45 protein-coding genes (2 of these 45 only partly in view) are annotated in these 57671 nt (G+C 61.4%); 21 read left to right on the top strand and 24 right to left on the bottom strand.

The annotated features are described in order from the left end of the window. The 3 genes from nrdD to PSH73_RS13610 form a co-directional block, all read left to right on the top strand. A protein-coding gene (nrdD, locus tag PSH73_RS13620; protein WP_038441552.1) for an anaerobic ribonucleoside-triphosphate reductase crosses the window boundary here: on the top strand, nt 1–141 show its 3' portion. 15 nt of this gene lie to the left of the window's left edge; the window shows 141 of its 156 coding nt (coding positions 16–156); its start codon lies beyond the left edge, outside the window; its stop codon occupies nt 139–141. Next, nucleotides 138–833, top strand: coding sequence for an anaerobic ribonucleoside-triphosphate reductase activating protein (locus PSH73_RS13615; RefSeq protein WP_305460717.1), 696 nt, complete (start codon nt 138–140; stop codon nt 831–833). The genes nrdD and PSH73_RS13615 overlap by 4 nt, the downstream gene beginning before the upstream one ends. 100 nt (nt 834–933) lie before the next feature. Continuing rightward, nucleotides 934–2553 carry a methyl-accepting chemotaxis protein gene (locus PSH73_RS13610; protein WP_273879043.1) on the top strand — a complete coding sequence of 540 codons (1620 nt, stop codon included), beginning with the start codon at nt 934–936 and terminating at the stop codon, nt 2551–2553. Between the two features lie 194 nt (nt 2554–2747). Here PSH73_RS13610 and PSH73_RS13605 read toward each other — a convergent pair whose 3' ends face one another. Genes PSH73_RS13605 through PSH73_RS13590 form a run of 4 tightly spaced genes read right to left on the bottom strand, consistent with a single transcriptional unit; the run spans nt 2748 to nt 5820 of the window. After that, on the bottom strand, nt 2748–4073 hold the full coding sequence (locus tag PSH73_RS13605) for a 4Fe-4S binding protein (RefSeq protein ID WP_305462710.1): 1326 nt from the start codon (nt 4071–4073) through the stop codon (nt 2748–2750). 32 nt (nt 4074–4105) lie between these two features. Next, nucleotides 4106–4948, bottom strand: a complete 843-nt coding sequence (locus tag PSH73_RS13600; RefSeq protein WP_057959385.1) for an FTR1 family protein — start codon at nt 4946–4948, stop codon at nt 4106–4108. Between the two features lie 17 nt (nt 4949–4965). Further along, nucleotides 4966–5289 carry a cupredoxin domain-containing protein gene (locus tag PSH73_RS13595; protein WP_057436827.1) on the bottom strand — a complete coding sequence of 108 codons (324 nt, stop codon included), beginning with the start codon at nt 5287–5289 and terminating at the stop codon, nt 4966–4968. Then, nucleotides 5290–5820, bottom strand: coding sequence for an iron transporter (locus PSH73_RS13590; protein WP_057959386.1), 531 nt, complete (start codon nt 5818–5820; stop codon nt 5290–5292). A 176-nt stretch (nt 5821–5996) separates the two neighbouring features. Here PSH73_RS13590 and PSH73_RS13585 point away from each other — a divergent pair, with 176 nt between their 5' ends. Both PSH73_RS13585 and PSH73_RS13580 read left to right on the top strand, forming a co-directional pair. Then, nucleotides 5997–6206, top strand: coding sequence for a DUF3079 domain-containing protein (locus PSH73_RS13585; protein ID WP_057436825.1), 210 nt, complete (start codon nt 5997–5999; stop codon nt 6204–6206). Nucleotides 6207–6311: 105 nt separating this feature from the next. Beyond that, complete coding sequence (locus tag PSH73_RS13580; RefSeq protein WP_057959387.1) at nt 6312–6524, top strand: PLDc N-terminal domain-containing protein; 213 nt, start codon at nt 6312–6314, stop codon at nt 6522–6524. Nucleotides 6525–6726: 202 nt separating this feature from the next. Here PSH73_RS13580 and PSH73_RS13575 read toward each other — a convergent pair whose 3' ends face one another. Together PSH73_RS13575 and PSH73_RS13570 are read right to left on the bottom strand one after the other, a co-directional pair. Further along, nucleotides 6727–7611, bottom strand: coding sequence for an alpha/beta hydrolase (locus PSH73_RS13575; RefSeq protein WP_057959388.1), 885 nt, complete (start codon nt 7609–7611; stop codon nt 6727–6729). 74 nt (nt 7612–7685) lie between these two features. After that, nucleotides 7686–8855 (bottom strand): diguanylate cyclase, encoded by a 1170-nt coding sequence (locus PSH73_RS13570; protein ID WP_120733252.1) that lies wholly within the window; start codon nt 8853–8855, stop codon nt 7686–7688. Nucleotides 8856–9038: 183 nt separating this feature from the next. On the opposite strand from PSH73_RS13570, the gene PSH73_RS13565 reads away from it, so the two are divergent. Then, nucleotides 9039–9635, top strand: coding sequence for an NUDIX domain-containing protein (locus PSH73_RS13565; protein WP_170059228.1), 597 nt, complete (start codon nt 9039–9041; stop codon nt 9633–9635). A 97-nt stretch (nt 9636–9732) separates the two neighbouring features. Further along, nucleotides 9733–10320, top strand: coding sequence for a LysE family translocator (locus tag PSH73_RS13560; RefSeq protein ID WP_057445062.1), 588 nt, complete (start codon nt 9733–9735; stop codon nt 10318–10320). Between the two features lies 1 nt (nt 10321). Here the strand turns inward: PSH73_RS13560 and PSH73_RS13555 are convergent, their stop codons facing one another. From PSH73_RS13555 to gloB, 11 genes are all read right to left on the bottom strand, one after another. Next, the gene (locus PSH73_RS13555; protein WP_057436815.1) at nt 10322–11143 is read right to left on the bottom strand and encodes an AraC family transcriptional regulator; all 822 of its coding nucleotides are present in this window, start codon (nt 11141–11143) and stop codon (nt 10322–10324) included. Nucleotides 11144–11255: 112 nt separating this feature from the next. Beyond that, on the bottom strand, nt 11256–13724 hold the full coding sequence (locus PSH73_RS13550) for a TonB-dependent receptor (RefSeq protein ID WP_305460711.1): 2469 nt from the start codon (nt 13722–13724) through the stop codon (nt 11256–11258). A 227-nt stretch (nt 13725–13951) separates the two neighbouring features. Next, nucleotides 13952–14920, bottom strand: a complete 969-nt coding sequence (locus PSH73_RS13545; RefSeq protein ID WP_305460709.1) for a FecR domain-containing protein — start codon at nt 14918–14920, stop codon at nt 13952–13954. Further along, nucleotides 14917–15447, bottom strand: a complete 531-nt coding sequence (locus PSH73_RS13540) for a sigma-70 family RNA polymerase sigma factor (protein WP_152987928.1) — start codon at nt 15445–15447, stop codon at nt 14917–14919. The genes PSH73_RS13545 and PSH73_RS13540 overlap by 4 nt, the downstream gene beginning before the upstream one ends. A gap of 176 nt (nt 15448–15623) precedes the next feature. Next, complete coding sequence (locus PSH73_RS13535; protein WP_057959392.1) at nt 15624–17234, bottom strand: ABC transporter ATP-binding protein; 1611 nt, start codon at nt 17232–17234, stop codon at nt 15624–15626. 1 nt (nt 17235) lies between these two features. Then, the gene (locus tag PSH73_RS13530) at nt 17236–18255 is read right to left on the bottom strand and encodes an ABC transporter permease (RefSeq protein WP_057959393.1); all 1020 of its coding nucleotides are present in this window, start codon (nt 18253–18255) and stop codon (nt 17236–17238) included. Nucleotide 18256: 1 nt separating this feature from the next. After that, on the bottom strand, nt 18257–19330 hold the full coding sequence (locus PSH73_RS13525) for a microcin C ABC transporter permease YejB (RefSeq protein ID WP_057436807.1): 1074 nt from the start codon (nt 19328–19330) through the stop codon (nt 18257–18259). Between the two features lies 1 nt (nt 19331). Next, nucleotides 19332–21170 carry an extracellular solute-binding protein gene (locus tag PSH73_RS13520; RefSeq protein ID WP_169989824.1) on the bottom strand — a complete coding sequence of 613 codons (1839 nt, stop codon included), beginning with the start codon at nt 21168–21170 and terminating at the stop codon, nt 19332–19334. Then, nucleotides 21167–22996, bottom strand: coding sequence for an extracellular solute-binding protein (locus PSH73_RS13515; protein ID WP_057959395.1), 1830 nt, complete (start codon nt 22994–22996; stop codon nt 21167–21169). Before PSH73_RS13515 ends, PSH73_RS13520 begins: the two co-directional genes overlap by 4 nt. Nucleotides 22997–23164: 168 nt before the next feature. Then, nucleotides 23165–24577 (bottom strand): lytic transglycosylase domain-containing protein, encoded by a 1413-nt coding sequence (locus PSH73_RS13510; RefSeq protein WP_057959396.1) that lies wholly within the window; start codon nt 24575–24577, stop codon nt 23165–23167. Between the two features lie 98 nt (nt 24578–24675). Next, nucleotides 24676–25443 (bottom strand): hydroxyacylglutathione hydrolase, encoded by a 768-nt coding sequence (gloB, locus tag PSH73_RS13505; RefSeq protein ID WP_057959397.1) that lies wholly within the window; start codon nt 25441–25443, stop codon nt 24676–24678. Between the two features lie 65 nt (nt 25444–25508). On the opposite strand from gloB, the gene PSH73_RS13500 reads away from it, so the two are divergent. Then, nucleotides 25509–26267, top strand: a complete 759-nt coding sequence (locus PSH73_RS13500; RefSeq protein ID WP_057436800.1) for a class I SAM-dependent methyltransferase — start codon at nt 25509–25511, stop codon at nt 26265–26267. 84 nt (nt 26268–26351) lie between these two features. Beyond that, nucleotides 26352–26804 (top strand): ribonuclease HI, encoded by a 453-nt coding sequence (gene rnhA / locus PSH73_RS13495; protein ID WP_010171667.1) that lies wholly within the window; start codon nt 26352–26354, stop codon nt 26802–26804. Nucleotides 26805–26859: 55 nt separating this feature from the next. Here rnhA and PSH73_RS13490 read toward each other — a convergent pair whose 3' ends face one another. Next, nucleotides 26860–27165 (bottom strand): DUF2388 domain-containing protein, encoded by a 306-nt coding sequence (locus PSH73_RS13490; RefSeq protein WP_057959398.1) that lies wholly within the window; start codon nt 27163–27165, stop codon nt 26860–26862. Nucleotides 27166–27367: 202 nt separating this feature from the next. Here PSH73_RS13490 and dnaQ point away from each other — a divergent pair, with 202 nt between their 5' ends. From dnaQ to PSH73_RS13475, 3 genes are all read left to right on the top strand, one after another. Continuing rightward, nucleotides 27368–28108 (top strand): DNA polymerase III subunit epsilon, encoded by a 741-nt coding sequence (dnaQ, locus tag PSH73_RS13485; protein WP_162947798.1) that lies wholly within the window; start codon nt 27368–27370, stop codon nt 28106–28108. A 217-nt stretch (nt 28109–28325) separates the two neighbouring features. Further along, nucleotides 28326–30581 carry an Orn/Lys/Arg decarboxylase N-terminal domain-containing protein gene (locus tag PSH73_RS13480; protein WP_305460704.1) on the top strand — a complete coding sequence of 752 codons (2256 nt, stop codon included), beginning with the start codon at nt 28326–28328 and terminating at the stop codon, nt 30579–30581. A gap of 8 nt (nt 30582–30589) precedes the next feature. After that, nucleotides 30590–31153 (top strand): GNAT family N-acetyltransferase, encoded by a 564-nt coding sequence (locus tag PSH73_RS13475; RefSeq protein WP_057436789.1) that lies wholly within the window; start codon nt 30590–30592, stop codon nt 31151–31153. Between the two features lie 19 nt (nt 31154–31172). On the opposite strand, the gene PSH73_RS13470 is transcribed toward PSH73_RS13475, so the two are convergent. Both PSH73_RS13470 and PSH73_RS13465 read right to left on the bottom strand, forming a co-directional pair. Next, a complete protein-coding gene (locus PSH73_RS13470; RefSeq protein ID WP_057959400.1) occupies nt 31173–32072 on the bottom strand; it encodes a LysR substrate-binding domain-containing protein in 900 nt (299 codons plus the stop codon). 92 nt (nt 32073–32164) lie between these two features. Then, complete coding sequence (locus PSH73_RS13465; RefSeq protein WP_057436787.1) at nt 32165–32389, bottom strand: hypothetical protein; 225 nt, start codon at nt 32387–32389, stop codon at nt 32165–32167. A gap of 227 nt (nt 32390–32616) precedes the next feature. On the opposite strand from PSH73_RS13465, the gene PSH73_RS13460 reads away from it, so the two are divergent. The 6 genes from PSH73_RS13460 (at nt 32617) to PSH73_RS13435 (ending at nt 41500) form a co-directional block, all read left to right on the top strand. Next, complete coding sequence (locus PSH73_RS13460) at nt 32617–33174, top strand: NADPH-dependent FMN reductase (protein ID WP_057436785.1); 558 nt, start codon at nt 32617–32619, stop codon at nt 33172–33174. 366 nt (nt 33175–33540) lie between these two features. Further along, nucleotides 33541–35055 carry a class I adenylate-forming enzyme family protein gene (locus PSH73_RS13455; protein WP_305460702.1) on the top strand — a complete coding sequence of 505 codons (1515 nt, stop codon included), beginning with the start codon at nt 33541–33543 and terminating at the stop codon, nt 35053–35055. Further along, nucleotides 35045–35656, top strand: coding sequence for an HAD family hydrolase (locus PSH73_RS13450; RefSeq protein ID WP_305460700.1), 612 nt, complete (start codon nt 35045–35047; stop codon nt 35654–35656). Before PSH73_RS13455 ends, PSH73_RS13450 begins: the two co-directional genes overlap by 11 nt. A gap of 57 nt (nt 35657–35713) precedes the next feature. Continuing rightward, a complete protein-coding gene (locus PSH73_RS13445; RefSeq protein WP_305460698.1) occupies nt 35714–37084 on the top strand; it encodes an NAD(P)/FAD-dependent oxidoreductase in 1371 nt (456 codons plus the stop codon). 100 nt (nt 37085–37184) lie between these two features. Further along, nucleotides 37185–38042, top strand: coding sequence for a hypothetical protein (locus tag PSH73_RS13440; protein ID WP_057959403.1), 858 nt, complete (start codon nt 37185–37187; stop codon nt 38040–38042). 41 nt (nt 38043–38083) lie between these two features. Further along, nucleotides 38084–41500, top strand: a complete 3417-nt coding sequence (locus tag PSH73_RS13435) for a beta-ketoacyl synthase N-terminal-like domain-containing protein (RefSeq protein ID WP_305460695.1) — start codon at nt 38084–38086, stop codon at nt 41498–41500. Nucleotides 41501–41592: 92 nt separating this feature from the next. On the opposite strand, the gene PSH73_RS13430 is transcribed toward PSH73_RS13435, so the two are convergent. Both PSH73_RS13430 and PSH73_RS13425 read right to left on the bottom strand, forming a co-directional pair. After that, nucleotides 41593–42087 (bottom strand): DUF934 domain-containing protein, encoded by a 495-nt coding sequence (locus PSH73_RS13430; RefSeq protein WP_029291397.1) that lies wholly within the window; start codon nt 42085–42087, stop codon nt 41593–41595. Further along, nucleotides 42071–43729: a nitrite/sulfite reductase gene (locus PSH73_RS13425; RefSeq protein WP_057959405.1), complete on the bottom strand. Its 1659-nt coding sequence runs from the start codon at nt 43727–43729 to the stop codon at nt 42071–42073. The genes PSH73_RS13430 and PSH73_RS13425 overlap by 17 nt, the downstream gene beginning before the upstream one ends. 452 nt (nt 43730–44181) lie before the next feature. Here PSH73_RS13425 and PSH73_RS13420 point away from each other — a divergent pair, with 452 nt between their 5' ends. Continuing rightward, nucleotides 44182–45261 (top strand): ABC transporter substrate-binding protein, encoded by a 1080-nt coding sequence (locus PSH73_RS13420; RefSeq protein WP_198792757.1) that lies wholly within the window; start codon nt 44182–44184, stop codon nt 45259–45261. A 6-nt stretch (nt 45262–45267) separates the two neighbouring features. Here PSH73_RS13420 and PSH73_RS13415 read toward each other — a convergent pair whose 3' ends face one another. Then, on the bottom strand, nt 45268–45483 hold the full coding sequence (locus tag PSH73_RS13415; RefSeq protein WP_057436772.1) for a DUF2970 domain-containing protein: 216 nt from the start codon (nt 45481–45483) through the stop codon (nt 45268–45270). A gap of 136 nt (nt 45484–45619) precedes the next feature. Between PSH73_RS13415 and PSH73_RS13410 the strand changes: the two genes are divergently transcribed. Further along, nucleotides 45620–52732: an NEL-type E3 ubiquitin ligase domain-containing protein gene (locus PSH73_RS13410; RefSeq protein WP_305460693.1), complete on the top strand. Its 7113-nt coding sequence runs from the start codon at nt 45620–45622 to the stop codon at nt 52730–52732. A gap of 50 nt (nt 52733–52782) precedes the next feature. On the opposite strand, the gene metH is transcribed toward PSH73_RS13410, so the two are convergent. Then, on the bottom strand, nt 52783–56493 hold the full coding sequence (gene metH / locus PSH73_RS13405; RefSeq protein ID WP_120733228.1) for a methionine synthase: 3711 nt from the start codon (nt 56491–56493) through the stop codon (nt 52783–52785). 165 nt (nt 56494–56658) lie between these two features. Between metH and PSH73_RS13400 the strand changes: the two genes are divergently transcribed. Beyond that, nucleotides 56659–57671, top strand: the beginning of a protein-coding gene (locus PSH73_RS13400; RefSeq protein WP_057436768.1) for a fatty acid cis/trans isomerase. It continues 1279 nt past the right edge of the window; 1013 of the gene's 2292 nt are visible here — the first part of the coding sequence; its start codon is at nt 56659–56661; the stop codon falls past the right edge of the window.

The following is a 57671-nucleotide window of genomic DNA, read 5'->3' as shown; positions in this document are numbered from 1 at the left end:
CCCCAACGCCAACGCTGTGAAGTCTGGACCCGTGTGATGGGCTACCACCGACCGGTTTCGGCCTTCAATCCCGGCAAGCAATCGGAGCATCGCGAGCGTGCGCACTTTACCGAAAGTGCCGCTGCGGCCGGGCGCCAATGAGCCGAGCGCTACGGGTCGGGGGCCTGGTGCCCCTGACCACCCTCGACTACCCCGGCATGCTCGCCTGCGTGCTGTTTTGCCAGGGCTGCGCCTGGCGTTGTCGGTATTGCCATAACCCGGACCTGATCCCCCCTCGCGGCAGCGATGAGGTGGATTGGCGCCGGGTTTTGCTGTTTCTGCAACGCCGCCAGGACCTGCTGGACGCCGTGGTGTTCAGCGGCGGCGAACCGACCTTGCAGGAAGGTCTGCCGGCAGCCATGGACGAAGTGCGCAAGATGGGCTTTCGCATCGGCCTGCACAGTGCCGGGATCAAGCCTGCCGCGTTCGGCCACGCCCTGGCCCATGCCGACTGGGTCGGGTTCGACGTCAAGGCCCTGGCCGAGGATTGCCAGTTGATCACCCGGGTCAAAGGCAGCGGCGCCGCCAATTGGCGCAGCCTCGACCTGCTGCTGCACAGCGGCGTGGACTATGAGTGCCGCACCACCGTGCACTGGCACCTGATTGACCCGCAGCGCCTGCTGCTGCTGGCCCAGCGTTTGCAGGAACGAGGAGTCAAGCGTTTCGCCGTGCAGCTGGTGCGCACCGCGCGCATGCTCGATGAGCAGTTGCCGAGCGTTTCGGCGCAAGCCTTGCTGCCAGAACTGTGGGAAAAAATGCGGGCACTGTTCCCGGCATTTGTTTTACGGGGTTGAGCCTTTCGCACAACCCCTTTCAAGCGTGGCGACTGAACTCCCACCGGATCTACAAAGATGCTGCCCCTTGTGGGCAGGTATTCATCAGGGAGCTTATGACATGACTCGATTAACCACCGCCCGCCGCATCGCCATCGGCTTTGCTATCGCCCCCCTGGCCCTGGCCGGCATGGCGTTGTACGCCTTGCACGACCTGGGCACCCTCAAACAACAGTCGGAGCTGATCGTGCAGCAGGACTGGCCGAAAATCGCCCCGATCATGGTGATTGCCACCGGTGTGCGCGATAACGGCCGCAACACCCGAGACTTGCTGATCGACCAGGATAACCAGGCGGCCCAGCAGGCCATTGGTACTACCCGGCAACGCATCACCGACGCCTTTACTCAGTTAGAGCCGTTGTTCGATACGGCCGCCGGCCAGGCGGCCTACGCCGACCTGAAGAAACACCGCGAAGCCTATGTGGGCGCCTTTACCCAGGTGCAGGCACTGATTCGCCAGGGCGCCCATGCCGAGGGTGTGGCCCAGCTCAAGCAAAACGTACAACCCGCCGAGCAGGCGGTGTTCAAGAGCCTGGAGGCGATGATGGCCCTGCAGGGGCAGATTTTTGCCGAGCGCGAACACGCAGCGCAAACCCTGTACAGCGACGCGCGGCGCAATATGCTCGGGCTGTTCCTGCTGTGCGTGGCTCTGGTGGTGGCGGCAGCGGTGATTGTCACCCGCAGCGTGACCCGGCCCCTGGGCGGCGAGCCCGACGAGGCGGCGCGGGTGTTGAGCCAGATTGCCCAGGGCGACCTGACCACGGTAGTGCCAACGGCAGGCAGCGCTGACGGCAGCGTGATGAAGAACCTGCAGCAGATGCAGCACAACCTTAACGAAATGGTGCGCCAGATCGCCGCGTCGGTGGACCGCGTGGCCAGTTCGTCCGAGGAGTTGAGCGCGGTCAGTAGCCAGACCAGCAGCAGCCTGCAGTCGCAAGGTATGGAGATTGAACAGGCGGCCACCGCGGTCAACGAGATGACGGCGGCGGTGGATGAGGTGGCGCGCAATGCCGTCAGCACCAGCGAAGCCTCGCGTATGTCGGCGCAGACCGCCCAGCTTGGGCGTGATCAGGTGCAGGAAACGGTCGCCTCGATCAGCACCCTGGCAGACGGCGTGAGCGGCACGTCGGTGCGCATCCAGCAACTGGCCGGGCGGGTGCAGGACATCAGCGGCGTGCTGGAGGTGATCCGCAGTATTGCCGACCAGACCAACCTGCTGGCGCTCAACGCGGCCATCGAAGCGGCACGGGCCGGGGATGCCGGGCGTGGTTTTGCGGTGGTGGCTGATGAAGTGCGGGCCCTGGCCCATCGCACCCAGGCCTCGACCCAGGAGATCGAGCAGATGATCGGCAATATCCGCCTGGACACCGAACAGGCCGTGACCGCGATGCAGGGCAGCAGCGACCTGGTGCGAGCCACCTTGAGCGTGGCACAGCGCTCGGGCGAGGCGCTGGAAGCGATTACCCAGTCGATCTCGCAGATCAACGAACGCAACCTGATGATCGCCAGCGCCACCGAAGAACAGGCATTGGTGGCGCGGGAAGTGGATCGCAACCTGGTGGGCATTCGCAACCTGTCCGAGCAGGTGTTGCTGGGGGCCCGGCATACCGATACGGCGGGGCATGAGCTGGCGCAGATGGCCAGCGAGTTGCACCTGACAGTCGCCAGGTTCCGCGTTTAGCGCTGGGCCTGTGTGCGGGCTTGCCCGAATGCCGTTCAGTTAAGCGCAGATCCGCTGTGGGAGCGGGCTTGCCCGCGAAGACGTCGGGCCAGTCAACATTAATGTTGACTGACCCACGGCTTTCGCGAGCAAACCCGCTCGCACATTTGATCTTCGCCGCTTTGAGTATTGCGTTCGCTTGACTGAATGGCGTCTTACAGGTTCCAGCCCCAGAACTGTAGCCACCAGCCATACGCCACCAGCCCATTACCCAGTAGCAGGCAAGCCGAGGCAGCGCAGCGTCGCGCCAGGGGTAGATCGGCCAGCTGTGTCCACGCCAGCCACACACACCAACCAACAGCCCCGACCAGCAATGTGCCGCGCGCCGGCTGTACCCATTCGAGCAGCAACCCTTCGTAGCGCAACAACTTCACCGTGGTGGCCGACAGCCCGAGGAACAGCCCCGCACCGCCCAGGGGCGTCAAGGTCAACGCCAGGGCCCAATACCGTGCACGATCACCGCTGATTCTTGCGGCCAGGCGCACCAGCCCCATCAAGGCGCCGCCGATCAGCAGGCCGCTGGCGCCCAGGTACGCGACGATGCAAAAGCCGTCCAGCCAACTGAAACTGTCGTTGGCCTGGGGGTAATGGGTCAACAGCCACCAGGGCGCGCTGTCCTGCAATGGCCACAGCCAGTCGCGCTCCACCAGCCACTGCGCCAGGGACTGCTTGAGCGTGATAAACCATGGGCTGACGGTCCACTGGAAGGCGCCCATCGCCAGGCCGATCACCCCGAACAGCAACAAGCGCGTATCCCAGGCCAACGCGGGTTTGCGTGGGGCCTGGAGGATTTCGCTATTGCATGAGCGGGCAATCAACTGCACCGCGCCCCTTTGCCCGCTGCAGCGCCCGCAGGCGTGGCAATCGCTGGCGCCTTGCAGGCGGCGGATGTCCAGCAGCGGCGCGCAGTTGGGCAAGGGCAGGCGCGGGCCGTCGTTGGCTTTCCAGCGTTGTTCGTCGACCTGGAAATGCACCGGTGCCAGGCGCGCGAGCAGGGCGAACACACCGCTGACCGGGCACAGGTAGCGGCACCACACCCGTTTGCCGCGCACGAACAACAACCCCACCAGCACGGCGGCCACGGTCGAACCGCCGAGGATCAGCAAGGCCGCCTGGGCGTAGTCGTAGACACTGATCAACTGGCCGTAGAGGGTGGTCAGGCAGAAGCCTACCGTGGGCCAGCCGCCCCAGCGGATCCAGTTCGGAATGCCCAGGCCACGTCCATGGCGGCTGGCCCATTCGCTCAAGGAGCCTTCGGGGCAGAGCACGCCGCACCACACCCGGCCGAACAACACGATGGACAGCACCACGAACGGCCACCACAGGCCCCAGAACAGGAACTGTGCCAGCAGCGTCAGGTTATCCAGCAGGCGTGCCTGGCTGTCGGGCAGCGGCAGCCACGCCGGCACTACCAGCAGCCCGGCGTAGAACAGCACCACGGCCCATTGCACGCCACGAATCACCCGCCCATGGCGGCGCATGCCATCCCCCAGGCGTTGCAGCCAGGGGGTGTTCACAACGGCGCTCGCCGGGCCCGGTACAGCCCGCGGCCGACCAGCAACCAATACCCCGCCAGCACCAGCAGGGTGATAGTGCTGGGCGTCGCGCGGTAGCCGGCAAACCCCGCGAGCACGGCGCCCAGGCCGTGGCTGTCACTGAGCAGCACGCTGCTGTCCCACCAGGCTTCGCCGACCAGGGTGTAGACCCAGTTGGGCATGTCCATCGCCAGCAGTTGCCCGCCGATACGTTCCACGGCGGCCACCAGCAAGGAGGCCGCCAACAGCAGTAACAGAGCCTCGCTGAGGGCGAAAAAACTCGACCAGGAAATCAACCGGCGTGTACTACGCAGCAGCATCACTGTGAGCCCGGCCAACACCAGGCCCAGCCCGCCGCCAATGGCGAACAGAGCCAATGCCGGGCCGTCCAGATGGGCGCCGGCGCCGTACAGAAACACCACGGTCTCGCTGCCTTCACGGCTGACCGCCAGCAGCGCCAGCAACAGCAACCCCAGGCCACCCTGGCGTGCCGCGCGCTCGTCGGCTTCGCGCAGCAGGGTATGGCGCAGGCCCGGCCCGTGGCGATGCATCCAGAACACCATCTGCACCATCAGTAGGCTTGCCAACAGGGTCATGCCGGCCTGGAACCATTCGCCGCCAGGCCCGCTCATGGCTTCGCCGGCCCACAGCATCAGGCAGGCCAGCCCGGCAGAACACAGCAGGCCCAGCACCACGCCAGCCCACAGGAAGCGCCCCAGGCGCGAGTCCTCGGGCTGCTGGCTGATCCAGGCCTGAAGGATGCCGATCACCAGCAACGCCTCGACGCTTTCGCGCCAGACGATAAACATCGATTGATTCATCAAATGCTCCTGGGCCGTTATTCGGCGAGGATGCTGCCTTCGGGCAGCTGTGAGTTGAATTCGTCGAAAAAGGGATAGGCGCCCGGTTTGAGCGGGTGGATCACCACAAAGGTGGTGACCCCCGGTGACAGCACCTTTTCCACGCGCAGTGGTGTGCTCTCGAACTCGGCCGGGCCCTGGCCGATGTTTTTCAGCACGATCTTGAAGCGCTGGCCGGCCGCCACCTTGAGTTGCGCCGGAGTGAAGTGGCCGTCTTGCAGGGTCAATTCATAGGTGGGCAAGGGCGCGGCCAGGGCCGAGCCACAGGCCAGCAAGGCGCAGAGGGCGAGGGGGCGGCGCATTCAGTAGCCGCCTTTTTTGCCGATCCCCGCGTAGACGAATTCGTAGTGCACTTCACAGCGCTCGAACCACGGCGCGACCCCGGTTTCCTTATCGGTGTGTCGGCCCAGTGAGCCATGGCCGCTGGGCGGCATCACGGTAAAGGTCAGCTGATATTTGCCCGGGCCCAGCAGCTTGACGTTGTCGCCGTAGTGCGGCCCGTCGTTGGCCACCATGGCGTGGAACTCACCGATGATCGGGCTTGCGCCGCTTTGTTTCTGCAGGCGGAACGACACGTTGAGGTAAGGCACGAAACTGCCCTCCTGGAAGCCCTGCTGGTTGTCGGCGGTGGCGCGGATATCGGCTTCCAGATGCACATCCGAATCGGCGGTGGCGCGCATCATGCCTGGCGGTGCCATCTCGATCGGTTGCAGATAGACCGCGCCGACTTCCAGGCCAGGGCACATTTGTGGCTCGCCGATCGGGTATTCCTTGGCGACGGCTGCGCCAGTCGACAACAGCAGGGCCAGTGACAGCGTGAAGGGGATACGCATGGGTACTTCCTGACAGGGCAAATGAGAAGTCGAGTCTAGAAAGCTTTGCTGTAAATAATAATGATTCCTGTCAAGTTTCCAGGGATATACACATAACCATTCTTGACGTTGGTCAAGGCCGTGGGGCGGCGCCAGCCGTAGGATCCAATCACTGCCCACCGCTGTGGAGCCTGCTCATGGCCAAGCCATTCCCGCTCAACCCCAAACACCCCGAACGTATCTGCTGGGGCTGTGACCGTTACTGCGCAACCACCTCCCTGGCCTGCGGCAACGGGGCTGACCGCACCATGCATCCGGCCGAGATGATCGGCGACGATTGGTACCTGCATGGTGATTGGGGGATTGAGTTGCCGATTGCTACGGACAAAGTGCCGGAAGCTGGCTGACCGGTGGTGAGGGGACTTGCCAGGTGCCTGAGCAGTCGTTGGCATTTTTTCTGAACCCTCACGTTCACCCCTGGCCCTAAGGTATATGACCTCAGGAGGTGAACCATGCAAATCGAATACATCTGGATTATTTTGGCAACGCTGTTGGTGCTGGCTGAGTTGTGGGCGATCAACTGCGTATTGCGCAGTGCCAGTCGAGCCGAAACCAAGATGCTGTGGGTCGTGGTGATTGTATTCGTGCCCCTGCTGGGCATGATTCTGTGGGCGATCACCGGGCCCAAGGCGATTGCCAAGGAAAACGCCGGCGCCAATCGGTGAACCTCCCGCGTAAAAAAATCGTTTAAATGCCAAAAGAGTTGTCCACGAAAACCGTGGGTATCTCTGTGGATAACCTTGCGCGGGCCCGGCAGCGCTGGCGATTCAACCCGCGGTTAATATTTGATCAGGATCGTTCGCAAGCCTTTTGGCGTGCGGCTTGCGCTTGACACGCGTCGCTGAAATCGGTGCCGGATCCGCTGTTCTACAGCAAACCCTGGAGCGCCTGGCGATAGCTGCGACCACCCAGGCTCAGGCTGTTGTTATGACTGGCCCCCGGCACCAACAGCAGGTGCTTGGGCTCCAGGGCCGCATCAAACAGTTGCTGGCTGAAGCGCGGCGGCACATAGCGGTCGTCAAGGCCATGCACTACCAGCAAGGGCATATGGATCTCGGCGATCTTGTCGATGGAATCAAACTTCTGCGACAGCAACCAGCGCACCGGCAGCGAGGTATTCGCCACGGCCGCCGCCACGTCGGCCAGGGAGGTAAAGGTGGACTCGATCACCAGCCCGCGCACCGGCGGCGGCAGCTGTTTATCGGCGGCCTGCTGGCCCAACTCGGCCGCCAGGTCGATGGCGACGGCGCCGCCCAGGGAATGGCCATAGATCAGGCGCTTGCCTGGATCAGGTTGCAGCACCTGGAAGCGCTCCCAGGCAATCCGCGCATCTTCATAGACGCTGGTCTCTGACGGCAAGTCGCCCTGGCTCTGGCCAAACCCCCGATAGTCGATGGCCAGCACCGAGTAGCCCTGGGCGTGCAGTTGCTCGATGCGAAACAGCTGGCCAGTGAGGTTCCAGCGCACGCCGTGCAGGTACAGGATCGCCGGCGCGTCTTTTTTCGCCGCCGGCCACCACCAGCCATGCAGGCTCTGCCCGGACTTGAAGCTGGCCGGCTTGAGTTCGAACTCCTGTAAGCCTTGCGGCAGGCCGCGGTACCAACTGGCGGTGCCGGGCTCGATGCGAAACACCAGCTCGCGCTCCTTGTGTTGAAGCACATTGCAGCCCACGGGCAGGCCGATGATCAGCAATGCCATGCACAGCAGGGGCAACCAGCGCAAACGCAGGCGCGAGAGAAAACGTGAGGCCATGGAGGTTCCAGGACAGGAGCGAAGCCGGATTTTTACCAGATGCCTGGCCAGTGAGGGGAATATTCAGACCACCGTCAGGGGGCGATTGCTTGCAAAGTGTTACAGGCGGTCTGCACGCGATTGCGCCCCTGATCCTTGGCGCGATACAGCGCCTGGTCGGCCTGGGACAGCAGGCGCGACAGATCGTGGCAGGCCGGCGTGGTGGTCACCACCCCGATGCTCACACTGAGGAACCCCGGTGCCAGCAGGTCCAGCTCGGCGAACCGCTGGCGAATGCGTTCCGCCACTTGCACGGCGCCTCGTTCATCGGTATTGGCCAGCAGGCAGGCAAACTCTTCGCCACCAATACGCGCAAACAGATCGTGCTTGCGCAAGATCGACGCGGTCAGTTGGCTGAAGGCGATCAACGCCTGGTCGCCCATGGGATGGCCAAAACTGTCGTTCAGGCGCTTGAAGTAGTCGAGGTCACACAACAGCAATGTCACCGGCTGCCCGCGCTGCGTGCTGTCGGCCAGCAGTTGTTCGCCATGGAGCATGAACGCCCGGCGGTTGCCGATACCGGTCAGCACGTCGGTGAAGGCGGCCGCCTTGAAGTTGAGTTCGGCGCGCTCCTTGACCATCGCCAGGGTGACGTAGGCGATGCCGATGGCATACAGCATGGATTCGAACAGCATGAACGAAAAAAGCTGTACGCCGTCGTTCATCAATGCGTTCGGGTCCTTGTACGGCATGCCGGGATCGAGCACGGCGCGCACGCAGTAAAAGGTCGTATGCAACAGCATCAGCACCACGGCTGGCAGATAGGCCACTTCCAGGTGTTGACGGTGGCGCCACAACTCCAGGGCCGACAGCACGCCGTAGCTCGCGGCTATCAGGGAATACAGGGTCACCCGGCTGGACATCGAGCCATAGAACTGCGGGACCAGGCACATCACCAGCCACAGCGCCGGCCCGGCGAGGATGCCCGGCAGGTGTGGCTTGCCCTGGACAAACAGGCGCATGGCGGTCCAGTTCATTGCCGCGCTCATCAGGAGCACCACATTGCCTATCACCAGCGCGACGAAGTCCACGCCCACCCCGCGCACGACCATCAACGCCGTGCCGAGGGAGGCCAGCAACAGCATCACGCCAAGATAGCCCAGGGTCGGCTCACGTACGCGATGCCAGGCATGCACGGTGAGCAAGCCCATCAGGCAAAAAACGAAGACGGCAACTATCAGGAGCGTCGGTATGTGCAGCATCATGTCCTTGACCCCGAAGGATGCACTGTCGAGATCACCCCGTCGGACACATGCCTGGACGGTGATCCGGTGCACAAAGGGCGCAATTGTAGCTGGATAACCCATAACAATGCTGGCCTATGGACAGCTTGACGCTGGCAGGGCGTCACCGACATGCTGCGCGACCCTGCGACCAAAAGGCTCCCCATGGACAACAGCCCCGTACGCATCACCGCCGAAGAGTTGCTCTCGGACAACTGGTACCTGCTGAAAAAATACAGCTTCGACCTGCGTCGCCGGGACGGCAGCTGGCAAGCCCAGACCCGCGAGGTGTACGACCGTGGCAACGGTGCAACCATCCTGCTGTACAACACCTTGCAGCGCACAGTGTTGCTGATCCGCCAGTTCCGCATGCCGACCTTCGTCAATGGTCATGACGGCTACCTGATCGAAACCGCCGCTGGCCTGCTGGACAACGCCAGCCCCGAGGAACGTATTCGCCTGGAAGTCGAGGAAGAAACCGGCTACCGCGTAGGCCACGTGGAGAAAATCTACTCGGCCTTCATGAGCCCGGGCTCGGTGACCGAGCGCATTCATTTCTTTATCGGTGAGTACCAACCTGGCGACCGCGTGGGCGAGGGCGGCGGGCTGGAGCACGAAGGCGAAGATATTCAGGTGCTGGAGTTGGGATTCGACGAGGCCATCGCCATGGTTGGCCGCGGCGAAATTGTCGATGGCAAGACCATCATGCTCCTGCAATACCTGGAGCTGCGGCTGCTCAAGGCGGCGCTGACCCACGCGTAGAAGCCAGCGCCTCCAGGGGCATTTTCTTCAATACGCACTGGCTACAGGGACGTAGCGTACAGGCCTGTCCACCTGTCATTACAAAAAAGGAAGTGCAATGAGTTTGATCATGTCCATGGCCGCCTTCGCCCTGGCGACGTCCATCACCCCCGGCCCGGTCAATGTGGTCGCCCTTGGCTCGGGCGCGCGCTTTGGTTTTGCCGCCAGCCAGAAACACGTGGCCGGCGCGGCCTTGGGCTTCACCTTGCTGCTGGTGTTGATTGGCCTGGGCCTGCACGAACTGCTGGTGCGCTGGCCGATCCTGACCCAGGGCATCCAGTGGGGCGGGGTGGCCTTTCTGCTGTACATGGCCTACAAGCTGGCGATGGACGACGGCCGGCTGGATGCGCAAGACGCGGCTGTTGCGCCGTCGATGCTCTATGGCGCGGTCATGCAATGGCTCAACCCCAAGGCCTGGCTGGCGTGTGTGGCGGGCATGGGCCTGTTTGCGGCCGATGGCGAGGCTGCGCGGGTCTGGCAACTGGCGGCGGTGTACCTGGTGATTTGCTATCTATCGGTGGCGTGCTGGGCGTATGTCGGCACGTTCTTTCGTCGTTACCTGAGCAATGCCCGGGGCATGCGCCTGTTCAATCGGGCCATGGCGCTGTTGCTGGTGATCAGCGTGGTGTACCTGTTGCTGGCGTGAGTCAGCCGCGATATTGCCCCGGCGTGGCCGCCAGGTGTTGCTTGAACGTGCGTTGCAGATGCGCCTGGTCGGCAAAACCGGCGGCCAGTGCCACATCGGCAATCAGGTGGCCGCTACGCAACTGGTTGCGGGCGAACTGGACGCGCTGGTTGATCAGGAACGCGTGGGGCGTCATGCCGTAAGCCTGCTTGAACGCGCGAATCAGGTACGACGGCGACAGCTGCGCTGCCTGGCAGATTGCTTCCAGCTTCAGCGCCTCGGTGCAATGCGCGCGGATGTACTCGGCGGCGTGTTCCAGCTTGTGATTGACCTCGCGTACAGGCTCGGCAGCCGGGTTCAGGCGCAGTTGCACCTCAGTGAAAAAACTCACCACGGCGCTGTGTTTCTGCAGGTGCTCGGTGTGCTCGTCGACCAGCACGGTGTACAGCTCCAACAGGCCGGCAAACAGCAGCGGGTCGTCGGTATGGGTCGCGTCGAAGCGGCGAAAGCCCAAGTCACTGGCAAACCCCAACTGGTGTTGCAGATCGGTCAGCCAGGGCGTGTCGATGTAGAGCATGTGATACGACCAGGGTTGGTCGTCGATGGGGTTGCAGGCATGCACATCGCCCGGGTTCATCAGCACCACAGTGCCGGCGCGGATGTGGAAGGTGTCCGGGCCATGGAGATACAGGCTTTGCCCGGCGGTGATCGCGCCAATCGAGAAGTGGTCGTGGGCATGCCGGGTGTAGCAGACCTTGCGCCCATCCTCGATGGTACGCGCCTCGATAAACGGCAGGCTGGCATCACGCCAGAAGCGTGGGGCGGCGAGGTCGGGCAGCGCCATGGTGCAATCTCCGGGGGACCTTGTAGGACCACGATGATTGCACATAAATACGCCGCCGACCTTATGTAGAAGCCGGCAAGCCCCCACATTTCTCAGGGGGCGCCCCCCAGGCTTAGAAGTCCCAGCGCGTCGCCAGTTGCAGGCTGCGCGGCTCGCCGTAGAACCCGGTGCCGAAGTTGCCCAGGCCGGTGTAGTACTTTTTATCCAGGGCATTTTTCACGTTCAACGTCGCGCTCAAGTGCTCGTTGAAGCGATAGCGTGCCATCAGGTCCACCAGGTAGTAGCTGTCCTGGGTGATGCGCGCGTATTGGCCAAAGTTGACCGTGTCATTCGGGTTGGGCTGGAACACATTGCCGAAGAACTCGCTCTGCCAGTTGACCCCGGCGCCGAGGGTCACCTTGTCCAGCGCGCCCGGCAGGCGATAGGTGTTGAACAGGCGCACCACTTGTTGCGGCGTGGTGGTTTGCAGCACCGAGCTGTAGACGTAATCGTCGTTGGCATCGCGGGTGTGCTGGTAGGTGTAGCCGGCCGAGACATTCCAGCCGTCCAGCACTTCGCCGGCCAGTTCCACCTCAAAGCCCTTGGTGGTGGCGCCGGCAATCGGGCGATAGATCGAGTCGCTTTCAAAGCCCGAGACGTATTGCGCGACATTGTCCTGTTCGATGCGGAACGCGGCGAAGCTGGCGTTCAGGCGGCCGTCGAAAAAGGCCGCCTTGAGCCCGGCTTCATAAGTGTCGCCCTCAATCGCGTCGAGCAATTTGCGGTCGGCATCCTTGCTGTTTTGCGGGCGGTAGATCTTGGTGTAGCTGCTGTACACCGACCAGATGTCGTTGAGGTCATAGACCACCCCGGCGTAGGGCGTCACCACCCCGGTTTGTTTGTAGCTGGTGCGGGCGTCGGTACTCGTCGCAGCGTAGAAGTCGGTGGTGTCGGTGTTGCTGAAATTGCTGACGCGGGTACCCAGGATCACCGACAGGTCATCAGTAGGCTTGAGGCGGGTCGCCAGGTAGGCGCCGGTTTGGCGTTGCACAATATCGTTCTGGCCGCTGCGCGGGATATCCGGCTTGGCGTACTCACCACGCCAGTCATAAATGCTGCCGCCCACCGGCGGGTAGATCGAACCGTAGACCGGCACGTCCTGTTTCGAGCGGGTTGCCATAAAGCCCATGATCAACTCGTGCTCGCGACCCAACAGGCTGAACGGGCCGCTGAGGTTGACGTCTAGGGTGTTCTGCACCTGGTCGCCCTTGTACTTGCCCATGAACATGTACATGCCCTCACCAGTGACCTGGTCCGGGTTGCCGCCACTGGCGGAGGCGAGCAAGGTGTCGTGCTGGCTGCGCTTGCGATCCAGGCTGACTTTGAGCGACCAGTCGTTGGCCAGCTTTTGCTGGACCGAGGCGAAGATCGTCTGGTTCTGGAAGTCGCGGCGGCTCCAGTCGGCGGCCGGGTTGAACGAGCGCGAGAAATTGGTGCGATTGCCATTGCTGAAATACATCGGGAAACCGGTCCAGCTGGCGCCACGGGAGCGGGTGTCCTGCTGGTCGATACCGAAGGTCAGCAGGGTGTCGGGAGTCAGATCGGCTTCGAGAATGCCGTAGGCAATGTCCTTGGTGTGCTGGTAGTGGTCCAGGTACGACGAGCGATCCTGATAAACCCCGACAAAACGCCCGCGCACATTGCCCGACTCGGTCAGCGACCCGGAGATATCGCCTTCGGTGCGGTAGTTGTCCCAGGAGCCCACGGTGCCGGTAACCGAGGCCTTGAAGTCCTTGGTGGGCTTTTTACGGATCAGGTTGACCGTGGCCGACGGGTCGCCCGAACCGCTCATCAGGCCCGATGAGCCCTTGATGATTTCCAGGTGGTCGTACACCGCCATGTCGGTGCTGGTGGTGCCGTAGTCATACACGCCGTCATAGGTGGAGTTGACGCCGTCGTACTGGAAGTTGGTGATCGGCAGGCCACGGCTGGAGAACTCCCAGCGCTCGCTGTCGTAGTTCTGCACGCTGACGCCAGGGGCGCGGCGCAGGGTGTCGGCGATGTTGTTGGAACCCTGGTCATCCATCTGCTGGCGGGTGATCACGGTGACCGACTGCGGCGTCTCGCGGATCGACAGCGGCAGGCCGGTGGCCGAGGCCATCGAGCCGGTGGTGTAGGAATGGCTGTCTTCGGTGGTGGCGCCCAGGGCCACGCCGGAAATGGTGGTGGCACCCAGCTCCAGCTCGCCGGTATTGAGCGGCACCAGCTCCAGCACATAGCCATTGTCGCCCTGGGGCTGGGCCTGCAATCCGCTGCCTTGCAACAAACGCTGCAAGCCGGCTGCGGGGGTGTAGCTGCCACTGAGTCCAGGGCTGGTCTTCCCGGCTGCCAGGCTGTTGTGGCCGGCGATAAACACCCCGGACTGCTCGGCAAAGCGATTCAGCACGCTGACCAGCGACCCGGCGCCAATGTTGTAGCTGCGCGTGGTTTCCTGGGTCGACGGCGTTTCCACCGCCTGCACATTGAGCGGGCCCAGGCAGAGCAGGGTCGCGGTGATGGCCAGCGCCAGGGGGCGCAGCGTGAAAGCAGCGGGTTGCGACATGGAAGGTTCCCTACGGATTCGGCGAATATGAAAGCGTCTGCTGGGTTAACCGAACGAACGTCGAAAAGGGGAATAGGTGGAGCCAAAAAAACTGCTCGCCTTGAGCCAGGCCTGTTGTGGCGAGCGGGCTTGCCCGCGTTGGACTGCGCAGCAGTCCCATCTTTTGGGGCCGCTACGCGACCCAACGCGGGCAAGCCCGCTCGCCACAACAGCCCGGACGGTTGGCGTTAGGTAGCGTGTGTTTTGGGCCCCACGCTGACCCACCACGGCAGCACTCTGTCCACCTGGATCGGCAATGCCGCCTCCAGCAGCCGCAACGCATGCTCGCTGTCCTTGAGCGGGAACGAGCCCATCACTGGCAGATGGGCCACGGCCGGATCACAACCGAGGTGGCCGGGCCGGTAGCGGTTCAGTTCACCGATCAATTGGCCCAGGGGCAGGTTGTCGGCCAATAGCACGCCGCGGCTCCAGGCCTCGCGGGTGGCGGATGCGGGCACTGCGCTGCGGATCGTGTGCCGACCGAACACCGCCTGTTGCCCGGACTCGATAATGCGTACCTGCTGGCCGTCGGCGGTGCGCACTTCTACCCGGCCGTCGAAGACATTCAGGGTGGTGCTGTCTTCGCTGTGCAGCACACTGAAGCGCGTACCCAGGGCACGCAGGTGGCCGTGCGCGGTGTCGACCAGGAACGGCCGCTGGAGGTCCTTGGCGGTGTCGATCAACACTTCGCCAAAACGCAGGTGCAGCAGGCGCTGCTGCGCATCGAAGCGTACATCCATGGCGCTCAGGGCGTTGAGCCAGATATGTGTGCCGTCGGCGAGCAATGCGTCGCGGATCTCGCCGCTGGCCGTGGCGTAGTCGGCGCTCCAGCCGCCGATCACCCGGGGCAGGGCAGTGCCGCGCCAGGTGCCCCAGGCCAAGGTCGAACCGGCGCACAGTACCAATAATGTCTTGAGGGTTTGCCGCCGCGTGCTGCGCAGGGCGCGGCCGGCGCCGATGGGCTCGTCGGTCAGCGGCGCGAAGCGTTGGCTGACGCGCTCGACATAGCGCCAGGCAGCCTGATGCTCGGGGTTCTGCCCCAGCCATGTCTGCCAATGCTGTTGTGCCTGGCTGCCGTCTTGCGGGTCCTGTAGGCGCACATACCATTGGGCTGCCTGCTGCAGGCTGGCGTGGCTGAGTTTTCCGCTGGGGTTCATTCCACCAGCACCCCGTCGAGCTCGGCTTCCAGCACCGCGCAGTGCAACAGCGCCTGGGCCATGTATTTTTTCACCATGCGCTCACAGACCCCCAACTGCACGGCGATTTGCTTGTAGGTCAGGCCATGCAGTTGCGCCAGCAGGAACGCATCGCTGACCTTGCGCGGCAGGCGCGCGAGCATGGCATCGACCTCGTACAGGGTTTCGACAATGATCGCCCGCTGCTCCGGCGATGGCTGCACCGCCTGTGGGCGGTCGGCGAGGCTTTGCAGCCAGGCCTGCTCCAGTTGGCGGCGGCGCCAATGGTCGATGCACAGGCCACGGGCGATGGTCGCCAGGTACGAGCGCTCGCGCACGGCGTCAGCCTGGTCAGGCGGGCGCTTGAGCACGCGGATAAAGGTGTCTTGCGCCAGGTCGGCGGCATCCCAGCGGTTGCTCAGGCGCCGGCGCAACAGGCCGAGCAGCCAGGAGTGGTGGCTGCCGTAGAGCTGACTGAAGGAAGCGGGGGAAGTCGACACAATATCCAACCGGCGCTGGCGCCACGACGTGAATAGGAATTGGTCGCGATTAAAGCAAAGGCCTGCGGGCAGCGCAAATGATATTGGTTTGCTTTTGCGAAAGGCTTTGCCTGCAGAGCTGCACAGATCAAATGGGGGAGCTGGCAAGCCAGCTCCCACAAGGCGTCTCCGGCCTAAACTCAAGATCAGCTACGTGAGGTCGGCACCAGAAACGCGGCCTCCAGCAGCTGCCGGGTATAGGCATGCTGGGGATCGGCGAAGATGGTCTTGGCATCCCCCTGTTCCACCACTTGCCCCTGTTTGACCACCATCAACTGATGGCTCAGGGCTTTGACCACCGCCAGGTCATGGCTGATAAACAGGTAGGTCAGGTTGTACTTGGCCTGCAGGTTACGCAGCAGTTCCACCACCTGGCGCTGCACCGTGCGGTCCAGGGCCGAGGTGGGTTCATCCAGCAGGATCAGGCGTGGCTTGAGCACCAGGGCGCGGGCAATGGCGATGCGCTGGCGTTGACCTCCGGAGAATTCGTGGGGGTAGCGGTGGCGGGTCTGCGGGTCGAGCCCCACCTCCTTGAGCGCGGCGATAATCGCTGCTTCCTGCTCGGCCGCGGTGCCGATCTTGTGGATGCGCAAACCTTCGCCAACGATCTCGCTGACGCACATACGCGGGCTCAGGCTGCCAAACGGGTCCTGGAACACCACCTGCATTTCCCGGCGCAATGGCCGCACCTGTTGCTGGGTCAGTTGGTCCAGTTGCTGGCCCTCAAAACGGATCCCGCCCTTGCTGCCGATCAACCGCAGGATCGCCAGGCCCAGGGTGGATTTGCCCGAGCCGCTTTCGCCGACAATGCCCAGGGTCTGGCCCTGGGGCAGGCTGAAGTGGATGCCGTTCACCGCCTTGACGTAATCGACGGTATTGCGCAGGAAGCCTTTTTTGATCGGGAACCAGACTTTCAGGTCGTCGACTTCCAGCAGCGGCGGGCCAACCGCGTTGCTCGCCGGACCGCCACTGGGCTCGGCGGCCAGCAGTTCCTGGGTGTACGGATGCTGCGGGGAGCGAAACAGTTCTTCGCAGGACGCCTGCTCGACAATGCAACCGCGCTGCATCACACACACGCGGTGGGCAATGCGCCGCACCAGGTTCAAGTCATGGCTGATCAGCAACAGCGCCATGCCCAGGCGCGCCTGCAACTCCTTGAGCAGTTCGAGGATCTTCAACTGCACGGTCACGTCCAGGGCCGTGGTCGGCTCGTCGGCGATCAGCAGTTCCGGCTCGTTGGCCAGGGCCATGGCGATCATCACCCGCTGACGCTGGCCGCCGGACAACTCATGGGGCAAGGCCTTGAGGCGCTTGTGCGGTTCGGGGATGCCCACCAGGTCCAGCAGTTCCAGGGTGCGCAGGGTCGCAGCCTTGCCGGTCAGGCCCTTGTGCAGGCCCAGCACTTCGTTGATCTGCTTTTCGATGGAGTGCAGCGGGTTCAGCGAGGTCATCGGCTCCTGGAAGATCATCGCAATGCGGTTGCCGCGAATCTGGCGCAGGGGCTTTTCTTTCAGGGTCAGCAGATCCTGCCCGGCATACTTGATCGTGCCGGACGGATGCCGCGCCAGGGGGTAGGGCAGCAGGCGCAGAATCGAGTGGGCGGTCACCGACTTGCCGGAGCCGCTTTCGCCGACCAGGGCCAGGGTTTCACCGCGGCGGATATCGAAGCTGATATTTTCCACCACGCGCTGATGCTGCTCGCCGGTGACGAACTCGACGCTGAGGTCGCGGACTTCGATCAGATTGTCCTGATTCATCTCATTTCCTCGGGTCGAAGGCATCGCGAGCGGACTCGCCGATAAACACCAGCAAACTCAACATGATCGCCAGCACCGCAAAGGCACTGATGCCCAGCCATGGCGCCTGCAGGTTGGATTTGCCCTGGGCCACCAACTCGCCCAGGGACGGCGACCCGGCGGGCAGGCCGAAGCCCAGGAAGTCCAGGGCGGTGAGGGTGCCAATCGCGCCGGTGAGGATGAAGGGCATAAAGGTCATGGTCGAGACCATGGCATTGGGCAGGATATGGCGGAACATGATCGCGCCGTTCTGCATGCCCAGGGCCCGGGCCGCGCGCACGTATTCCAGGTTACGGCCGCGCAGGAACTCGGCGCGCACCACGTCCACCAGGCTCATCCAGGAAAACAGCAACATGATCCCCAGCAGCCACCAGAAGTTCGGCTGTACAAAGCTGGCGAGGATGATCAGCAGGTACAGCACCGGCAACCCCGACCAGATTTCCAGGAACCGCTGGCCGGCCAGGTCGACCCAGCCGCCATAAAAACCCTGCAGGGCCCCGGCCGCCACACCGATGATCGAGCTCAACACCGTGAGGGTCAGGGCAAAAAGCACCGAGACCCGAAAGCCATAGATCACCCGCGCCAGCACGTCGCGGCCCTGGTCGTCGGTGCCCAGCAGGTTGTCCGCCGAGGGCGGCGCCGGTGCCGGGACTTTCAGGTCGTAGTTGATGCTCTGGTAGCTGTAGGGGATCGGTGCCCAGAGCGTCCAGGCATCCTTGGCCTTGAGCAGTTCGCGGATGTACGGGCTTTTGTAGTTGGCTTCCAGGGGGAATTCGCCGCCGAAGGTGGTTTCCGGGTAGCGCTTGAGCACCGGGAAGTACCAGTCGCCGTCGTAATGCACCGCCAACGGCTTGTCATTGGCGATCAACTCGGCGCCCAGGCTCAGGCCAAACAGGATCAGGAACAGCCACAGCGACCACCAGCCACGTTTATTGGCCTTGAAACGCTCGAAGCGGCGGCGATTGAGGGGGGATAGCGTCATCTCAATGCTCCCGGCTTTCGAAGTCGATACGCGGGTCGACCAGGGTGTAGGTCAAATCACCGATCAGTTTCACCACCAGGCCCAGCAGGGTGAAGATAAACAGGGTGCCGAACACCACCGGGTAATCGCGGTTGATCGCCGCTTCAAAGCTCATCAGGCCCAGGCCGTCGAGGGAGAAGATCACTTCGACTAGCAGCGAGCCGGTAAAAAAGATGCCGATAAAGGCTGAAGGGAACCCGGCGATCACCAGCAGCATGGCGTTGCGGAACACATGGCCGTAGAGCACGCGGTGATTGGTCAGGCCCTTGGCCTTGGCGGTGATCACGTACTGCTTGTTGATCTCGTCGAGAAAGCTGTTTTTGGTCAGCAGGGTCATGGTGGCGAAGTTACCGATGACCAGGGCCGTGACCGGCAGCGCCAGGTGCCAGAAGTAGTCGAGGATTTTGCCGCCCCAGCTCAGTTCGTCAAAGTTGTTGGAGGTCAGTCCCCGCAACGGGAACCAGTCAAAATAACTGCCGCCGGCAAACACCACGATCAACAGGATGGCAAACAGGAACGCCGGGATCGCATAGCCGACGATGATTGCCGAACTGGTCCACACGTCAAAGTGGCTGCCATGGCGAGTGGCCTTGGCGATCCCGAGGGGGATCGAGACCAGGTACATGATCAGGGTGCTCCATAACCCGAGGGAGATGGACACCGGCATTTTCTCCTTGATCAGGTCGATGACCTTGGCGTCGCGAAAGAAGCTGTCGCCAAAGTCCAGCTGGGCGTAGTTCTTGACCATGATCCACAAGCGTTCCGGCGCCGACTTGTCGAAGCCGTACATCTTCTCGATTTCCTTGATCAGCGTCGGGTCCAGGCCCTGGGCCCCGCGGTAGCTGGAGCCGGCCACCGAGACTTCGGCACCGCCACCGGCGATGCGGCTGGTAGCACCTTCAAAGCCTTCGAGCTTGGCGATCATTTGTTCCACCGGGCCGCCGGGGGCGGCCTGGATAATCACAAAGTTGATCAGCAAAATGCCGAACAGCGTGGGGATGATCAGCAGCAACCTGCGAAAAATATAAGCCAGCATGTCAGTCGCCTCCGCTCGCCGGATCGGCCGTGGTCTGGGGTTGCGGCGTCACGGCCGGGGCCTGATCGGGCTTGATCCACCAAGTGGCAATGCCCACGTCATAGCGCGGCGGGACTTTAGGGTGGCCGAGGTGATTCCAATAGGCCACGCGGTAGGTCTTGATATGCCAGTTGGGGATCACGTAGTAGCCAAACTGCAAGACCCGGTCCAGGGCCTTGGCGTGGGCCACCAGGCTGTTACGCGAGTCGGCGTTGATCAATTGTTCCACCAATTCGTCGATGGCCGGGTCCTTGAGGCCGATGTAGTTGCGGCTGCCGGGCTTGTCGGCACTGCTCGATTGCCAGAACTCACGCTGCTCGTTACCCGGTGAAGAGGACTGCGGAAAGCTGCCGACCATCATGTCGAAGTCCCGCGAGCGCACGCGGTTGACGTATTGCGAGACATCGACCCGGCGGATCACCAGTTCGATGCCCAGGTCCGCCAGGTTGCGCTTGAACGGCAGCAGGATGCGCTCGAAGTCGGTCTGGGCCAGCATGAACTCGATGCTCACCGGCTTGCCGGTGGTGTCGACCATCTTGTCGTCAACAATGCGCCAGCCGGCCTCTTGCAACAGTTGGTAGGCTTCGCGCTGCTGGGTGCGGATCATGCCGCTGGCATCGGTTTTTGCCGGGGCGAAGGCCTGGGTGAAGGCTTCGTCAGGGATCCTGCCGCGCAGCGGTTCGAGAATCGCCAGTTCGGCAGGGCTGGGCAGGCCGGTGGCGGCCATGTCCGAGTTCTCGAAATAGCTGCGGGTACGGGTGTAGGCGCCGTTGAACAGTTGCTTGTTAGTCCATTCGAAGTCCATCAACAGGCTGATCGCCTTGCGCACCCGCACGTCCTGGAACATCGGCTTGCGGATATTGAACACAAAACCCTGCATCCCGGTGGGATTGCCGTTCGGCAGTTCTTCCTTGATCAGCCGGCCCTCGGCCACGGCCGGGACGTTGTAGGCGTTGGCCCAGTTCTTGGCCGTCATTTCCTGCCAGTAATCGAACTGCCCGGCCTTGAGCGCCTCCAGGGCCACGGTGCTGTCGCGGTAGTAATCGCTGATGCGGTAATCGAAGTTGTACAGGCCCTTGTTGACGGGCAGGTCCTTGCCCCAGTAATCCTTGACCCGCTCGTAGCGGATCGAGCGCCCTGGCTTGACCTCGGCCACTTTGTACGGGCCGCTGCCCAGGGGGATCTCCAGGCTGCTCTTGGCAAAGTCACGCCCGGCCCACCAGTGTTTGGGCAACACTGGCAATTGGCCGAGGATCAACGGCAGCTCGCGGTTACTGGTGTGCTTGAACTTGAACAGCACGCGCAACGGGTCTTCGGCGATCACTTCGGCGACGTCGGCGTAGTAGGTGCGGTAGATCGGGCTGCCCTGGGTGATCAGGGTTTCAAAGGTGAACACCACATCTTCGGCATGCACCGGATGGCCATCGTGGAAGCGCGCTTCGGGCCGCAGGTAGAAGCGTACCCAGCTGTTATCCGGGGCCTTTTCGATCTTGCCGGCGATCAGGCCATATTCAGTGATGGGCTCGTCCAGGCCCTGCTGGGCCAGGGTGTCGTAGACCAGGGTGATGTTATCGGCGGGCACGCCCTTGCTGATAAACGGATTGAGGCTGTCGAAGCTGCCCATGGCTGCTTCGCGAAAGGTGCCGCCTTTGGGCGCATCCGGGTTGACGTAGTCGACATGCTTGAAATTGGCCGGGTACTTGGGCGGCTCGTCATACAGGGTCAGGGCATGTTGTGGGGCAGCAACGGCCTGGGCGCAAAACAACAGGCCACTGATAATCGCAGTACGCAAAGGCATCATTGGGGTTTCTCCGAAGCTTTCAGCCACCACGCTCTCAGGCCCAGGCTGTAGGGCGGCGTGGTGACGAAGGCGAACCGGTTACGGTACGCCAGGCGATGATAGTTGAGATACCAATTGGGAATACTGTAGTGCTGCCACAGCAGGACCCGGTCCAAAGCCCGGCCGGCGGCGACTTGTTGGTCGCGGGTCTGCGCGGCGAGCAGTTGCTCCAGCAGGTGGTCGACCACCGGGTTGGCGATGCCCGCGTAGTTCTTGCTGCCTTTGATCGCGGCCTGGCTGGAGTGGAAGTACTGCCACTGCTCAAGGCCAGGGCTCAAGGTCTGGTTGAGGGTCATCAGGATCATGTCGAAATCAAACTGATCGAGGCGCTGCTTGTACTGCGCGCGGTCTACCGTACGCAGGCGGGCATCGATGCCGATGCTGCGCAGGTTTTCGACGTAAGGTTGCAGGATGCGCTCCAGGTTCGGGTTGACCAGCAGGATTTCGAAACGCAGCGGCTGGCCATTGCTGTCGAGCAGGCGCTGGCCAGAGAGTGTCCAGCCACCTTCGGCCAGCAGGCCGAGGGCACGACGCAAGGTTTCCCGGGGGATGCCGCGCCCGTCGGTCTGCGGCAGGCTGAAGGCCTGGGTAAACAGATTGGCCGGTAGTCGGTCGCGATAGGGTGAGAGCATCAGCCATTCATGACCCACCGGCAGGCCGCTGGCTGCGAATTCGCTGTTGGGGTAGTAGCTCAGGGTGCGTTTATAGGCGCCGCTGAACAGGGTGCGGTTGGTCCACTCGAAATCGAACATCAACCCCAGCGCTTCGCGCACCTTGGCCTGGCTGAAAGTGGCGCGCCGGCTGTTCATGAACAGGCCCTGGCTCTGGGTCGGAACCTGGTGGGCAATCTGCGCCTTGATGACTTCGCCACGGTTCACCGCCGGGAAGTTGTAGCCATTGGCCCAGTTTTTGGCCTGGTGTTCGATATAAATGTCGAATTCGCCGGCCTTGAATGCCTCGAAGGCCACGTCGCTGTCGCGATAGAACTCCACCTCGACCTTGTCGTAGTTGTAGAACCCGCGATTGACCGGCAGGTCTTTGCCCCAATAGTCCTTGACCCGCTCGAACACCAATTGCCGGCCCGGTTGGACCTGGCTGATGCGATAGGGCCCGCTGCCCAGCGGTGGCTCGAAGGTGGTGGCCTTGAAGTCGCGGTTTTTCCAGTAGTGCTGAGGCAGCACCGGCAACTCACCCAGGCGCAGGATCAACAACGGGTTGCCGGCGCGCTTGAACACGAAGCGGATGCGATGGGGGTTGAGTACATCCACCCGGGCCACTTCCTGCAGGTTGGTGCGGTATTGCGGATGGCCTTCGGTCAGCAACGTGCGGTAGGAAAACGCCACGTCGTCGGCGGTAATGGGCTTGCCGTCATGGAAACGCGCTTGCGGGCGCAGGTTGAACACCACCCAACTGCGGTCCTCGCTGTACTCCACAGATTGGGCAATCAGGCCATAACTGGACGTGGGCTCGTCGCCGGACGGGGCGTACTGGCCGGTGCCGACCATCAGCGGCTCGTTGAGCTCATTGACGCCGTATTGCAGGAAATTGGCGGTTGAGACTGGGCTGGAGCCCTTGAAGGTATAGGGGTTGAGGGTATCAAACGTGCCAAATGCCATGACCCGCAAGGTGCCGCCCTTGGGCGCTGCGGGGTTTACCCAATCGAAGTGGGTGAATTTGGCCGGGTACTTGAGCGTACCGAACTGCGCATAACCGTGGTTCTCGGTAATGGTCGCATTCGCACAAAAGCTCAAGGCCAGACTTATTAGTAGAAGGAGGGGACGCTTCAAGTCAGAGATCCGATCCGGGCGGCTTGGGCTTTATGATCGGTACAGTAACAGCTTGTTCCACTTGGAAAAAGACTGTTGAAAAGGCCATTTTCAGGCTCGGAGGGATCTTGAGCGGTACGCAGGGCAGATATGGGAGCTGGCTCCCATACAGGCCTGCGTGCACTCGGTTTATCTTGGCCCGGAGACCACCAGCATCTGCCCCGGCTTCAAGGCCTGGCCAGTGCGAGGGTTCCAACGCTTGAGATGTTGCATCTCGACGTTGAAGCGCTTGGCAACCAAGTACAGCGAGTCACCTTTCTTGACCTTGTATTGCACCGGCTTCTTGCCGCGAGCCTTGGCCACCAGTTTACGGGTGTCCTGCATCACCAGGGTCTGGCCGACCTTCAAGGCCTGGCCATTGAGCTTGTTCCAGCGCTGCAGGTCATGCACGTTGACCTTGTTGGCCTTGGCAATCAGCGTCAGGTTGTCGCCGCTCTTGACCTTATAGCTGCGCGAGCGCCCGGCCACGGCCTTGTGCTCGACTTCGTCAAACACCGGCTTTTTCGGGCGCAGGCTCAACAATTCCTCGGGGTTCATCGAGGACAGGCTACTGGCCAGTAACTGCGCCTTGGAGGTGGGCACCAACAAATGCTGGGGACCGTCCAGGGTGGTGCGTTGCTTGAAGGCCGGGTTGAGCTGGAACAGTTCGTCTTCGTCGATCTCGGCCAGCGCGGCGACCCGGGACAGGTCCATGCTTTGCTTGACTTCGACCATTTCGAAGTATGGCGTGTTGGCAATCGGGTTCAGGTTGACGCCGTAGGCCTCGGGGGCCAGCACCACCTGGGACAGCGCCAGGAACTTGGGCACGTAGTCCTTGGTTTCCTGGGGCAGTGGCAGGTTCCAGTAGTCGGTGGGCAGGCCGAGCTTCTCGTTGCGCTCGATGGCCCGGCTGACGGTGCCTTCACCCGCGTTATAGGCCGCCAGGGCCAGCAGCCAGTCGCCGTTGAACATGTCATGCAGACGTGTCAGATAGTCCAGGGCGGCGGTGGTGGAGGCGGTGATGTCGCGACGGCCGTCGTAGGCACGGGTCTGGCGCAGGTTGAAGTAGCGCCCGGTGGAGGGAATGAATTGCCACAGGCCGACCGCATCGCTGCGTGAATAGGCCATTGGGTTGTAGGCACTTTCAATCACTGGCAGCAGTGCCAGTTCCAGGGGCATGTTGCGTTCTTCAAGGCGTTCGACGATGTAGTGAATATAGAGGCTGCCGCGTTCGCTGGCGTTCTCCAGGAAGGACGGGTTGCTGGCGAACCACAGGCGCTGTTGCTCGATACGCGGGTTGACGCCGACACCGTCCTGCAGTTGGAACCCCTGGCGCATGCGCTCCCAGACATCCTGGGGTACCTGCGGGCTTGGCTTCTCTGAGAGCCAAAGGGGTTTTTGCTTGATCTTGGCTGTGAGTACGGGTTTGGGTTGCACGGTGGATTGTGCAGCGAAATGAGTGGTTTGGCAGCCCGCCAGAGTTGCGGATACGGCCACCGCAATGGCTTGAGCCAGGCGGGTCAATGCGTCTGAATGGTTGGACTTACGAATAGATGACGACATTGGCTGGAAGTTAGTTCCGGGCAAAAATGTCGGGCGATTCTAGAAAGCGCTTGGGTTCCGGTCAACCATTCAGAAATTTCGTATCAGAACCTGTCTGCTTAGAACGTGTCTTTCCACGCTCGCAAGCTAGCAAAAACCTCGCTCCCGGCGCGGTTATCGCGGTTCCCCCACTCGTCCGCTTTTTGTTTAACGGATGTTTCAGCGGTGCGCAAAAACGGGTTGGTGAGTTTTTCCAGGGCCAGGGTCGAGGGCACCGTCATCTTGCCGGCTGCCCGAAGTTGGCTGACTTTAGCCACCCGTTCGGCGATATCGGCGTTGTGCGGTTCCACGGCCTGGGCAAAGCGCAGGTTGCTTTGGGTGTACTCGTGGGTGCAGTAGACCAGTGTGTCGGCCGGCAGCGCGGCCAGGCGCTCCAGGGAGTTGTACATCTGTTGCGGCGTGCCTTCGAACAAACGCCCACAACCGGCGGCGAACAGGGTGTCGCCGCAGAACAGCAAGCCATGATGATAAAAGGCTATATGTCCCAGGGTGTGTCCCGGCACGGCGAGCACGTCGAAGCCCCAGCCCAGCACCTCGATCCGGTCGTTATCGTTGAGCGCGACGTCACGGGCCGGGATTTTTTCGCTGGCCGGGCCATAGACCTTGGCGCCTGTGGCTTGCTTGAGCTGCTCTACACCGCCCACGTGGTCATTGTGGTGGTGGGTAATCAGGATGTCGCCGAGGGTCCAGTCCGGATGTTGCGCAAGCCACGCCATGACAGGCGCGGCATCGCCCGGATCGACCACGGCACAACGATGGCTGCGATGGTCCTGTAACAACCAGATGTAGTTATCGGTGAAGGCGGGCAGGGCACTGATCTGTATCATTCTTCTATTCGCCAAGCTGAACACATTGGTGCATCTTAGAACGTCTTGGCGAGTTGGAGAATGCAATGACTGATAAAGCGTTCGCCCAGGCCGATCCCGAGTGGCTGGCGTTGATCAGCGCAGCCCGTGAGTGGCTGTCCGGGCCGATCGGGCAATTTCTGCTGGAACAGGAGCGGCTTATGCTCGAAGAAGAGCTTGAGCGCTTCTTTGGCGGCTACCTGGTGCACTACGGCCCTTCGGCACAAACCCCGCCGCCTGCGCCCCAGGTGCAGCGCAATGTGCGCCTGGGCGCGCCGTTGCCGGGGGTCGAGATTGTCTGCGAAGAACAGGCCTGGCCTTTGAGCGAGCACGCCGCCGATGTGGTGGTGATGCAGCATGGCCTGGATTTCTGCCTGTCGCCCCATGGCTTGCTGCGTGAAGCGGCCAGCGCGGTGCGCCCGGGTGGCCATCTATTGATCGTCGGCATCAACCCCTGGAGCTCCTGGGGCCTGCGGCATGTCTTCGCCCATGATGCGCTGCGCCAGGCCCGCTGCATCTCGCCCTCGCGGGTCAGCGACTGGTTGAACCTGCTGGGCTTCGCGCTGGAGAAACGTCGCTTCGGGTGCTATCGTCCGCCGCTTGCTTCGCCCAAGTGGCAGGGCCGGTTGGCCGGTTGGGAGCGCCGTGCCGGGGCCTGGCAGTTGTCCGGGGGCGGTTTCTACCTGCTGGTAGCCCGCAAGATTGTGGTCGGGCTGCGACCGGTGAGCCAGGTCCGGCGCGAGCCCATCGGCAAACTGGTGCCAATGCCCCTGGCCAAGGTCAACCGGCGCTCCAGCGAGCAATAACTCACTTTTTGGCATTCAGGTCGTCGTGTGCGACCTCGGGAGCTGTCGGTCGATTACCGGCAACCCGCTTTGATGGATAGCGTAATGACCGATAGCGTAGAACTCTTTACCGACGGCGCCTGCAAGGGCAATCCTGGTCCGGGCGGCTGGGGCGCCTTGCTGGTGTGCAAGGGCGTGGAGAAGGAGTTGTGGGGCGGCGAAGCCAACACCACCAACAACCGCATGGAGCTGATGGGCGCCATTCGCGGCCTGGAGGAGCTCAAGCGCCGTTGTGACGTGCTGCTGGTGACGGACTCGCAGTACGTCATGAAAGGCATCAACGAGTGGATGGTCAACTGGAAAAAACGCGGCTGGAAGACTGCAGCCAAGGAGCCGGTAAAGAACGCCGACCTATGGCAGTTGCTGGATGAACAGTGCAACCGCCATAACATCACCTGGAAATGGGTGCGCGGGCATATCGGCCACCCGGGCAACGAGCGGGCCGACCAATTGGCCAATCGTGGCGTGGATGACGTGCGCGGTTACAAGCAGAGCTGAGGTTCCCCATAGCCCTTGTTGGCTGGCGCGGTCCTGGATCTGGCAATCGCTGCAATCACAACGCCAGAATCCCCCGGGCGAGTTGCTCGTCCGTATCGCGTAACGCCGGCAAGGTGCGGCGAATGTGCTGCAGTGCCGACTCCAGCTGGACACCCCGTATCTCGCCGTGGCTGGCAACAAACGCCGCGGCATCGTCCTTGGCCGCCAGTACGATCTTGTCATCCTTGAAGTTGCTGCTGGTGCCCTTGGTGGCACTCATCGACAGGCTGACCAGGGCGTCGGTGGTCATCACAAAGCTGGTGGCCTGGGCATGGGCAGTGCCCATCAGGCACAGGGCGAGCAGATAGTTCGGCTTGAGCATGGGTAGATTTTTACGCATCTGTAAGGAGCGGCGCAGGCTAACAAGGCGCTTGATAGCAAACTGCGCAAGCTTTGCTAAACCTTGTAAAAAACTGTTGGGCGAGGGCTCGCGGCGTTCCTCCAGGGGGCGCTCCGGTTATAGAGCGTGCTAATATCCCGCCCCTTGAAATACACACACCGTTGAGAGCTGAACCCTGATGGCCATCCGATCCGTTGTACTCGATACCGAAACCACCGGCATGCCGGTGACCGATGGTCACCGGATCATTGAAATCGGCTGTGTCGAGTTGATGGGCCGCCGCCTTACCGGCCGGCATTTCCACGTGTACCTGCAACCGGACCGGGAAAGTGACGAAGGCGCCATTGGCGTCCACGGCATCACCAACGAATTCCTGGTGGGCAAGCCGCGCTTTGCGGAAGTTGCCGATGAGTTTTTCGAGTTCATCAACGGCGCGCAGTTGATCATCCACAACGCGGCGTTCGACGTGGGTTTCATCAACAACGAATTCGCGCTGATGGGCCAGACGGATCGGGCGGACATCACCCGTCACTGCTCGATCCTCGACACCCTGATGATGGCCCGTGAGCGCCACCCAGGCCAGCGCAACAGCCTCGACGCCTTGTGCAAACGCTATGGCGTCGACAACTCCGGCCGTGAACTGCACGGCGCCTTGCTCGACTCCGAGATTCTCGCGGACGTCTACCTGACCATGACGGGCGGGCAGACCAGCCTGTCCCTGGCCGGCAACGCCTCCGATGGCAACGGTTCGGCCGAAGGCTCGGGCAACCGACCTTCGGAAATCCGTCGCCTGCCGGCGGACCGCAAGCCCACGACCATCATCCGCGCCAGCGAGCAGGACATGGCCGAGCACGCGGCACGCCTGGAAGCCATCGCCAAGTCGGCGGGTGCGCCGGCGTTGTGGACCCAGTTGACCCAACACTAGTCGGGCCCGGCACGGTCTAAACATGTCGGAGCAGGCTTGTGTGGGAGCGGGCTTGCCCGCGATTACGGTTTGACAGCCAGTGCAGCTGTTACTGATCCACCGCCATCGCGGGCAAGCCCGCTCCCACATTGGTTCTGTATAGGCTTCGAAATCTTCATTCGCGACATTCGCTCCCAGCTTCTACCCTGAGTACATCGCTCTCAGGACGCCAAGCCCCATGTACAAAGACCTGAAGTTCCCTATCCTGATCGTGCACCGTGATATCAAGGCCGACACCGTCGCCGGTGATCGGGTCCGGGGCATCGCCCGGGAGCTGGAGCAAGAAGGTTTCAGTATCTTTTCTGCCGTGGACTATGCCGAGGGCCGGCTGGTGGCTTCGACCCATCATGGGCTGGCGTGCATGCTGATCGCCGCTGAAGGCGCCGGGGAAAATACCCATCTGCTGCAGAACATGGTCGAGCTGATCCGACTGGCGCGCCTGCGTGCGCCCAACCTGCCGATCTTTGCCCTGGGCGAGCAAGTCACCCTGGAAAATGCCCCGGCCGACGCCATGAGTGAACTCAACCAACTGCGCGGCATTCTCTACCTGTTCGAAGACACCGTGCCATTTCTGGCCCGGCAGGTGGCCCGGGCGGCGCGTACTTACCTCGATGGCCTGCTGCCGCCATTCTTCAAGGCCCTGGTGCAGCACACGGCCGACTCCAATTACTCCTGGCATACCCCCGGCCACGGCGGTGGTGTTGCCTATCGCAAAAGCCCGGTGGGGCAGGCGTTTCATCAGTTTTTCGGGGAAAATACCCTGCGTTCGGATTTGTCGGTGTCGGTGCCGGAACTCGGTTCGCTGCTGGATCACACCGGCCCCTTGGCCGAAGCTGAAGCCCGTGCGGCGCGCAACTTTGGCGCCGACCATACCTTCTTTGTGATCAATGGTACGTCCACCGCCAATAAGATCGTCTGGCATTCCATGGTCGGCCGCGACGACCTGGTGCTGGTGGACCGCAACTGCCACAAGTCGGTGCTGCACTCGATCATCATGACCGGCGCGATCCCGCTGTACTTGTGCCCGGAGCGCAATGAGCTGGGGATCATCGGCCCGATTCCGCTGACCGAGTTCAGCCGCGAGTCGATTCTCGCGAAGATCGAGGCCAGCCCCTTGACCCGGGGCCGCGAGCCCAAGGTCAAGCTGGCGGTGGTGACCAACTCGACCTATGACGGCCTGTGCTACAACGCCGAGCTGATCAAGCAACAACTGGGCAACAGTGTCGAGGTCCTGCACTTTGACGAGGCCTGGTATGCCTACGCGGCCTTCCACGAGTTTTTCGCCGGGCGGTATGGCATGGGGACTTCGCGTACGCCCGATAGCCCGCTGGTGTTCACCACGCATTCGACCCACAAGTTGTTGGCGGCCTTCAGCCAGGCGTCGATGATCCATGTACAGGACGGCGGGGCACGGCAACTGGACCGTGACCGGTTCAATGAAGCGTTCATGATGCACATCTCTACCTCGCCGCAGTACAGCATCATTGCCTCGCTGGACGTGGCGTCGGCCATGATGGAAGGGCCGGCAGGGCGTTCGCTGCTCCAGGAAATGTTCGATGAGGCCCTGAGTTTCCGTCGGGCCCTGGCCAATCTGCGCCAGCATATTGCCGCCGATGACTGGTGGTTCTCCATCTGGCAACCGCCTTCGGTGGCGGGCATTGACCGGGTGGTGACGGCCGACTGGTTGCTGCAGCCCGAGGCCGACTGGCATGGCTTTGGTGATATCGCCGAAGACTATGTGTTGCTCGACCCGATCAAGGTCACCCTGGTGATGCCCGGCCTTACGGCGGGCGGTGCCTTGAGTGACTGCGGAATCCCGGCGGCGGTGGTCAGTAAATTCCTCTGGGAGCGTGGCCTGGTGGTGGAAAAAACCGGGCTCTATTCATTCCTCGTGCTGTTTTCCATGGGGATCACCAAAGGCAAGTGGAGTACCCTGCTCACGGAATTGCTGGAGTTCAAGCGCAGTTACGACGCCAATAGCAGCCTGGCCAGTTGCCTGCCATCGGTGTTCGAGCAGGGCCCGACGCGCTACCAGGGCATGGGTTTGCAAGACTTGTGCGACCAGTTGCACGGCTGCTATCGCAGCAACGCAACGGCCAAGCACCTTAAGCGCATGTACACGGTGTTACCGGAAATCGCCATGAAACCGGCCGATGCCTATGACCAACTGGTACGCGGTGAAGTCGAGGCCGTGTCCATAGATGCCTTGCCAGGGCGTATCGCCGCCGTGATGCTGGTGCCTTATCCGCCGGGCATTCCGCTGATCATGCCGGGGGAGCGCTTTACCGAATCGACGCGCTCGATTATCGACTACCTGGCCTTTGCCCGGGAGTTCGATAGCAGCTTCCCGGGGTTTGTCGCCGATGTGCATGGTTTACAACACGAAGACGACGGCAACGGTCGTTGTTACACCGTCGATTGCATCAAGTGTTAAGGATGGTTATGCAAGCTGTAGTGAATCCGAAGTACCCGGGGCTCAGTGTACGAGTCGCCGACGAGGGATTTGACGCCTACGTGTGGGGCAATGATTTCAGCTTTGAGGTGTGCGTATATGGCACGCCGGAACTGGGCAAGCCAGTTGATCAGTGGGCGGTGGAGCAGATCCTGCCGTACCGCAAATGCTACGGCATCGATCCGGAGGAGTTCGCCAGCTATCGCGATGCCGCCGACAGCGCGGTATTCATGGCTTACCTGGATGATCGGCCGGTTGGCCATATCGTCGTCAGTACCAATTGGAACGGCTATGCCCATGTCGATGAGTTGGCGGTGGTGCTGCCGGCACGCCGGCATGGCGTGGCCAAGGCTTTGCTCGACGTGGCACAGTTCTGGAGCCGCAAGAAAAACCTGCCGGGGATGATGCTGGAGACCCAGAACAACAACCTCGGGGCCTGTCGGCTGTATGAACGCAGCGGCTACGTCATGGGCGGGATCGACCATCTGCGTTATCGCGGGATTGATCCGCAGACGCGTGAGGTGGCGATTTTCTGGTATCGCTTGTTCGGCTGAGCCCCACCCGTGGCGGGGGCTAATTGACCGGCGACAACAGGCCCTGCGCTTTGTGCGTGACAATCTCCAGCAACGCATTGAGCGCCGGGCTCGGGCTGCTGTCCTTGACCGTCAAGCCATACAGGCTTACCAGGATTGGCGGTGATAACGGGCAGGTATCCAGCCCGGCCTCACGCGCGCCACTGGCGGTGAAGGGATCGACCACCGCCAACCCTTCGCCGGCCTCGACCATGCTGCGCATCATCTGATAGGTCTGCACCCGTGTCTGGATTACCGGCAACGGGCGCAGCGCCTGTAATTTGCTGTCCAGCAACTGGCTCAACGGGTCCTGGCCCTCCAGGCCGATCATCGACTGGCCGGCCAATTCTTGCAGGGCGATGTATTTCTGCCGTGGCTTGAGCCAGCCATGGGGCGCCAACAACTGCAACTTGCCCTGGGCCAGCACGGTACTGGTGATTTGCGGGTGTTCGGGATCATGCAGGCTCAGGCCCAGGTCGGCCTCTTGCAGCAACAGGCTCCTGACGATGTCGCGGGTCGGCTGGCTGGACAGGTTGCAGGGGGTGTCCTGGAAACGCCGACGCAACAGCGCAATGCTTTGCGGCAGCAATTGATTGGCCAACGGCGGTGTACAGAGCGTGCGCAGTGGCGGCGCATGATGATGCTTGAGGCTGCTGGCCAGGCGTTGTATCGGTTCCAGGGCTTCGTAGAGATGGGCGATCTGTGCCTGCATCGCCAGGGTTTCCCGGGTGGCCTGCAACCGCCCGCGGACGCTGGCAAACAGCATGAATCCCAGTTGCTGCTCAGCGTCCTTGAGGGTGGCGTCCACGTCGGACACAGCCAATTGCAACCATTCGGCGGCGGTGCCGAGGTGTCCGGTTTGCAAAATGGCTTGAATCACTTCGATATGACGTAAACGCATGCATGAAGTCCATGTTCAGCAGGTAAGGGATTCACCGGGTGAATCCTAACCCAAGTCCGCTCATATGACTTCTGCCTGGAGGCACAGCCTTATCAAACAGGCGTGTTTTCGGGTTCGCGGGTCAGTGAAACCTGCGACTGGACCAGCACAAAGGTATTGTCATCGACTTTGTTGACCCGATCACCAATCGCCAGCTTGTAGGAAATGACAGGTTCTGAACCGCCGTCTGTCGAGGTGGACTCCTGGAATTCATGCACGGAATAAACGCGGCCTTCCGCGTCGCGGGCATGGAATTGTCCGACAAGTACTGCTGCCATCTGTTTAGAACCTCTGGAGAAAAACACCGATTTGCGGTTCTGTAGACCGTCATTAAGGCGGGTAGTTTACCTACATAGAAAAAATACTATTCGATGATGTGCCGCTTATTTTTCCTACAGGTAGATCACGGCGCAAAACAGCCGCCGATTGGCCACAACCTGCTGGTGATAGGCCGGCTAAGGCTCTATAACTACAGGTTCCTTTAGTCAGATGTCGGGAAAGCCCCATGAGCAAGGTCTACACGATTGCCGTACTGGTCGGCAGCTTGAGAAAACAGTCGATCAACCGCAAGGTCGCCCAGGCATTGGCGCAATTGGCGCCTGCAAACCTCAAGCTCAGCATCGTCGAAATCGGCGAATTGCCGCTGTATAACGAAGACCTTGATGGCTCAGCGCCGCCTGCCGCCTACAGCACCTTCCGCCAGCAGGTGGCTGCGGCCGATGCGGTGCTGTTTGTCACCCCCGAATACAATCGCTCGGTGCCGGCGGCCTTGAAGAATGCCATTGATGTGGGTTCGCGTCCTTATGGCCAGAGCGTCTGGAGCGGCAAGCCAGGTGCGGTCATCAGCGTTTCACCGGGGGCCATTGGTGGGTTCGGCGCCAACCACCATTTGCGCCAGTCCCTGGTGTTCCTGGATGTGCCGTGCATGCAGCAGCCAGAAGCCTACCTGGGAGGCGCGGGCAGTGCGTTCGATGAGGCGGGCAAACTGTCGGAGAAAACCAAACCGTTCCTGCAGGCGTTTATTGATGCCTATGGCCAGTGGGTAACGAAACAGAAGGGCTGACCGATCGGCAAGACCCAGGCATCGCGCCTGGGTCTTTTGCTACGGTCAGCTCAATTGGTCGGCCAGGTGCAACGCCTGCCGCCCGATAAACTTGAGCCTGGCTTGCATGCAGGGGTTCTGGAAGCCCAGGGTCTGCGCCTGGCACTGTTGCGTTGGTGAAAAGAGGGCTATGGGGGTTCCCTGGACTGGAACTTAAAAGTGTTTCAAAGATAATTCGGCATTACATGTTGAAGTGTCCTACATGTATTCGAGCCTCAGATGAGTAAGATCCAAGCGCCCTGGAAGTATAAACGGCCTCGTCACTCTACTTGTGCCTAAGGTGCTTTAGTCCAATTCACTGGTTTGAAACGTCAGGAGTATTAATAAATGGAATCCTTGCTGTGTCAGGACGGCTTTCTACACCGATTTTTCGGGATATCAGAGTCCTTCCCTGAACATATCGCTATCAGGAATCTGGATGTCGACACAGGGGTTGTGACATATCGCGAGTTACGACTAAAAGCCGAGCAGTGTAACGGTGCGCTCGGCACTTTAAATATCTTGCCGGGCGAAAAAGTTGCACTTGTTCTACCCAGCGGTGTTGAATTTATCGCTTATTTTTTAGCGATCGTTGGACGTGGTGCAATTCCGGTCATTCTTAACTACAAGTTGACGCCATTTGAAATGGCGAGTGTGGTGGGCAGCGCCAGGCCTTTGCTGGTTGTGACAACAGCTGCGCTCTTCGAAAAACACAGCCAAATATTCCAACTCGCCAACGGCGTTCGTCACTCCTTGTTATTGGAAGTGGGTGAGTCCTCATCGCTGCCTGAAAATGCGACGCCTGATGTTCAGCTTACGTGTCGCAACGAACCGCTGGTATTGCCTGAAGGCAACCCAGTCGTCTCGATACAGTTCACTTATCGGGGCACCGGCAAACCGCTGGCGGTTCCTCACCGCTACCTTGACGTGACGCATGCAATCGACGGCATGCACGAGCATATTCATCGCCAAGGGGTCGGCTCCGTCCATCTGGTCACGCTGCCGCTGCACGCCATCTTCGGGCTGTCGGCGATGATGATCTTTCCATTGAGCGTGGGCGCCACGCTGTTGATGACCGATACCTTGCTCAACAGGGACCTGGCAGAAGTTCTGTCCCGGCATAAGGTCACCTATACCTGCCTGGTGCCTGATGTCATTCGCTATTTCAATAGCCGACTGGCCAAGCGCAAAGGCGCGCTGTTGCCGATGCACCCTCAACTGATGATTTACTCAGGCGGTAGCCATCTACCCGCGGACGAAGCGGAGAAACTGGGGCGGTTGCTGGGCTGCAAACCGGTATTGCAGGGCTACGGCTTGACCGAGAGCATGCCCGTGCTGCTACAGAGTACGCTTGGCGTCGCGCAGCGCGGTGCCATGGGGCAGCCGATCAGGGGCGTGGAGCTGCGCGTCGTCGATGCTCAAGGGCAAGACGTCGCACCAGGACGGATCGGCGAATTGCTGGTACGCGGGTCGATGGTGATTGACGGTTACGACGATGCCGAAGAAGCCAATAAGCGGTTCTTTCGTGACGGCTGGCTGCACACGGGGGACCTGGTTTGGCGCGATGACGATGGGCATGTGTTTTTCTATCGTCAACGCTTACGCATCTCAAAGATCAAAGCGCAGATGGTCGATCTGATGGAGATCGAATCCGTCGCCATGCAACACCCCGATGCGGTGCGTGCAAAAGCCTACATCGTTCCCGACCACAAAGAGGTCAACGCATTGCACCTGTGTGTCGAGGGGCGTGCCGGGCTGACTCAGGGCGCAATTTCCACGCTGCTTTCCCAGCACCTCTCGGGGTTCAAACTGCCCAAGACCATTGAGATCATGGTTCTCAAGGAGCACAGCCATGCAAGCTGATGGCACGCCACCGGTATTGGCGGTGTTTGACTTTGACGGCACGCTCTCCGACCGGCATACGTTCTGGCGCTATATGCGTTACGTCGCGGGAACAAAAATGTTCTGGCTCAAAATGATCTGGCTGCTGCCAAAAGTGTTCAGCGTGATTCTGGGCGTGACCCCGTTGATGCAGGCTCGATTGGCGTTTATTGCGCGTTACCTGGGTGGCGTGTCGGTGGAGAAGGAGCGTGAGCACGCGCGGCATTTCGTGACTGAGCAATTGCCACGCTGGATCAGGCCCGAGGCGCTGCGCCGGCTGCAATGGCATCAATCCATGGGGCATGTCACGGCGCTGGTCAGCAACTCGCCAGAGAACTACCTGGCTCCCTGGGGGGCGGCAGTGGGGTTCGACTATGTGTGCGGCACTCGCCTGGACACCGAGAACGACAGGCTGACGGGGGGCATCTCAGGCACCAACTGTGTTGGGCCGGAGAAAGTCATACGGCTCAGAGGCTGCCTGGCCAACCTTGATGACTACTACATTTACGCCTACGGCGACTCATCCGGCGACGATGCCCTGCTCGGTATTGCCAACGCCCCCTTTTATCGCAACTGGTACTGACTTATGGGCGCCTCGAACACTTCAGTCCCCGGGCCATGCGCTGTGCCGACGACGGTCATGATCGTGGGTGCCGGACCTGTTGGCCTGCTACTGGCAAACCTACTGCAGAAATGGGGCGTTTCTTTCCGCCTTATTGACAAGAATGCCGGCCCTTCGACCGCCACCACGTCGCGGGTCGTGCATTCAAGAACCCTGGAAATGCTCCGGCACCTGGGGGTTGCCGAACAGGCTGTCAGCAACGGTTTTACGCTCAAGCAGTTTTCGCTGCAGGCGAACGGCAAACGGGTACCGAACGATAACTTCTCCTATCTGGACGCCTGTTACCCTTTTTTACTCAGCTTGCCAGCGTCGACGCTAGAGCAAATCCTGCTTGAGCGCCTTGATGCATCAGGCCTGAGTGTTGAGTGGAATACCGAACTGGTCGAACTGCAGAACCAGCCGCAATCCGTGCAGCTGCTCCTGCATCATGCTGATGGCCGCGACGAACGTTTGAGCGCTCGCTGGATGGTCGCCTGCGACGGTGCTCATCACCGCATTGCCACGTCCCAGCCGCGTCGTGTGCAGGCACTGCAGCACGATGCCGTGTTCCTGGCAGGCGATTCGGCGCCTATCGGCCACCCTCTGGCGGATCAGGCGATTAACCTGGGGATGGGCGATGCCTATAACCTGGCGTGGAAAATCGCCTATGTCGATCAGGGCCGGGCAGCCCCCGCATTGCTGCAGAGCTATAACGAAGAGTGCTACCCGGCAGGCTTGCGAGCCGAGAGCATGGTGCACCGAGTGCTTGTCTGGCTACGGGATAACATTCTGCCACTGCTGGGTGACTGGCGCCCGCTCCAGCGCACGTTGGCCTCGATGATTTGTGCTCATCATTACCGCTACGGCAAAAGTGCCGGTATTCAAGAGTCCCTGACGAACAAGCAGCGCGCGCATTGGAATAAAAAGGGCAGGAAGTCGCGGTTCCCGACCGCAGCGCCTCGCGCCGGCCAACTGGCTCCCGATATCGAGTTATGGCAACCCCCAGGTACGCCGCCAAGACGCTTGATGGATCTGTTCCAGGGAACGTTCACGTTACTGGTCTTCAGTGCGGCCGATCAATTTTCCTCTTTACTGCCGGGTTATTACGTACTGGCTGATGCAGTGCAGACGGATTACCCAGGTATCAAGGCCTATTGCGTTATTGATGCCCTCGGCAGTGCAGGGGCGCCGTTTCAACATTCGACGTTATTGGACCCGGACTGGCGCTTGCACAAGCGTTATCACGCGCGGGCAGGCACATTGATGCTGATTCGTCCTGACGGCTATATCGCTTTTCAGGGGCTGGATATAACTACGCTGATGACGTATCTGCACGCGCGATCCGGGCTGATCAAGGCGAACAAAAAAGCAACTTCCAGCGAAAATGATTTAACGGCACTGCCGATTTAAACCTGTGTGCGCAGTTCATTAGTTTGCGCAAGGCCCGCGTTGGCGATGAACTGAAAGTTTGTTTTAAATAACCAAATTTAACTTCGGTTAGGAGGTCTCCATGCGCCTTGAACTTGGCGATGTTGTGCAGGAATTTATCGTGTCCAATGGAAAAATGGTCCAGAGCTATTTCTCTCTATCAGAGAGGATCATTGATTCGCTGGGCGACTCGGATACAGCGAAAGAATCAATATTAATGCGTTTGCTGGCTCAGGCCGAAACCGTCACGGTGCAGTATCTCAATGCTCACAAACAAGTACTTGAGGGCGCGTTTTCCCGTCGGGTTGAAGTACCGCTTAATCCAACTGTTGCACCGCTGGAAACGTCGTACTTGAACTCAGCCACACTGGCAACGGCCACTCTTGATGAGCCAGGCAGTGCGCAATTGCCAGCTGTGGATGTCGAAGCCTCGGTGCTTGAACAACTGGCAATTATCACCGGTTTTACCGTAGATCAGATCGACCAGGAACAACCCTATGAAAGCCTGGGGCTGGACTCTTTGGTGCAGATGGAATTCCTCGAGTCGCTCGTCGACCTGTGGCCGGAACTCAAAGCCAGCGGCACTCAATTGCTCAACGCCAAGTGCCCGCAACACACTATCGCACTGATTAAAGCGGCTCTGGCCGCGCCCGAGTCGCCCCCCGCGCCGGCAAGTGCTGCGCAAACGCCTGAGGCCCAGAGCGCCGAGCCGGCCTTCAGCCAACAACTGTTCGACGCCTTGGTACCGCTGATCCCGGGCGAGCCAAAAGCGTTCGATATTGATACGCCCTTCACCGAGCTGGGACTCAATGGTTTTGCCCGCGAAGCATTTTGCCAAGCACTGGCACAGCAGTGCTCTGCCAGCCAGTTTGCCGGTGAAGCGTTGATGTCATGTCGTACGCCGCGGGACACGCTGTGGTTTTTGGAAAGGCTGAGCTGAGACTCGCCCCGCTGCAATTTTGGCAATCAGGAGGAAACGACATGCAGAGCACGGTGACACCAGAGGGGGATTTTTGCTTCAGCGCCATGGCTGGCGAGTTCCCTGGGGCGCCATCAGTAGATGCGCTTTGGCACTTGCTGGCACAAGGGCAGATCGCGCCTCTGAATTCGATGCTGCCACGCTGGGAGCTGGATAAAGCGTCGATCTATTCAGCCACGGTCGGGGAAAAAAACCGCACCTACCTGGACAGTGCCTATTGCCTGTCTGATAGCGCAGCGACCCCTTCACGGTATGAAGGAAGGCAGGTCGCCATTGGCCGGAAAGTGCTGCAGGCACTCCTTGCGCAATTGACTGCACAAGGTTCGGCGTTGATCAGGGAGCGCACGGCGTTGGTCGTCGCGACGTCCTGGAGCGACGAGAGTTTTTTCCTTGCCCCCACATCGACTGAGGCCCGTGCGCCACAGGGCTATGCGCCCGGCGAACAAGTGGCGGAGTTGGCGTTGGCGCTGGGGCTGGGAGGGCCGGCGTTGTCCGTCGATACCGCCTGCAGTTCGTTCCCCTACGCGCTGAACATGGCCCAGGCCCTGGTCAACAGCGGGCAAGCGGATAACGCTATCGTGATGGCGTTGAACACGGTACTGCCGCTTCCACTTTTCCTGGGGTTTTCCCAGTTGACGGCGTTTTCGCCCAGGGCCCGGATGCAGGCGTTCGGTCGCGACGCAGACGGTATTGTGCCGGGTGAGTGCGCGGTGGCTTTCCTGGTCGAGCCGGTATCCCAAGCCCTGCAGGCGCAGCGCCGCCCCCTGGGTATACTGCGCGCATTGGGGCTGTCGGCCGATGGCGCAGAGGGGTCAGTGTTTGCACCCGGCAAACAGGCCCAATATACGGCCTACCAACGCGCCTATCTCGGCCTGGACCCCGGCGCGGTGGACTATATCGAGACCCATGGCACGGGCACCCCGCTGGGTGATGCGACAGAACTCGACTCGCTGAACAGTTTCTTCGGTGCCTATCGGACCGAGGGTAAAAAATTACCCATAGGCTCGATCAAATCTGTCATTGGGCATCCCTTGGCGGCCGCAGGAGGTGCTTCGCTCGCCAAGACGTTGATGATACTGGCTCAAAAAACCATTCCACCCCAGCCCGACTACTCGCCAAGCGCCAAGGTCGATGAATCCTGCCTGCAACTTGCGAGCGGGCAGGGACAGCCCTTGGCTGATCGCCAGTCGGCGATTCGCATCGGCATCTCCAGCTTTGGTTTTGGCGGTGCCAACGCGCACCTGGTGGTGGATCAATACCTGCCCGGCAACCAGCCCATGGCCTTCCGAGTCAGCCCCGGCGTGCTGCTACTGGACCTGGGCATTGTCGAGGCGGAGGCGGCGATCGGCAGCCACTTCTCGTTACACTCACTCAAGCAACAACTTGATCAGCCTGAGGCCCCCTTGGTTGGTTTTCCCCACGGGCGCTTTGTTGATTACCCGGCCACTTCGGTTCAGCCGTTGCCAGGGCGATTCCTGGCGCAGGACCACGTCATTGATATCGATGGCTTCGGCATGGGCCCCAAACTGCTGGCCAGTGTCGATCCGTTCAAACTGTTGATCACCGATCGTGTCAATCACCTACTGCGGCGCCTGCCCGGGGTAGCCGGCTCACCCGATACCGCGATGGTCATGTGCTGTAACTTGGGCGGCGCGCACTTCAGTAACGCCTATAGCCGTATTCACAACTTCTTCGGCCGGGCACAGGGCATGCCACCCGAGCAGGATGCGGCGGACGTGGCAACCAGTTTGCCGAGCATGTTGTCGGGGTACCCGGCGAAAATTTTCGACCTCAAGGGTTTTCATCAGACATTGGTCGGCACGCCTGGGGTGTTCTGGCACGCCCTGCTGGCCTCGCAACAATGGTTCAACGAAGGCATCACCACGCTGTTGCTCGGTGCGGGGCGCTTCATCAGTGCGCCAGCCGAAATCGAGCGCGTTCGGCAGTCACCGACCCTGCAGGGGGAGGGCATGGGGGTGTTCGCTTTGCGGCCCTATCGAGCGCAAACCAGTGACACACCTGTGCTGGTGATCCGCGCAGCGGTCTTGGGCCATGTCGCCACCTCCCTGGAAGCGGCGTGCGCACGTCTGGGCCGGGCGCGAAGCGATGTCCAGCATATTGAGGTGTGTGAGTTGCAGCCGGCGGCAGCCCCTGTCGGCGGTTCATGGCAAGGCATGACCGGTTGCCTGGCTGAAGCCACCGGCGTCGAAACCCTGTTGGCCGTAATGATGAGTGCTTCGGTTCACTCGGTGATCGAGGTGCGCCAGGCCGGCAAGCCGGTGATGTGGTTATTCACCGAGAAACTGCGGGAGTGGGGGATCACCGCCCCCGAATGCCCGCCAGCCATCAAGCGCCCCTTTGAATTGCGCTTCGCGCACCCGCAGCCTCAGGCGTTGCAGTCGTGCATCGGGCCTGACGGTCCTGCCAGCCCTGTGGCTGATTTGCAAAACGATGAGACAGGCGTGCTGGCACTCAGCGATCAACTGACAGAGACACTGCTCTCGGCGCTGCGTGTCAGGGTGCGTGCCATCGAAGCGCTTTGCACCCTGCGCCGTGACGCTCACGCCCGGCCTGCCGAGCACTGGCAGCGCAGCCCGGAAAACATCGTGATCAGCAATGTTCAACGCAGTGCGCAGTCACTGCACGCGCAATTGCTGGTAAATGAAGCGCACCCCTATTTTTTTGATCACCCACTGGACCATGTCCCCGGCATTTTATTGATCGAGGGGGTATTGCAGTTGACCGAACTCGCCATGCCTCCACGCAGTGGCCGGGTCGCGTATGTCAACGACCTGACGATCAAGTTCCAGCGGTACGTACAAAAACAAGGGGCAATTGACCTGCAACTGGAATACGACCAAGAACTCCAGGTATTTCGCGCGAAGGTCCGGCAAGCCGGCAAGCTCATGTGCACCTGCACCCTGGGCATTGCATACAGCTCGGCACACGAGGCGTTGCCCGCCGCCCCGTTCACTGCGACCGCCTGCCGCGACAAGGCTCTGCTGCACAAGGACAGACAAGAAAACGTTCTGGTCAGCGACATGAGCGATGTCGCTCGGGGCTTGAGCGTCGAAACCCTTCAACCGGCCAACGAGCACTTTTTCCGCAAGGGCGGCCCCAAGCATTACTCGATGGTGTATTTCCTTGAAGTTGCGCGCCAGTGCTTCATGCAGATTGCTCACACCCACCGACGCATCCCGCTGGGCACCCCGATGAACCTGCTGGCCTTGAGTTTCACGCTGGATCGACCGATTCCGACGAACAGCCCGTTGCTACTGGCGCCGAAAGGCAGCTTCGAGGCGCCTGAGCCGTCATTCAAAACCAACCAGGTTTGTATTGATCTGTTCAATCGGGGAGAAAAAATCGGTCAAGCCGACATTACCGCTCAATTGCTGAGTCGGGCGCACGCTGGCGCATAACCGCGCTTGCCCTCAACCCCGGCAAAGCCGTGTCCGCACGGCGTAAAACCAAAAAAGCCCTGACAGGTCAGGGCTTTTTCATTGGCTGGCGCTTAGCGCCGACGGAACAGCGGCAGCGGTTCATCCGTAGCCGCCTGGTACGTCACCGAAAAGTCCTTGAGACTTTCCAGCGCTTCATACGGGTCTTTGTCAGCGCGCAAGGCGTAGGCATCGAAGCCGCAGCGATGCAGGTAGAACAACTGGTCGCGCAGCACATCGCCAATCGCCCGCAGTTCGCCCTTGTAACCGTAGCGGTCACGCAGCAGGCGCGCGTTGGAGTAGTTGCGCCCGTCGGTGAAGGCCGGGAAATTCAGGGCGATGACCTGGAAGTGTTGCACGTCATCGCCGATTTCCTCGGCTTCTTCATCGGCGTCCAGCCACACACCCAGGCCGCCATCGCGGGCCTTGAGCGCATGACCATGCTCGCGCCACAGGGCCAGTGGCACGATCAGGTCGTCGCAGTTGGAGATGCCATCGAACGTCGCGTCCTTGGGCAACAGGTGCCAGGTTTCGTCGACGACTTCGTTGTTCTTAATGATTCGCTGCATAGACGCGCTCCTTGAACAGGTCAATGCCAATGCGCTGGTAGGTGTCGATGAAGCGCTCATCTTCGGTGCGCTGTTCGATATAAACGTCGATCAGCTTGCCGATCACCTCGGGCATGGCTTCCTGGGCGAAGGATGGGCCGAGGATCTTGCCCAGGCTCGCATCGCGGCTGGCGCTGCCACCCAGGGACACTTGGTAGAATTCTTCGCCTTTCTTGTCCACCCCGAGGATGCCGATGTGGCCGACGTGGTGGTGACCACAGGCGTTCATGCACCCGGAGATGTTCAGGTCCAGCTCGCCAATGTCGAACAGGTAGTCCAGGTCGTCGAAACGGCGCTGGATCGACTCGGCAATCGGAATTGACTTGGCGTTGGCCAGGGAGCAGAAGTCGCCACCCGGGCAGCAGATGATATCGGTCAGCAGGCCAATGTTCGGCGTGGCGAAACCGCCTTCGCGCAGCTCACCCCACAGGGTGAACAGTTGGCTCTGCTCAACGTCCGCGAGGATGATGTTCTGTTCGTGGGACGTACGCAGTTGGCCGAAGCTGTAACGCTCGGCCAGGTCAGCGACGGCGTCCAGCTGCTTGTCGGTGATATCGCCAGGTGCTACGCCAGTCGGCTTGAGCGACAGGGTCACGGCCACATAGCCCGGCTGCTTGTGCGCCAGGGTGTTGCGGGTACGCCAGCGGGCAAAGCCCGGGTGCTGCTGGTCGAGTGCGGCCAGTTCGGCGTCCTGGTTGTCCAGGGCCTTGTAGTGCGGGTCGACAAAGTGCTTGGCCACGCGATGCACTTCGGCTTCGGTCAGAGTGGTCTGGCCGCCGCGCAGGTGTTCCATCTCGGCGTCGACCTTCTGGGCAAACACCTCGGGGGTGAGGGCCTTGACCAGGATCTTGATGCGCGCCTTGTACTTGTTGTCCCGACGGCCATAGCGGTTGTACACACGCAGGATGGCGTCGAGATAGCTCAACAGGTCTTGCCAGGGCAGGAATTCATTGATGAATGCGCCCACCACCGGGGTACGCCCCAGGCCGCCGCCCACCAGGACGCGGAAGCCCAGTTCGCCGGCAGCGTTGTACACCGGCTCCAGGCCGATATCGTGGACTTCGATCGCGGCACGGTCGGAAGCCGAGCCATTGATGGCGATCTTGAATTTACGCGGCAGGTAGGCAAATTCTGGGTGGAACGTAGTCCACTGCCGAACGATCTCGCACCACGGGCGCGGGTCGATCACTTCATCGGCGGCCACGCCGGCAAACTGGTCTGTCGTCACGTTGCGCAGGCAGTTACCGCTGGTCTGAATGGCGTGCATCTGCACGGTGGCCAATTCAGCCAGGATGTCCGGCACGTCTTCCAGGGCCGGCCAGTTGAACTGCACGTTCTGGCGGGTACTGATATGGGCATAGCCCTTGTCGAAGTCACGGGCGATCTTGGCCATCATGCGCGTCTGGCGCGAAGTCAGTTGGCCGTAAGGCACGGCCACCCGCAGCATCGGCGCAAAGCGCTGGACATAAAGGCCATTTTGCAGGCGCAGAGGGCGGAACTCTTCTTCGCTCAGTTCACCTGCCAGATAGCGTCGGGTCTGATCACGGAACTGCTTGACGCGGTCCTCGATGATGCGCTGATCGTATTCGTCGTATACGTACATATAGGTCCTGTTCTCGGCAAATCTGCGCGCACGGCCGCGCACTCCCAACGGAGCCGGCGAACGATACCAGCTTGCGTTTATGCGCAAAAGTGATGTTTTAGTATATGCACATAACCAAATAGCCTAATGAGAACGGTTATTGCGATACCCACATTTGTCATGCGGGCAATCATCGACTTTACTGTGGTCGAGTCTTAATGCAATCAGCCATAAAACCGACAAGAGGCGATGCGATGAGCAATCCAACCAAAGCCCGCAAACCCGACAGCAGTGTGGATGCCTGGGCAATTCTGTTCCTGATTATCCTGGTGGTTGCCACCGCCGTGTTCTGGGTCAGCCATCAATAGGGAGCGCTGATCGCCACGCAACTGTCCTACTATCTGACAAATAGCCAAGATCAAAAGGCTCATTGCCATTATTATGATCGGTCAATTTCCAGGGTGCGGGCAGTAATGTTGAAGGTTCTCTGTGGGTGCTTGTGGTGGGTGGGGCTGACGTTCGGGACGATCGCTCATGCCACATCGGTGGTGTTTCTCAACCCCGGCCTGTCCACTGAAACCTTCTGGGTCAGCTATTCGCAATTCATGCAGGCCGCAGCCAAGGACCTCGGCCTGGATTTGCGTGTGCGCTATTCGGAGCGCAACGGGCAGAACACCTTGCAACAAGCCCGCGAAGCACTGCAAGGCCCCAATTCCCCGGATTACCTGGTGGTGGTCAATGAGCAGTACATCGCCCCGCAGATTTTGCGGATGGCCCAGGGCAGCCCGGTCAAGTTGCTGATCGTCAACAATGCCCTGACCCCGGACCAGGTGCAGTTGCTGGATGCCGGCAAATACCCCAACTGGATCGGCAGCATCACCGCCAACGACGAGGAGGGCGGCTACCTGATGCTCAAGGAGCTGCTGCGTCAGCACGGCCCGGTTCCGGCGGGCGAAACCCTCCAATTGCTGGCATTTTCCGGCGCCAAGAATACCCCCACTTCCCAGGCCCGTGAGCAGGGCCTGCGGCGGGCCTTGGGCGAACACCCGCAAGTGCATCTGCGCCAGTTGGTTTATGGCGAATGGAGCCGCCAGCGCGCCTTCGAGCAAGCAACCCTGATGTTCAAGCGCTACCCGCAGGCCACGCTCGTATGGTCGGCCAATGATGAAATGGCCCTCGGCGCCATGCAGGCCTTGAATGGCAGTGGGCGCACGCCCGGCAAGGAGGTGTTGTTCAGCGCGATCAACAGTTCCCCCGAGGTGTTGCAGGCGCGCCTGCAAGGGCGGATCAGTGCGCTGGTGGCCGGGCATTTTACGCTCGGTGGCTGGGCCATGGTGCTGCTGCATGACGACGCCAGTGGGGTGGACATTCAACGCCATGGCGGGCGCGAGCGTCAGGTGAGGTTATTTCAGTTGATTGACAGGCCACAGGCCCAGCGCCTGCTGGACCTGCGTAACCACGAGGGCGACGGGGTGAATTTTCGCGCACTGTCGGCTCAGGGCAAGCCGGCGGCCTACCAGTACCCCTTCAGCTTGAAGATGCTGTGGAAGTAAGCGCGACTAGACCCCGGCCAGGTGCAGCACCAGCTTGACGATGGCAAAAAGGGTCAGGGCAAACACGGCGGTAAACAGGATCCCCAGCACTACAAAATGGCTGGGCTTGCCATGGGTGAAGTCCCGCGCGCGGTTCTTGCCGCTCTGCACGCCAAAAGCGGCAGCCATCACGCTGTGAAGCATCTGCCAGAAGGTCGGCGGTTTATTGTCCGGTGCGTCCATGAGTCCTCCTGCGAGGTCTGGGTGACATGATGTCTCCCAACAGGATAGCCAAGGCCGGGGGAATAGGTAGACGTAGTTACCGCTGTCGCGCCTGACCTGCGTGATGTGCTGGAGCTCCTTTTCCTGGAGCTGCATCATGCCCGACTCTCCCGTAACGCCCGCGCGCCTTGAGCCGCCAACCCCCAGTATCCATCGACAATTGTTGATCGGTGCCACCCCGCAATGGCTGATCGAGAGCACTGCCCCACGACGGGCGGCGCTCAAACACGCCGATACGTCACTGCCGCCGGCCTATTGGCGTGCCACCCCCGAGCAACGCCAGCAGTTGCATGCCTGTTTTACCGCAAGCTTTTCCACGCAGACGGCGGTGGACAAGACCCTGTCTGCCTTGCAGGGGATCGACGCATTTGCCAGGCCGCTGCTGGTCAATGCGCTTAAAGAGCAATATGACGTCACACTGGCCCCCCACGTCGACACCTGGTTGAGCCTCAGAAAATCCCTGCTGGTCAGTGACTTCAAGATAGCGGCGCGGACCTACGACTTTTTGAAACTGGAGCTACTGCAAGCTGCGCTGCATAACTTCGAGGAATCCGAATGCGAGGAGGGGGCTTTTCACCCCTCGTCCGGTTTCCGCTGGCACGTGTCGTCTTCCGGTTCCTCACCTGACGAGCCGTTGCTGCCGGTGCGCTTGGGCAGGCTCAAGGTCCATGAGTTTGTGCAGCTGTGCCGCAGCCTGGATCTGGGCGGAAAGTACCAGGCCTATATCAGCGATTTCTTTGCCTCGGTCGAAACCACCCTGCGCCAGCAATTCATTGCCAGTCAAAAGGCGGCAATGAGGGCTGCGGCCGAGCTAGCACGCTTATGCCAGGACATTACCGAGGACGACTACACCATGATCCTGTCGGTGATCAACGGCGAGCGCGCGCCGCAGATGGATGGGCAACCGGTGTGGATCTGCGACCTTGGCCTGATGAAATTACGCATGACGGGGTGTGTGTTGTTTTTGGCCTTCGACGATGAGCATCTGGATTCGCCGATCCTCTATGTGCCCCAGGACCCGTATCATCCGCTCAAGCGCTATAAGGATCACGCACAGTTGCTGGGGACTTTGCAGCGCCGCTTCACCACGCCTGGCGCGGCCACCACCCGGGTCGAGCGGCCAACCGCGTATCAGGCCTTTTTCAGTCAGTTCGTCGAGGCCGCCGACCACCCTTATTACTTCAGGCAATTCACCCAGGATGCGCCCGATGCCACCTTGCGCGAAAAAATCGGCTCGAATTTCCCCGGCATCGGGCAACTGTATGAGCTGGTCAGCAAGCTGACGCCTTTGAGGCTGAAGAATTTCCCGCCGCTGCCTTTGGCCCCCCAGGTGCCGAACCCGGATCCGTTTTTGGCGCCCAAGGCCATGGCGTTCAAAGGCCAGGCGTTCGGCAGCCATAAAGTCGATCTGTGGACCTACCTGTATGAGCAACATCGGCACAAGTGCATCGCCGACGCGGCCAGCCGCGCCGTGCCCACCGCGCAGGTCGATGCCCGGGTGCGTAAACAGAAACTGGCCATGGTGCTCAATATCGAGATGTTTGCCCTGGGTGCTGTGGCAGGCTTCGTGCCCGTGTTGGGGGAGCTCATGCTGGCCGTGATGGTCGAGCAATTGTTGACGGGGGCGATTGAGGCAACCCAGGAGTGGAGTGCGGGCGACCGCCAGGCGGCCCGTGCGCACTTGATCGACCTGGCGCAGAACCTCGCCTTGATCGGCTTGATGGCGGCGGGTGGTTCGGCGCTGCGCCAACTCAGGCCCGAGCCGGTGATCGAAGGCCTGGTGCCGGTAACGCTGCCGGACGGCCGGAAGCGCTTATGGCGGCCCGACCTGGCGCCCTACAAGAAGCACCTCACCCTTGCGTCAGGCCGCCAGCCCAACGCCTTGGGGCAGTATGAGGTCGATGGGCAGCTCCACATCCATATGGATAACGCGTTCTACGAGAAAACCTTCGATCCGCAGATCAACAAATGGCGCATCAAACACCCGCAAGACCCCATGGCCTATCAGCCGATCCTTGAGCACAACCGGGCGGGGGCCTGGCGCCATAGTCATGAGCGGCCCTTGGCGTGGGACCGCCCGACGCTGCTGCGGCGCCTGGGGCATATCACCGACGGGTTCTCTGATGAGACTTTGGGGCTGATCGGCGATGTGAGTGGTGTCGATGACGACCTGCTGCGCCAAGTGCATATGGATGGCCTGCCGGTGCCTGCAGGACTGGCTGACACCCTGGAGCGATTCCGGGTCGATCAGGAGATCGACGACCTGATCGGGCGGCTACGCCGTGGAGCCGGCCTGGACAGCCGCCACGAATACGCCTTGCCCCTCACGGTGGAGATGGGCGGCTGGCCGCCAGGGCGGGTATTGGAAGTGTTTGAGGAGGTAGCCTTCGTGGCGCGCGCGCAGGGCCAGACGGGGCTGGGCGAGGAGGAGGCCCGGCGTCTGCTGGGCACGCCGCAGCGCGGCGAGCAGCCTGGCGCGCCGCTGATCGACGAGTGGGAAGGCGGGCGTTGGGAACCGGCGGGGCGCTCCATTCGCTATGGCAGCCATGCCTTGGCAGATGATGAGTTGCCGACCCTGAAAATCAGCCGGGCCGATTTACAGCACGGCAAGCTCGCTCAGGTGCTGTTGAATGGCCTGAGCGAACAGGAAATCACCGGCCTGCTGGGCAGTGCGTCCAGTTGGAGGGGGCGGCCCAGGGAGCAGGTGTTCAACGAGCGCCTGGCCGATCATGCCCTGCACCGCCAGTCAGCGCTGTTCGACGCTCGGTTATCTGCCAAGGGTGACCCGGCGGTTGACCGGGGGCCATTGCAACGCCGGTTTCCCTCGCTGTCTGCGCGGGCCCGGGAGGAACTCCTGAATAGCGCCAGCCCCCAGGAACTGCGGCGCTTGCAAGACAGCGCGCGGCTGAGCGAGCGTCTGGATCACCAGGCCCGCAGCAGCCTGCACCAGGGGCGCTTGAGCCGAGCGATCAGTGGCCTGCACCGCGACCGACTCGCCAACGCCGACAGCGACCGGCTCGCCTTGCATACCCTGGAGCGCCTGCCCGGATGGCCTTCAGGCTTGCGCCTGGAGATGCGTGTAGACAGCATTCAAGGGCCCTTGGTCGACAGCATTGGCGAGGCGCACGCCGCCACGCGTCGCTACCTGATCAAACGCGGCAATCGTTTCCAGGCCCAGGATCAAGCCGGCAAGCCGCTCAATAGCGCACCGGCCCAGGGCCGTAATCTATTCCCGTCGATCGTCGATGCCTTGCCCGAAGCGGCGCGTCAAGCGCTGGCGCTGACCCCTCATGGGGCGGACTTGCAGCCGGTGTTGGCAGCCTACGCCAGGCGCCACCGCGACGTTATGGCCGATGACATCTTAAAGTTGCGCAGGCCCAGGTCCCGGCCGGCGCTGCGCCTGCCCAGCGGGCGCCTGGGATATGAGTTATCGGGGCGCGGCGGGCCTTTTGCAGCGGATGACTCTCTGATCGCCCAGGTTCGCACGGCGTATCCAAATATCAGCGACACCCAGGCGCAAGAGCTGATCTGGGCGCGCCGACGTGACGGTGAAAGCAACCCGCAAATCTGGCGGTTGTTCGCCAATCGCCAGCGAGAGTTGTTGGGGTTGCGCAACACCCTTGAGCAATGGGCGGGGGCAGATGCGCAGCGCTTGCGTTCGGTAGAGGACGTCATCGAATGCTGGCGCCAGGGCTATGACCGAGACCGCAGCGCCCATGCCACCCTGAATCTGCGCGGGGAGCACGCGCTACCGCAGATGGAGGCCGACTTTTCCCATGTGCGATCCCTGCACCTGTCAGGGGCCAGATTGCTCGCCCAACAAGCCAGCGATTTATTTCGGTCATTTCCCAATGTGCAGTATCTGGAGCTCTACGTGCGCCCCAACAATCTTGGCCAGGTGGCTGAACGGCTGGCGAGCGTGCCCGGCATCACCCGGCTGTCGCTCACCGGGCCATTGCTGACCTATTCGCCTGAAGTGCTGCTGGCGCTCAATCGCATGACTGCGCTTGAACGATTGTCCCTGGCCGGCAACCTGGAAACCCTGGATATCCAAGGCCTGACGGCGTTGCGCCGCCTAACCGTGTCCGGAACCCTGGAAACCTGGCCCCAAGGGCTCCTGGCACTTGAGCACCTGGAGTTTCTCGACCTTGCCCAGACCCAGTTGCGTTCGGTGCCGGCCGAGATGCTGGTCGGGCATCAACGGTTGTGGCGCGGGTTGCAAATGAATTGGGCGGCGTATGAGCCTGAAGACTTCATGCGGGTTTTTGAGTACCTGCATGACAATCCGGCCCATCTGGTCGATGAGCAGCGACTGGTGCAGGCCTACTGCGAAGGGGCCTTGGCTCGCTTGCGACGCGCGGACCCGACATTCGCCGAAAGGGTGTTGCTCAGCTTCAGAACGCAGGGGCTGACGGCCCGCCAACGTCTGGAGAGTGTCAACGCGGTGCAGGCGCAATACCGTAGATTGGTCGATGAGCTGGAGCAATGGTCGGATCGCGATTCAAGCACTGGCCGGGTCGAGTTGGATCGTCAGCTAGCCTCTGAAAAACTCCTGGATTGCTGGCGCGAAGGCCTGGAGCAACGCCTGGTAGCAGAGGCTGAGCCACTTCCTGCCGGGGCGGCGGTGTTGGACCTGTCAGGCGCCAACCTGATTGATTTACCGCGGGTGCCGGCCAACGGGTTTGCCCATGTGCGCAGCTTGATCCTGGAGGATATCGGCGTTTCCCTTGAAGGCATCAATGCCTGGCTCGACCAGTTTCCCCAGGTCGAAACATTGAGCCTGGCCCGCAACAACCTGACCGAGCCGCCTGCGGTACTGCTTACCCATTCGTCCCTGCGCCACCTCGACCTGTCTCACAATTGGCTGGTGATCAACCCGGCGATCCAGGCGCGTTTGAGCAGGTTGACCGGCCTTTTATCATTGCGCCTGCAGTACAACCCGATCAGCCGCCTGGATGTCAGCGGCTTCCACGACTTGCGTACGTTGGACCTGAGTCACAGCGCAATCAGCGAATGGCCCCAGGGTGTGCTTGAGTTGTCGTCGTTGCAATGCCTGGATCTGAGCCACAGCGCCGTAACGGCAATCCCCGAAGCGGCGCTGAGCGGGCATGATAGTTTGCTTTCCAACACCCATCTGCGCGGTTGTCGCCTCAGCGTGACGGCGCGTACCGATGCGCGGACGTTTGCGCGACGCTACGCGATTGAACACCCATCCGTTGCCCTGGAAAACCCGTTGGGCATACCCCGTGAGTTGCTTGCCCAAGGCCTGACCGGGGGGGAGCCTGAGTATTTTCCCGAGAATGTCTTGCGCCGCCCCGACTTGCTCGTGGCACTCCCCACGGCACTTGCCTCGGCTGCACTGGCTCCCGCAGCCCGCATACAACGCCTGGTCCCGGCGCTGGACGAGTTGCAGGCGGTGGCACGGCTAGCCGAGCTGCAAGCCAGCGGCCTCGACTCCGGGCAGATCCAGGCACGCCTCGATGAGTGGGAAGGGCAGTACAGCCAGTGGGTGCAACTGCTCAATGAATGGATAGATGTCCATGGCTACCTTGATGGCGGTTGGGTCAGTGTATTGGATCGTCGTCGCGCAGCGGACCGTGTGCTGGAAAGCTGGCGTCACACCCTACGTGCCACGCCCGGCCTGCCTGAAGTGAATAGCGCCAGCCTGCTGGATTTGTCCGGCCTGCTGTTGGGCGACCTGCCGAAGTTGCCCAAGTATTTCGCTCACGTCACCGAACTGAACCTGAGTCGCGTCAGGCTCACGGCCCAGGGTTCCAACGAGTTCCTGCGGGCCTTCAGCCACGTGCGTACGTTGACCCTCAGTGACAACGGCCTGCGAGCCTTGCCCGATGCCCTCGCAGAGTTTCACGGGTTGAGACGCTTGGACCTCAGCAGAAATGAACTACAAAACGCCTCCCAGCTTCAGGGGCACCTGGTGCGCCTGCAGGCGCTGGAATGGCTGAACCTGGGCGAGAACGTCTTGAGCGAATTGGACCTCGGTGGCCTGTCCAGGCTCGAAACGTTGTACCTGCATACCAACCTGTTGGACGAGTGGCCCATGACAGTGCTTGAGCTTGGGCGCCTGCGCACCCTGGACCTGCACGACAACTGGATCGAGACCCTGCCAGATACAGCCTTTGAGCCGCAACACCGCGCCTTGATGTCGGGGACTGACCTCTCGGGAAACCGCCTTGAGCAGGAAAGCTGTGAGCGTTTGCAGGGGTATCTGGCGCAGACCGGCAATGGCTTGGGGTTTTCCGCCGAGCAGCTTGAGGAAATGATCCAGGGATACCGGGAGCGCGATGAGCGGGGGGCTTTTGACTCCCCTGACTACTCGCTGGATCATCCGGATATCGAAACGCCGCAAATCCAGAAGGCGCGCTGGTTTGCTGATGTCCTGCCCGATTCGCCAAGGCACCGGATCTGGGACGACCTCAACGCACAGCCGGGGAGCCACGATTTCTTCTTCACCCTGTCGCAACTGCGCAATACCGAGGACTTCCTTGAGGCGCCAGGCGATCTGACCCAGCGCGTATGGGCGGTGTTGGAGGCCATTGGCGGCAACCCGGCCATGCGTCGGGACGTGTTCGCCCGGGCGACGGCGTTGATGCCCGAGGTGACCTGTGGGGATGGCAGAATCCTGATGTTCAACGCGTTTGAAACCCGCGTTCAGGAGTTCGCTGCGTTGAGATTGGCCGAGGCTGGTCAGGATGGCGCCGCCCTGTTGAAGTTCGCCCGTGGCATGCTTCGCCTGGAGGCGGTTGAAGGCATCGCCGAGGACATCATCAAGGCCCATGAGGATATTGACCCGGCGGAAATTCGTTTAGCCCTGCGCATTGGCCTTGCCGAGCGCCTGGACCTGCCCCGGCAGCCCTCTGGCATGCTGTATAGCGAGTTATCGGAAGTGACCCAGGCCGACCTCGACCGGGCATACGCCACTGTCCTGGAGGGCGAGAGCACGCCGGGCTTTGAAGAAAAGCTGGTGGGCCTTGAGTATTGGCGCAATTACCTGAAGAAAAAGTACGCCACGGATTTTGCGACCCTGGCGCGCGAGCTGGAACACCAGACCGATCGCCTGGATGAGCGCTACCCCGAGAGCGGTGCCGACTACTTGCGTGAATACGCGGCATTGGGTGCCTGGATCAAGGAGCAGCGCAGGGCGCTGGCGATCCGCCTGACCCGGCAGGAACGGGCCGAGCTGAAGCTATAAGGCTGCCAGCGGTGTGCCAGGCACCCGAACAGAGTGCCTGGCAATCGCCCCTAGTTGTCGTAACCCAGGTTCGGCGCCAGCCAGCGTTCGGTCACGGCCAGATCCTGGTCTTTACGTGCGGTGTAGCTGGTCACCTGGTCCTTGTCGATCTTGCCTACAGCAAAGTACTGCGCCTGTGGATGGGCGAAGTACCAGCCGCTGACCGCTGCGGCCGGGAACATCGCGTAGTGCTCGGTGAGGAACACGCCGCTGCGGCCCGCATGCATCTCGTGGGCCTCGGGGTCGAGCAGTTGGAACAACTGGGCCTTCTCGGTGTGATCCGGGCACGCCGGGTAGCCGGGGGCAGGGCGGATACCGCTGTACTGCTCCTTGATCAGCGCCTCGTTGTCCAGTTCTTCATCCTTGGCATAGCCCCAGTAGTCTTTACGCACTTGCTGGTGCAGCCATTCGGCGCAGGCTTCGGCCAGGCGGTCGGCCAGGGCCTTGACCATGATCGAGTTGTAGTCGTCGCCCGCATCCTGGTAAGCCTTGGCCACTTCCTCGGCGCCGATGCCGGCGGTGGTGATAAAACCACCGATGTAGTCGGTTACGCCGCTGTCCTTGGGCGCAACAAAGTCGGCCAGGGAGAAGTTCGGCTTGCCGTCGGTCTTGATGATCTGCTGGCGCAGGTGATGCAGTTTGGCAATCGGCTGGCCGTCGTCGCCGTAGACTTCCAGGTCATCCTCCTGCACCTGGTTGGTCGGCCAGAAACCGAACACGGCGCGGGCGCTGATGAGTTTTTCGTCGATCAGCTTGTTGAGCATTTCCTGGGCGTCGGCGTACAGCGCGGTGGCCGCTTCACCCACCACCTCATCGGTGAGGATGCGCGGAAACTTGCCGGCCAGGTCCCAGGAGATAAAGAACGGCGTCCAGTCGATGTACTCGGCCAGCACCTTGAGGTCGATATTGTCCAGCACCTTGGCCCCGGTAAACGTCGGTTTGACCGGGGTGTAGGTGCTCCAGTCGAACTGCGGCTTCTTGGCGATGGCCGCCGCGTAGCTCAGGCGCTCGGTGCGGGCGCTGCGGTTAGAGGTGCGCTCACGCACGTCGATGTATTCCAGGCGGGTCTTCTCGACAAACCCGGCCTTCAGCTCCTTGGACAGCAACTGGGTGGCCACGCCCACCGCGCGTGAGGCGTCGGTCACGTAGATCACCGCATCGTTGCTGTACTTGGGCTCGATCTTCACCGCCGTGTGCGCCTTGGAGGTGGTGGCGCCACCGATCATCAGCGGCAGGTGGAAGTCCTGGCGCTGCATCTCGCGGGCCACGTGCACCATTTCATCCAGGGACGGTGTGATCAGCCCGGACAGGCCGATGATGTCGCACTTCTGCTCCTTGGCCACCTGCAGGATTTTCTCGGCCGGGACCATCACGCCCAGGTCGACAATGTCGTAGCCGTTGCAACCGAGCACCACGCCGACAATGTTCTTGCCGATGTCGTGTACGTCACCCTTGACCGTAGCCATGAGGATCTTGCCCTTGGCTTCCGGCTTGTCGCCTTTTTCCAGCTCGATGAAGGGGATCAAGTGGGCCACGGCTTGCTTCATTACCCGTGCCGATTTCACCACCTGGGGCAGGAACATTTTACCGGCGCCAAACAGGTCGCCGACGATGTTCATGCCGGACATCAACGGGCCTTCGATCACCTCGATCGGGCGCGCGAACGACTGCCGGGATTCCTCGGTGTCTTCAACGATATGGGTGGTGATGCCCTTGACCAGCGCATGCTCCAGGCGCTTGTTGACTTCCCAGCCACGCCATTCCTCGGTCTCGGCTTCCTTGACGCTGCCGTCGCCCTTGTACTTGTCGGCGATGGCGAGGAGGGCGTCGGTGCCTTCCGGGGTGCGGTTGAGGACCACGTCTTCCACGGCGTCGCGCAGCTCGGCCGGGATCTGGTCGTAGATCTCCAGTTGGCCGGCGTTGACGATGCCCATGGTCAGGCCGTTGCGGATCGCATACAGCAGGAACACTGAGTGGATCGCCTCGCGCACCGGGTTATTGCCGCGGAACGAGAACGACACGTTGGACACGCCACCGGAGGTCAGCGCATACGGCAGTTCATCGCGGATATAGGCACAGGCGTTGATAAAGTCGACGGCATAGTTGTTGTGCTCTTCGATACCGGTGGCCACGGCGAAGATGTTCGGGTCGAAGATGATGTCTTGCGGCGGGAAGCCCACTTCATTGACCAGAATGTCGTAGGAGCGCTTGCAGATCTCTTTCTTGCGCGCCTCGGTGTCGGCCTGGCCGGCTTCATCGAACGCCATCACCACCACCGCCGCGCCGTAGCGCTTGCACAGTTTGGCGTGTTGAATGAACTGCTCGACGCCTTCCTTCATGCTGATGGAGTTGACGATGCCCTTGCCCTGGATGCATTTGAGGCCGGCTTCGATCACTTCCCACTTGGAGGAGTCGATCATGATCGGCACACGGGAGATGTCCGGCTCGCCGGCAATCAGATTGAGGAAGGTCACCATGGCCTTCTTCGAATCGAGCATGCCCTCGTCCATGTTGATGTCGATCACCTGGGCGCCGGCTTCCACCTGCTGCAGGGCGACTTCCAGGGCTTCGGTGTAGTTGTCCTCGCGGATCAGCCGGGCGAATTTGGCGGAACCGGTGATGTTCGTACGTTCGCCGACGTTGACGAACAACGACTGGCGATCAATGGTGAAAGGCTCCAGGCCCGACAGGCGGCAGGCCTTGGGAATGTCCGGGATTTGGCGCGGCGCGTAGCCGGCCACGGCCTTGGCGATGGCCTCGATATGGCCCGGCGTGGTGCCGCAGCAGCCGCCGACGATATTGAGGAAGCCGCTCTGGGCGAATTCTTCGATGACCTTGGCGGTTTGCGCTGGCAGCTCGTCGTACTCGCCGAACTCGTTGGGCAGGCCGGCGTTGGGGTGGGCGGACACGTAGGTGTCGGCCTTGTTCGACAGTTCTTCCAGGTACGGCCGCAACTCGCTGGCGCCCAGGGCGCAGTTCAAGCCCACGGAAATCGGCTTGGCGTGGCTGATGGAGTTCCAGAACGCTTCGGTGGTCTGGCCCGACAGCGTGCGGCCGGAGGCGTCGGTGATGGTCCCGGAAATCATGATCGGCAGTTCGACACCCAGTTCTTCGTACACGCCTTGCACGGCAAAGATCGCGGCCTTGGCGTTGAGGGTGTCGAAGATGGTTTCGATGAGGATCATGTCCGCACCGCCTTCGATCAGGCCTTTGGTGGCCTCGGTATAGTTCTCCACCAGTTCATCGAAGGTGACGTTGCGGTAGCCGGGGTTGTTCACGTCGGGCGATAGCGAGCAGGTGCGGCTGGTCGGGCCCAGCACGCCCGCGACGAAGCGCGGTTTGTCCGGGGTTTCCAGGGTCTTGGCGTCGGCGACCCGGCGGGCCAGGCGTGCGCCTTCCAGGTTCAGCTCGTAGGCCAGCGCCTCCATGCCGTAGTCGGCCTGGGACACCTGGGTGGCGTTGAAGGTGTTGGTCTCGAGGATGTCGGCACCGGCATCCAGGTACGCTTTCTCGATCCCGCCGATCACGTCCGGGCGGCTCAGGATCAACAGGTCGTTGTTACCCTTGACGTCGCTGGGCCAGTCGGCGAAGCGTTTGCCACGGTAGTCCTCTTCCTCCAGCTTGTAGCTCTGGATCATCGTGCCCATGCCGCCATCGAGGATCAGGATGCGTTCCTTGAGGGCTTGGTGGAGGGCTTGCAGGCGAGTGCTACGATCGGACATGGGACTACTCTAATCAGGCATTACGGAGGGCGTGGATCATAGCAAACCTGTGCGCTTTTAGAGCATGCCTGGGTTTTGCATGAATATCGCTCATGTTGAGGGCGCCTCGACATCGGTAGAATCGCGGCAATTTTTCAGCGCTCGCATCGACTCGGGACCGGATACATGTCACTTCGCCTCATCACCGGCGCCGCCTTGGCGTTGGTCGCCTGCCTCGCGCAGGCCAACGGACCCGCCCCGGCGCTTTCCTATACTCGCGATATTCAACCGATCTTCACCGAGAAATGCGTGGCCTGCCATGCCTGCTACGACTCCGCCTGTCAGCTCAACCTGGGCAGTGGCGAAGGTGCGGCACGCGGCGCGAGCAAGCTGCCGGTGTATGACGGCGAGCGCAGCCAGGCGTCGCAGCCGACCCGGCTGTTTTATGACGCCTTTGGCAAGGCCGCCTGGCAGCGCCACGGTTTTGCCTCGGTACTGGATGCCCAGGGCACCCAGGCGGCGCTGATGGCGCGCATGCTGGAACTGGGTCATAAAACCCCATTGGCGCCCAATGCCAAGCTGCCCGAAGAGATTGTGCTGGGCCTGAACCGCGAGAATATGTGCCCATTGCCGGGGGAGTTCGACGCCTACGCCGGCGCGCACCCCAAGGAAGGCATGCCGTTGGCCGTCACCGGCCTGACCGATCAGCAATACCAGACCCTGCAGCGTTGGCTGGCGTCCGGTGCGCCTATTGATGAGCAGGGTCTGGCGCCGAGTGCCCAGGAAGCCTTGCAGGTACAGCAATGGGAAAACCTGCTGAACCAGCCCGGCGCCCGGGAAAGCCTGGTGGCGCGCTGGTTGTTCGAGCACCTGTTCCTCGCTCATATCTATTTCGAGGGCGGTGAACCGGGGCATTTTTTCCAGTGGGTCCGCTCGCGTACGCCCAGCGGCCAGCCCATCGACCTGATCAACACCCGTCGCCCGAATGACGACCCTGGCACCCGCGTGTACTACCGCCTGTGGCCGGTGCAAGGGGTGATCGTGCACAAGACCCACATTACCTACCCCTTCAGCGCGGCGAAGATGGAGCGGGTCAAGTCGCTGTTTTACAGTGGCGACTGGCAAGCCACGGCGCTGCCGGGCTACGGCCCTGGTCGTCGGGCCAATCCGTTTGAAACGTTCGAGGCGATCCCGGTCAA

The organism is Pseudomonas sp. FP2294, from assembly GCF_030687625.1.
Lineage (GTDB): Bacteria > Pseudomonadota > Gammaproteobacteria > Pseudomonadales > Pseudomonadaceae > Aquipseudomonas > Aquipseudomonas shahriarae.
Note: the sequence above shows the minus strand (reverse complement) of the source record. Positions and strands in the feature narration are given on the sequence as shown.

What these genes read in the sequence shown, in the direction of transcription:
- PSH73_RS13615 (WP_305460717.1), top strand. Translation starts at nt 138, where the DNA reads ATGAGCCGAGCGCTACGGGTCGGGGGCCTGGTGCCCCTGACCACCCTC.
- PSH73_RS13610 (WP_273879043.1), top strand. Translation starts at nt 934, where the DNA reads ATGACTCGATTAACCACCGCCCGCCGCATCGCCATCGGCTTTGCTATC.
- PSH73_RS13605 (WP_305462710.1), bottom strand. Translation starts at nt 4,073, where the DNA reads ATGCGCCGCCATGGGCGGGTGATTCGTGGCGTGCAATGGGCCGTGGTG.
- PSH73_RS13600 (WP_057959385.1), bottom strand. Translation starts at nt 4,948, where the DNA reads ATGAATCAATCGATGTTTATCGTCTGGCGCGAAAGCGTCGAGGCGTTG.
- PSH73_RS13595 (WP_057436827.1), bottom strand. Translation starts at nt 5,289, where the DNA reads ATGCGCCGCCCCCTCGCCCTCTGCGCCTTGCTGGCCTGTGGCTCGGCC.
- PSH73_RS13590 (WP_057959386.1), bottom strand. Translation starts at nt 5,820, where the DNA reads ATGCGTATCCCCTTCACGCTGTCACTGGCCCTGCTGTTGTCGACTGGC.
- PSH73_RS13585 (WP_057436825.1), top strand. Translation starts at nt 5,997, where the DNA reads ATGGCCAAGCCATTCCCGCTCAACCCCAAACACCCCGAACGTATCTGC.
- PSH73_RS13580 (WP_057959387.1), top strand. Translation starts at nt 6,312, where the DNA reads ATGCAAATCGAATACATCTGGATTATTTTGGCAACGCTGTTGGTGCTG.
- PSH73_RS13575 (WP_057959388.1), bottom strand. Translation starts at nt 7,611, where the DNA reads ATGGCCTCACGTTTTCTCTCGCGCCTGCGTTTGCGCTGGTTGCCCCTG.
- PSH73_RS13570 (WP_120733252.1), bottom strand. Translation starts at nt 8,855, where the DNA reads ATGATGCTGCACATACCGACGCTCCTGATAGTTGCCGTCTTCGTTTTT.
- PSH73_RS13565 (WP_170059228.1), top strand. Translation starts at nt 9,039, where the DNA reads ATGGACAACAGCCCCGTACGCATCACCGCCGAAGAGTTGCTCTCGGAC.
- PSH73_RS13560 (WP_057445062.1), top strand. Translation starts at nt 9,733, where the DNA reads ATGAGTTTGATCATGTCCATGGCCGCCTTCGCCCTGGCGACGTCCATC.
- PSH73_RS13555 (WP_057436815.1), bottom strand. Translation starts at nt 11,143, where the DNA reads ATGGCGCTGCCCGACCTCGCCGCCCCACGCTTCTGGCGTGATGCCAGC.
- PSH73_RS13550 (WP_305460711.1), bottom strand. Translation starts at nt 13,724, where the DNA reads ATGTCGCAACCCGCTGCTTTCACGCTGCGCCCCCTGGCGCTGGCCATC.
- PSH73_RS13545 (WP_305460709.1), bottom strand. Translation starts at nt 14,920, where the DNA reads ATGAACCCCAGCGGAAAACTCAGCCACGCCAGCCTGCAGCAGGCAGCC.
- PSH73_RS13535 (WP_057959392.1), bottom strand. Translation starts at nt 17,234, where the DNA reads ATGAATCAGGACAATCTGATCGAAGTCCGCGACCTCAGCGTCGAGTTC.
- PSH73_RS13530 (WP_057959393.1), bottom strand. Translation starts at nt 18,255, where the DNA reads ATGACGCTATCCCCCCTCAATCGCCGCCGCTTCGAGCGTTTCAAGGCC.
- PSH73_RS13525 (WP_057436807.1), bottom strand. Translation starts at nt 19,330, where the DNA reads ATGCTGGCTTATATTTTTCGCAGGTTGCTGCTGATCATCCCCACGCTG.
- PSH73_RS13520 (WP_169989824.1), bottom strand. Translation starts at nt 21,170, where the DNA reads ATGATGCCTTTGCGTACTGCGATTATCAGTGGCCTGTTGTTTTGCGCC.
- PSH73_RS13510 (WP_057959396.1), bottom strand. Translation starts at nt 24,577, where the DNA reads ATGTCGTCATCTATTCGTAAGTCCAACCATTCAGACGCATTGACCCGC.
- gloB (WP_057959397.1), bottom strand. Translation starts at nt 25,443, where the DNA reads ATGATACAGATCAGTGCCCTGCCCGCCTTCACCGATAACTACATCTGG.
- PSH73_RS13500 (WP_057436800.1), top strand. Translation starts at nt 25,509, where the DNA reads ATGACTGATAAAGCGTTCGCCCAGGCCGATCCCGAGTGGCTGGCGTTG.
- rnhA (WP_010171667.1), top strand. Translation starts at nt 26,352, where the DNA reads ATGACCGATAGCGTAGAACTCTTTACCGACGGCGCCTGCAAGGGCAAT.
- PSH73_RS13490 (WP_057959398.1), bottom strand. Translation starts at nt 27,165, where the DNA reads ATGCTCAAGCCGAACTATCTGCTCGCCCTGTGCCTGATGGGCACTGCC.
- PSH73_RS13480 (WP_305460704.1), top strand. Translation starts at nt 28,326, where the DNA reads ATGTACAAAGACCTGAAGTTCCCTATCCTGATCGTGCACCGTGATATC.
- PSH73_RS13475 (WP_057436789.1), top strand. Translation starts at nt 30,590, where the DNA reads ATGCAAGCTGTAGTGAATCCGAAGTACCCGGGGCTCAGTGTACGAGTC.
- PSH73_RS13470 (WP_057959400.1), bottom strand. Translation starts at nt 32,072, where the DNA reads ATGCGTTTACGTCATATCGAAGTGATTCAAGCCATTTTGCAAACCGGA.
- PSH73_RS13465 (WP_057436787.1), bottom strand. Translation starts at nt 32,389, where the DNA reads ATGGCAGCAGTACTTGTCGGACAATTCCATGCCCGCGACGCGGAAGGC.
- PSH73_RS13460 (WP_057436785.1), top strand. Translation starts at nt 32,617, where the DNA reads ATGAGCAAGGTCTACACGATTGCCGTACTGGTCGGCAGCTTGAGAAAA.
- PSH73_RS13455 (WP_305460702.1), top strand. Translation starts at nt 33,541, where the DNA reads ATGGAATCCTTGCTGTGTCAGGACGGCTTTCTACACCGATTTTTCGGG.
- PSH73_RS13450 (WP_305460700.1), top strand. Translation starts at nt 35,045, where the DNA reads ATGCAAGCTGATGGCACGCCACCGGTATTGGCGGTGTTTGACTTTGAC.
- PSH73_RS13445 (WP_305460698.1), top strand. Translation starts at nt 35,714, where the DNA reads ATGATCGTGGGTGCCGGACCTGTTGGCCTGCTACTGGCAAACCTACTG.
- PSH73_RS13440 (WP_057959403.1), top strand. Translation starts at nt 37,185, where the DNA reads ATGCGCCTTGAACTTGGCGATGTTGTGCAGGAATTTATCGTGTCCAAT.
- PSH73_RS13435 (WP_305460695.1), top strand. Translation starts at nt 38,084, where the DNA reads ATGCAGAGCACGGTGACACCAGAGGGGGATTTTTGCTTCAGCGCCATG.
- PSH73_RS13430 (WP_029291397.1), bottom strand. Translation starts at nt 42,087, where the DNA reads ATGCAGCGAATCATTAAGAACAACGAAGTCGTCGACGAAACCTGGCAC.
- PSH73_RS13425 (WP_057959405.1), bottom strand. Translation starts at nt 43,729, where the DNA reads ATGTACGTATACGACGAATACGATCAGCGCATCATCGAGGACCGCGTC.
- PSH73_RS13420 (WP_198792757.1), top strand. Translation starts at nt 44,182, where the DNA reads ATGTTGAAGGTTCTCTGTGGGTGCTTGTGGTGGGTGGGGCTGACGTTC.
- PSH73_RS13415 (WP_057436772.1), bottom strand. Translation starts at nt 45,483, where the DNA reads ATGGACGCACCGGACAATAAACCGCCGACCTTCTGGCAGATGCTTCAC.
- PSH73_RS13410 (WP_305460693.1), top strand. Translation starts at nt 45,620, where the DNA reads ATGCCCGACTCTCCCGTAACGCCCGCGCGCCTTGAGCCGCCAACCCCC.
- metH (WP_120733228.1), bottom strand. Translation starts at nt 56,493, where the DNA reads ATGTCCGATCGTAGCACTCGCCTGCAAGCCCTCCACCAAGCCCTCAAG.